The following is a 57,671-nucleotide window of genomic DNA, read 5'->3' as shown; positions in this document are numbered from 1 at the left end:
TTTGTAGGATTTCCTAAAATATTTTTAGATAATTCTACAATAGCAGGAGGCATGGTAGCTGAAAAGAAAAGCGATTGTCTTTTAACAGGAAGTTTAGCAATTATTTTTTTTATATCGTGAATAAAGCCCATATCTAACATTTGATCAGCTTCATCCAAAACAAAATAGTTGATATTTTTCAAAGTAATGTGCCCTTGTGAAATTAAATCCAACAAACGTCCAGGCGTGGCTACTAAGATATCGGTACCACCTTTTAAAGCGTTGGTTTGTGAAAGTTGTTTGACTCCTCCAAAAACAACCACATTTTTTAAGCCAGTATATTTTCCATATGTAGTAATACTTTCAGCAATTTGTATGGCTAACTCTCTAGTTGGAGTTACAATTAATGCTTTAGTTTTTCTAAACTCTTTTTGATTAGGGTTAGTTAAATATAGCTGTTGTAGTATAGGAATACTAAAGGCAGCTGTTTTTCCAGTACCCGTTTGTGCGCAACCAAGTAAATCTTTTTTGTCTAGTAAAATAGGAATTGATTGTTCTTGAATAGGAGTTGGATGTGTATAGCCTTCAATTTTAAGTGCTTTCAAAATTGGTTCAATAATCCCTAAATCTGTAAATGTCATATAACGTAAATAAGTAGGCAAAGGTAACCCAATTGTTTTAATAAGCCATTTTTAAATGAAAAAGCTTAAAAATGTTAATCTGAAGAAGAAATCGATGAATTTTATAAATTTTAAGAAGTTAAGATTGTTTATTTTTGCAGAAGACTAAAAAATGAAGAATGAATTATAAATTAATTTGTACCGATATTGACGGTACACTATTAAATAAAGACAGAGAATTATCTACAGCTACAATTCAACAAGTTAAACGTATTTCACCTATTCCTTTTGTATTAATTTCTTCACGAATGCCAAATGCAATGAGACATTTGCAAGAAGAGTTAGAAAATAAAAACACTCCGTTAATTGCTTATAATGGAGCTTTAATTATTGCAAATGAAACGGTTTTGCATTCTACATTTATTAATAATTCAACACTTGAATTCATTATAAATAAATGTGCTAAAACAAACATTCATTTAAGTTTGTATTATAAAGATGAATGGTATGTGCCAGCAAATGATTATTGGGCAAAAAGAGAAGCCAATAATACCAAAGTAATTCCAACTATTAAGTCGAATATTGAAGTATTATCACAATGGAAAAATGAAGGAAAGGGAGCTCATAAAATTATGTGCATGGGAGAAGAGTTAGAAATAGATGCGTTATATAAAACTTTGGAACAACATTGCGCTGACGAGATTATATTATACCGTTCAAAACCTACTTATATTGAAATATCTCATAAATCAATTTCTAAAAAAACAGCTATTGAATTTTTAATAAATACCTATTATTTGGAAATTGCAATGTGTGATATTGTGGCTTTTGGAGATAATTATAACGATATTGAAATGTTAAAAGCAGTTGGGTTAGGTATCGCAGTAAAAAATGCCAATAATAAGGTGTTAGCTATTGCAAATAAAATTACAGATACCAATAAAAATGATGGTGTTGCTAAAGCATTAGCATCAATTTTTATTTAATGCTTTAAAAGCATTGTATACCGCTTTGTGTAAAATTGTTGCATGATCTTCATCTAAAATAGGTTCGTAAAAAAGAGTAATTTTACGATTGTTAGCTTCTTTTATTGCTTGAACCAACTTATCTGCCACTTGATGCATTACAGGATGTTCTTTACCTAAGGAAATAAAAACTTTTTTATTCAAATCTTTATGTTTATTAAAAAATAAATGAGCCTTATTTACAAGCTTTTGATGATCCCACCAAAGGGAAGGACTTACAATAATATAATCGGTAAATAAATGCGCTTTGGTTGTTAAAATTTCAGTCGCTAATAAACCACCCATAGATTGACCAATAATTGTTTTTCTAGCAGTTGTTTTATAATTTTTTTGAATGTAAGGCTGTAATTCATTTTCAATAAATTTTATAAATTTTTCAGAACCTCCTCCAGTTGGCAAATCTTTTTTATCTCTAGGGTCGGTGCTTGGATAAGTAAAATCTCGATATCTATCAATATTTGCAATTCCAACAACAATAGATTTAGGCATTAAATTATACATGTTCATAAATTGAACCAACCCTGCAATATGAGGAAAATCTTCATGAGCGGAACCATCTAAAACATAAATGGTAGGGTAAGTTGCAAGTGAATCTGCATTATATCCTTGAGGAAGGTAGATGTTTAAAACTCGTTCTTCTGAAAGTTCTTTAGAGTTAATTTTTTCAATAACACCAAAAGGGAATACTTCTTTATTTTGAATGGAGTTATTATTTTGTGCTTTTAAACTGCTGTTAAATAAGTAAATAGTAATTAGTATAAGAATAGATTTTTTTTTCATATAAAATTTTTAAAAAACAATAATACAAATTTTTTTTATTCATTTTTACTAAAACCATTTCTTCTTTTTAAAATAAGAAATCATTAAAATAGCTATCAGCAGCATAATTCCTAGCATAATAAAATAGCTGTATTTGTAATGTAGTTCAGGTATAAAATCGAAATTTGTACCATAAATACCTGCAATAAAAGTTAAAGGAATAAAAACAACAGAAAAAACAGTTAAAAATTTCATAGTGTCGTTTAACTTACTGCTAATTGTAGTATGGTAAATGTGTAATTGGTCTGAAAGTATTTCTCTATAACTTTCGATTGATTCTATAGATTGATGAATGTTATTTTGAAGTTCTTGTAAATGAATATAAATAGAGTCGCTTAAATACTCCGATTCCATTTTTAATAATTCTGAAATAATTTCTTTGGAAGGTTTTATAGACTTGCTTAAATAAATAATTTCTTTTTTGTAACTATTAATTTGTTCTAATACCGATACTTCAGGATTTTGGAGTAAATCAACTTCTAACGACTCAATTTTTGTCCCTATTTCACTAATAATGTATTTGTAATTGTCTAATACAACATCAATTAATGAAAAAGCTAAATAATCTACACGAGATGTTCTAATGGTTTTTTTATTTTTTCTAATACGTTCCCTTACTGGTTCAAAAACATCGCCTTTTCGTTCTTGAAAAGAGATTAATACATTTTCTTTTATAATAATTACCAAGTTTTCTGAAGAAATATAATTCATCACTTCATCATATTGTAACATTTTTAAAGAAAGGTAAATACAATTGTCGTATTCATGTATTTTGGGTCTAGCATGAGGATTCATAACATCTGAAAGAATCATAGGTTCTAACTCAAAAGTTGATGAAATTTCAGTCATTATTTTTTCATCATGTATGCCATCAATGTTAAACCACGTTACAGAATTAGTTTTGTTGCAATTTTCAATATTGTTAATTTCTTCAACAATATATTCTTCTAATTTTTGAGGGTCAAAATCAATTATTCTAAGTAAAACTGCATCGCTTTTTTTTTCACCCCTAAGTTTAAATGCTTCAGGAGATAGGCCTACTTCTTCTTTTTTTGTTTTTAAAAACCTTGCCATTAATTGCTGTGTTAATTTAATTAAAAATACAAACTTTTGTTTAGTAGTTATCTAATTTAGAAAACATTTAATAGTACTCATAAAAAAAGCCACCTTTATAAGTGGCTTTTTTTATGATTTTACTTTATAAATTAAAGAAAAACTCCCTCTTCATCGGTTTTTACTTTAATTATTTTATCACCGTTTTTTAATCGTAATTTATACTTTTTAGTGACACCTTCTTCATGATGATATTTAACCAAATAAACATCTTCATTAATAGTCCATCTAGGAAATCTTTTGGTTACTGATTGAACTACCTCTACTGGAAGTTTAATATTTTTAAATTTTTCTACAGTTCTAATAATTTTTCCGTCTTTATTATAGGCTGCTAAAATTTTTCCTTCAGGAATGTAAAATGATACAAAGTAAGAATCGTATTCATCTTCATAAAAGTCTGAATTTTTTAAATCAAAAGCAGCTACTTTTCTTTGAAGAACTTCAACAGGTATGGCAGCTTCTTTGGCATCAACTTCATTTAAATACTTATAATTAGTTGCAACAATGACTACCTCAGATAGCTTTTCAACTTTAGTTACCTGTGCAAATGCTTGGATGGTTAATCCAAAAATAAATAAACCAAAAATTAATTTTTTCATGACTTAATTCTTTTAATTAATACTTATAAATGGACGTAACTTATAGCATATTAAAATTATTAAGTCTTTAGTTTTTAGTCAATGATGCTCATCAATTAATTGAGAAATAGAACTGATGAGCATCATTTTTAAGTGAGGTTTTTTTAATAAATAGTTAACGCTTTTTAAGTTGATAAATATCTTTTCTTCTATCTTTTAAATTTCGTACACTTCCTAATTGATTTAACTCTCTTAATAAATCAATATCTACATCGGCAATTAGAATCATTTCAGAATTTGGCGTTGCTTCTGCCTTAATTCCATTGGTAGGAAACGCAAAATCACAAGGAGTAAATACCATTGATTGTGCAAATTGAATATCCATGTTATGAACCTTTGGCAAATTTCCAACGCTTCCAGAAATTGCTACGTAGCATTCATTTTCTATGGCTCTAGCTTGTGCACAGTTTCTAACTCTAGAATAGCCATTTTGGGTATCGGTTAAAAATGGCACAAATAAAATATCCATACCATCATCAGCTAATAACCTGCCTAATTCAGGAAATTCAACATCATAACAAATTAAAATTCCAATTTTACCACAATCAGTATCAAAAGTTTTTATTTCACTACCCCCTTCCATACCCCAAACTTTGGCTTCATTGGGTGTAATGTGTAGTTTTTCATAACGTTCAATACTTCCATCGCGTTTGCATAAATACCCCACATTGTACAGTTTATTATTAATAATTTCGGGCATGCTTCCAGAGATGATATTGATATTATAGGAGATGGCAAATTCTGAAAATTTTTGAATAATGGCTGAAGTATGTTTGGCTAATTCTCTAATGGCTTCGGGTTCAGTTAAATGATTGTTTTCAGCCATTAAAGGCGCATTGAAAAATTCAGGGAATAGTGCGAAATCTGACCGGTAGCCTGAAACTGAATCAACAAAAAACTCAGCTTGTTGTAATAATTCTTCTAAATTATTATAAGAGCGCATTTGCCACTGAATAAGTCCTAAACGAACTATTTTTTTTTGTGTGGTAGGCGTTTTTTGAACTTTTTCATAATAAATATTATCCCACTCTAAAAGCACAGCATAATCATTTGAAGCATCATCACCTTCTAAATAACTTTTTAAAATTCTAGCAGGATGAAAATCATTAGAAATTTGAAAGTTAAAAACAGGGTCGTGAATTTCTTTTTTTCTTACCTTGTTAATATATTCTTTTGGTGATAATTTATTTGAATATTTATGGTAGTTTGGAATTCTTCCTCCAAAGGCAACACCTTTTAAATTAAGACGTTCGCATAATTCTTTTCTGTAATCATATAATCTTCTGCCAAGACGTAAGCCTCTAAATTCAGGTTTTATAAATACATCAATTCCGTACAACATATCTCCATCGGGAGTATGTGTGTTAAATGTGTAATCTCCTGTTATTTCTTGATAGGTATGATGTTGATCTACTTTGCTATAATCTACAATAATAGACAAAGCACAACCAGCAATTTCATGGTTCACTTTAATTACAACTTGCCCTTCAGGAAAACGATCAATTAAAGATTCAATTTGATGCTCTTTCCAGTAAGAATTTGGCATTGTTGTGTAAGATTCAATCATTGCTTTTTTTAGCTCTTGATAATCATCAATGCTTAAGAAAGTTAACTCTATGTTTTCTATATTCTTCATTATTAATAAAAAATCAGCTTATTAATTTACTACGTTAAATTAAAATTACTCAAAAAGATATTTAGAGTTTTAAACAACCTAATAAGTAACTCTATGTTAGCTTAAAGTTAGTGTATTTTTTAATTAGTAAAAGATGAAGTTAAGTTAATAAAAATTGAAAATTAAAAATAGAAGAAAGGCAGCTATTGAAACTAAAATTAAAAAGAGTACTTGCTTTTTCTTTTCTTGTTTAACTTCTAGTTGAACTTTTAATTTAAATTTTTCCAATTCAGCTTTAGAAAGTTTAGGAAAGTTGTAGCTTGTTTTAGTTTTTGAACTGTTAAAATAATTAATTCCTCCTTTAAATTTTTTGCGTTTTGAATTTCTTAAAGCATTATTTTGCTTTATTTTATTTAACATATCTTGTATGTGACCAGCTCCAAAACTCATTATATATTTTATTAGTGGTAAATTGGAATAAAAAGTTACAGATGAATGATAATTTTAAAACTATTTTGTAAAGTTTGTTACCAATTTAAGACTAAAATTCCTTTAAATTAGCATTTTAAAATTTAGAGATATATTATGACAAATACAATTGAAGTTAGTTGGAAAGGGCAAATGCTTTTTGAATCTGTAGCACCCGAAGGAAGCGTAATGATTGATGCTGACAAAGCAGTGGGTGGACAAGGTAAAGGATTAAGACCAAAAGCTATGATGTTAACATCGTTGGCTGGTTGTACTGCAATGGATGTTGCTTCTTTACTTAAAAAAATGCGTGCTGAGGTTGATGATTTTAAAATTGAGGTTTCTGCAAATTTAACTGAAGAACATCCAAAATATTACGATAAAGTACACGTAATATATAAATTTTTTGGAAGTGAGTTTAAAAAAGAAAAAATTGAAAAATCTGTTAATCTATCGGTAGAACGTTATTGTGGTGTTATGGAAATGTTCCGAAAATTTTCAGAAGTCACAACAGAAATTCAATACTTTGAAAAATAAATAGAGTAAGCAAGCCTATTTGAATTTTCAAATAGGCTTTTATTTAGTTCTTAAACTGAAATTTTTTAAATAAATCCCAAAGTACAACTCCACAACTTACAGAGATATTTAGAGAATGTTTGGTGCCAAATTGAGGAATTTCAATACAATAATTTGTAGCTGAAACTACTTTTTGTTGTACTCCTTTCACTTCATTTCCCATAACAATAGCATATTTTTGATTGGGTTCAATATTAAAATCTTGTAGCATAGTACTATTATCGGCTTGTTCTATTGCAGCAACAATTATATTTTCTTGCTGTAATTTTTTTACAAGTTCTAAAGTATTTTCAACGTATTCCCAATTCACAGATTCTGTAGCGCCTAAAGCTGTTTTATGAATTTCTTTATGTGGAGGTTGCGCTGTAATTCCACAGAGGTAAATTTTTTCAATTAAAAAAGCATCGCTAGTTCTAAAAACAGCGCCTATATTATTTAAACTCCTAATATTATCTAAGATAACTATTAAAGGAATTTTTGCTGTTTTTTTAAAATCTTCAACATTTAATCTTCCTAATTCGCTATTTTTTAATTTTTTCATTGTTAAATGTAATTGTTAATCTTTCAATCATTAAATTATTTCAATCTTTCAATATAAAATGTAACTTCGCAAAACTAACTTAATTTCCTAAAAAATTGGCAGCAAAAAGTAAGAAAGTCACCCCTTTAATGAAACAATACAATGCAATTAAGGCAAAATATCCTGATGCAATGTTGCTTTTTAGAGTAGGAGATTTCTATGAAACTTTTGGAGAAGATGCTGTAAAAGCAGCTAAAGTTTTAGGAATAATATTAACCAAACGAGGTGCTGGTAGCGAAACCGAAACAGCCTTAGCAGGGTTTCCACATCATTCATTAAATACGTATTTACCAAAATTGGTAAAAGCGGGTATGCGTGTGGCAATTTGTGATCAATTGGAAGATCCTAAAATGACCAAAACTATTGTTAAACGTGGTGTTACAGAGTTGGTTACTCCAGGAGTTGCATTAAATGATGAGGTTTTACAATCTAAAACCAATAATTTTTTAGCGGCTGTACATTTTGGGAAAAAGCAATTAGGAATTTCATTTTTAGATGTTTCAACAGGAGAATTTTTAACAGCACAAGGAAATTCAGAATATATAGATAAATTGCTTCAAAATTTTAATCCAAGTGAGGTACTAGTTCAAAAGCAATATAAAAACAAGTTTTTTGAATTATTTGGAGACCGTTTTTATACATTTTATTTAGAAGATTGGATTTTTCAGTCCGAATATGCTTTAGAAACTCTAACCAATCATTTTAAAGTAAAAACGCTCAAAGGTTTTGGAGTTGATGATTTACACGAAGGAATTATTTCATCAGGCGCTGTTTTGTATTATTTATCTGAAACACAGCATAATAAATTAGAGCATATTTCTGTAATTAATAGAATTTCAGAAGATAATTATGTTTGGATGGATCGTTTTACCATTCGAAATTTAGAATTGTATCAGTCAACTTCAGTAAATGCAGTAACGCTACTTGATGTTATTGATCAAACTATTTCACCAATGGGTGGGCGTTTATTAAAACGTTGGTTGGCATTGCCGTTAAAAGATATAAATCGTATTAAAAAGCGCCATGATATTGTAAAATATTTAATGGATAATGATGCCTTTTTTGAATTGGTAACGTATCAAATTAAACAAATAAGTGATATTGAACGTTTGGTATCAAAAGTTGCAACAGGAAAAGTAAATCCAAGAGAAGTTGTATTGCTAAAAAATTCACTAAATGCGATTATTCCTATAAAAGAAGCTGCTGAAAATAGTGATAATGAATCTTTAAAAATTATTGGAGAACAATTACAAAGCTGTACAACACTAAGAGAAAAAATAGCATATACACTAAATGAAGACGCTCCTGTAAATATTAATAAAGGAAATGTTATAGCTCAAGGGGTTTCAGAAGAATTAGATGAATTAAGAAATATTTCAAATTCGGGAAAAGAATATTTAGATAATATGTTGGCTCGAGAAACAGAGCACACTCAAATCCCTTCACTAAAAATAGCATTTAATAATGTTTTTGGCTACTATATTGAAGTTAGAAATACACATAAAAATAAGGTTCCAGAAGACTGGATTAGAAAACAAACATTAGTAAATGCAGAGCGTTATATCACTGAAGAATTAAAGGAATATGAAACTAAAATTTTAGGAGCTGAAGAAAAAATTGGCAAGTTAGAACATGAACTTTTTGCTGAATTAATTAGTTTTTTGCTAGATTATATTCAACCAATTCAGTTAAATGCCAATTTAATAGCTCAAATTGATTGTTTACTTTCTTTTGCAGAAATAGCAAAATGCCATAATTATGTGCGACCTCAAATTGATGAATCTACAGATTTGGAAATAAAAAATGGACGTCATCCTGTTATTGAAAAGCAATTGCCAATAGGAGAAGAATATATTGCTAATGATGTGGTTTTAAATAGAAATCAGCAGCAAATTATTATGATAACGGGTCCTAATATGAGTGGTAAATCAGCAATTTTACGTCAAACGGCATTAATTGTTCTCTTAGCGCAGATGGGAAGCTATGTACCTGCACAATATGCTAAAATTGGGGTGGTTGATAAAATATTTACACGTGTAGGAGCAAGTGATAATATTTCAATGGGTGAATCTACTTTTATGGTAGAAATGAATGAAACCGCCAATATTTTGAATAACATTTCTAAACGTAGCCTAGTATTATTAGATGAAATAGGAAGAGGAACAAGTACTTATGATGGAATTTCAATTGCTTGGGCTATAGCCGAATATTTGCATGAACATCCTTCAAAAGCTAAAACATTATTTGCCACACACTATCATGAATTAAATGATATGACCAATACTTTTGAGCGTGTTAAAAACTTTAATGTTTCTGTAAAAGAATTAAAAGACAAAGTTATTTTCTTACGCAAACTTGTGCCAGGAGGTAGCGAACATAGTTTTGGTATTTATGTGGCTAAATTGGCAGGAATGCCAACTTCCGTAGTACATAGAGCAACTAAAATGCTGAAGCAGTTAGAGCAAAACCACACCAGTACAGAAGTAAAAAAGACATTAAAAAATGCTTCTGAAGAAGAAATGCAATTGAGTTTTTTTAAATTAGATGATCCTTTATTAGAAGATATAAAAGAAGAAATTTTATCTACCAACATAGATACGCTTACACCAATTGAAGCACTTATGAAGTTAAATGAAATTAAAAGAATGTTGACTAAAAAAAATGGTAAATAATTTACAACAAGGTTTTTTTGGAATTGGTATTCAAAATGGAAAAACACCTGAAAATTTAGGAGTTTTATGGCGTTCAGCTCAAAATATGGGTGCAAGTTTTATTTTTACTATTGGAAATAGGTACGCAAAACAAGCTTGTGATACTCATAAGGCAACAGGTGCGATGCCTTATTTTCATTATAACACTTTTGAAGAATTTTATAGCAACTTACCGAAAGGAGCTCAACTAGTAGGGGTAGAGTTAGATGAAAAGGCTGAGCCTTTAGAAACTTTTAAACATCCTAGGCGATGCGTTTATTTATTAGGAGCTGAAGATCACGGATTGTCTAAAACAGCAATAGACAAATCACATTTTTTAGTTAAATTTAAAACGATTTTAAGCTTAAATGTTTCTGTTGCGGGTAGTATTGTAATGTATGATCGACAATTAAAAAGTTGTTAACATTTTTATTATTGTATTAAATTAATGGTAATTATAGTATCTTTGTTATATAATTTAAAATATGATGTTTTTATTTATTAGCGGAGCCGAAATTTTTGTAATTCTCCTTATTGTTGTAATGGTTTTTGGAGCAGATAAGCTTCCAGAAATAGCACGTGGATTAGGAAAAGGGATGCGTCAAATTAAAGATGCTACCAATGATATTAAACGAGAAATTAAAAATAGTGCTGAAAAACATGATATTGACATTGATGTGGCTTCTAAAGTTAGAGATGAGATTAGTAAGGTAACAGACAATATTGAAGACTATACCAACCCTGTAAAAAAAATTAAAAATGATGTTGTTGACGAAATTACAGGACCAATTAAAAGGGATAAGTAATTTTGGAATTACTAAATTCACTTATTGAATACGACAAACAATTACTTTTATTTTTACACTCTAAAGGTTCAATAAATTGGGATAACTTTTGGTTATTTATTACCAATCCAATTAATTGGATTTGGTTATTTTTAGTTATTTTTTTTCTAGGTAACAAAGTTTTAGGCTTAAAAAAAGCACTTATAGTTTCAACTTGCTTAACCTTAAGTAGCTTGTTTGCTTTATGGTTAGTTACTATAATTAAAAATTATGTACAGCGGTTAAGACCAATAAATGATACTTCTATCAATAATTCGGTAAGGGTTTTAATTGAACAAAATGATTTTAGTTTTGTTTCTGGACATTCAACAGTGTCATTTACGATTGCTTTTTTGTCATTTTGGATATTGAAAAGGTATTATAAGTTTACCTATTTATTTTTCTTATTCCCAATATTATTTGCCTATAGTAGAATTTATTTAGCAGTACATTACCCATTAGATATTTTAGTTGGGATGTTTTTAGGCTTTTTAATTTCTTTAGTTACTTATAAAATTATGAGTATTTATATACTAAAACCCTAATATTATTTTACTCTTGTTATTGTTAAACCATCCCTAATTGGAAGTAAAATAGTTTCTAATCTATCGTCTGTATTAAGTAGTTTATTGTATTCAATAAGTGTTTTAGTATCTTTATCATTAGGTTTAATATGTTCAATAACTTTTCCGCTCCACAAAACGTTATCGGATAAAATAACACCTCCAGAATTCATTTTGTTAATGATTAAATTGAAATAGTTTGTGTAGTTTGATTTATCGGCGTCAATAAAAATTAAATCAAATTTGGTGGTTAACTTTGGAATAATATCTAAGGCATTTCCAATGTGTTGTTCTATTTGATTTTTAAATGTAGATTTTTCAAAATATTTATTTGCAAAACTTTCTAACTCTTCATTTTTATCAATAGTAATTAGTTTTCCATTAGCAGTTAAACCTTCTGCTAAACAAAGTGCAGAATAGCCTGTATATGTGCCAATTTCAAGTATGGATGTTGGTTTTATTAACTTGGAAATCATCGCTAATAATCTACCTTGATAAGCGCCACTTAGCATTCTTGGATTTAGTACTTTTTGCCAAGTTTCTTTATTTAATTGTTGTAAAAGTTCTGGCTCATTTTGTGAATGACTTATAACATATTCATCAATTTTTTCGGGTAAAAAGCTCATTGTTTTTGAATTAAAAATACAAAAAAACGGAACTTAATTTTAAGTTCTGTATATTATTTTAAATTATTTAGTAGTATTATAATTTTCTTTTAAGTTATTTTCCATGGCTTTTTTATCTTCTTTACATAAGCACTTCTTTTTATCAGAATCATATGCTCTTTTCTTTTCGTAACATTTAGACATAATGCCGTTTTGCTTAGAATAGTTACCACATTTTTTACACAACAAGATATGTAATTGTAATTTAATTTTTTCTAAAAATGAGGCTTCATTATATTGGCTTTTATCACAAATTGTAGTTGCCTCGTCACAAGTTAATTTCATGTATATGCTTTTTATTTTTTAAACCAATTTTCTTCCATACACTTTCTTAATTGAGTTCTAGCTCTATGAATGATAACCCACAAATTTGACGATGTAATTTCTAATTCCTTACAAATGTCTTCAGTTTCAAATTGTTGAATGGTTTTCATTCTGAATACCATTGCATATTTTTCAGGTAAATGATCAATACATTTATCTAAAACTATGCTAAGCTCATCGTTTTCAATACTTTTATCAATTTCAGAACTCCAATCTGAGGGAGCTCTTTCTTCAATCCAATCCCCTTCATTTTCACCATCAGTATAAAAATTCATCCTAACCTCAGCTTTTCCTTTGGCAGAATTTATTTTACGGTAGTAATCGATAATTTTTCGTTTTAAAATTGAAATTAACCATGTGCGTTCACTCGATTTTCCTTGAAAATTTTCCATGGCTTTTAAACCAGCTAAAAAAGTTTCCTGAACTAAATCTTTGGCTAAATCATGATTGTTTACTCTAGTAATTGTATAATTGTAGAGGTAATCAGCATGGGAACTAATCCAATTTTTTGGATTTAAAATATTTTTCTTTGTTAACATGGTGTTAATTCCAACAATGGGTTAAAGTAATTATTTATTTAAAATTATTATAATTTTGATTTACAGTCTTTTTTTCTTCGTGTATCAATAATATAAATTATCTCCCAATGATTGTTATTGTTGTAATATAATTGAAAAGAGTTTGCACCGCAATGACTAAATATATCATTCAAGTAAAATTCATAAGGTATCCAAACGCTTGCTATATTGCCGTCAATTTTTATTTCAACTGACAATAGTTTTTCAAACCAAACATCTTCTTCCTTTTTGGATAAAAGTGTTGTAAAAAAATCTTTTTTAGTTGAGCTTCTCAAGATACTTTCTCCTTTACTATTGGTGAAAGTAGTTTGCATTAATATATTTTTTGAAATTACACTATTAATTAATGTGGTATCAGCTGTATGTAAACCTTCAAAAAAAGTATTTATAACAGTTTTAACTTCATCATTCTGACTAAATGAATGGTGAATTGAAGCTATAAATAATATGGTAAAAAATGTCTTTTTCACAGCAACATTATGAATATTTATTAACTACTTCAAAAAGTAACTTTTTATTAATGGGTTTTGTTAAATAAGAATCGAAACCATTTTTTTTGGCATTTTCAATATCAGACTCCATAGCAAAGGCTGATAAAGCTACAATTGGAAGTTGAGGTCGCAGCTTTTTTATTTCTTTCATGGCTTCTTGACCATTTTTAATTGGCATTTTAATATCCATTAAAATTAAATTAATTTCAGGATGTTTTGTTGCTAAATCAACTGCTTCTTGCCCATTATTAGCTTCTATAATTTTATATGAAGTTTTTGAGAATAATTCATTAATATACATCATGTTATACTCTTCATCTTCAGCAACTAAAATTACAAATTCTTCATTGTTAATTTTAACCATAGGTTTTTTTTGTTCTATAACTGTTGTTATTAAATTTTGAGAAGATTTTTTATACGGTATGGTAAAAAATACACTGGTACCTTTTTGGTTTGATTCTATCCAAATTTTACCATGAAACATTTCAACCAGTTTTTTTGAAATAGCTAAGCCCAAGCCAGTTCCTTTGTGTTTTTTATTAAGAACCACGTTAGCTTGGATAAAACGATCAAATATTTGATCAAGTAACTTTTCTTCAATACCAATTCCTGAATCTTTAACAAAAAATTGAAGTGTATCATTTATTAATTTATAACCAAATTCAATGGTTCCTTTATCAGTAAATTTAAATGCATTTGAAAGTAAATTAGTTAAAATTTGATTTAGTTTAGTTTTATCAATTTTTATGATGCAATTAAAGTTATCTAAACCTTTTGAAGATATTAAATCGATATTATTTTCTTTTGCAGTAGGTTTATAAAAGGTATTTAAATTATCAATAAGCTTATTAAGATGAACGTTTTCATAGTTTAATTTTACAGCTCCTGCTTCAATTTTTGAGATATCTAATATATCATTAACAATGGATAATAATTGTTGACTACTATTGATTACAATTTTAGCATACTTCTTTCTTTCAGATTCTTGTAAATTAGGTTCTAAGAATAATTCAGAAAACCCAATAATTCCGTTCATTGGTGTTCTTATTTCATGGCTCATATTTGCTAAAAATGCAGATTTTAATTTATCTGATTCTTGGGCTTTTGCTAATGCTTCTTTTAATTCGTTTTCAAATTTTATTCTTTCAATTGAAGTACTTATTTGTTCGGAAACAAATTCTAGAAGTTGAACATCATTTTGTTTAAAAGCATTTTCATTAACATAACTTTGCACTACAATAGCTCCAATAACATCATCTTTTATTTTTAAAGGAACACCTAGCCATACTTTAGATTCAACACCTATCAAATCAACATCACCATTTTCAATCATTTTATGATGTTCTTTATTTGTTATAAACAAAGGTTTTTTTGTTTTAATAACATGCCCTGTAAGTGAGTTTTTAGCTGGAAATTCATTAAAATCCTCCATTTCATCAGAAGAAAATGGAGTATTAATCATATCTGTTTCTTTATTGTAAAGCGCAATATAAAAATTAGTTGTGTCAATAATTTTATGTAATTCATCTTTTACTAATGAGCTAAATTCTTTAAAATTATTTATTTTTTGTGAGGCGTTAGATATCGTATAAATTACTTTTTCAATTTCTTCCTGTTTAATCTTGTCAGTAATGTCTCTTACTACTGCATGAACCGTATTGTCTTTATTGCTTTCTTCAATTTTTGTTAAAGTAACTTCAGTTGGAAATACCCTACCATTATTGTCCATATGATACCAAATAAAACGATGACTTCCTTTTTCTAAAGCAATTGCAATCATTTCTTGTGATTTGATATTTGAAATACTCCCATCAGGTTGTTTTTTAGGAGAAATATCTGTTGGATTAGCTTTTAATAGTTTCTTTTTATTTTTAAAACCAAAAGTAGTTAAGGTAGCTTGGTTGCAATCTACAAAAACACCATTTTTTAAAATAAGTACTGCATCTACTGATTTTTCAAAAATTGCACGGTATTTTTTTTCTGATTTTTCTAATAGCTTTTTGGAATTTATATTTTCGGTGATATCATCAACCAAGCAGGCTCTTCCAATAATTTTATTTTGAGCATCTCTAAGCACAACAGTGTACCAATCACAAACTATGATATCACCATTTTTGGTGATGTTTTCATTGGTGTTTTTTAAGCTATCATGTTTATTAAATAATTGTTCTCTAAGTTTTTCCATCTTAGAGATTAAATGAGGAGGAGTTAATAAATCAATACTCACTTTTCCTTTTACTTCTTCGGCGGTGTAGCCAAAAATTCTTTCAGCAGAATTATTCCATTCAATAATCCTATAATCTAAATCCCACATAATTGAAGCTAAAGGAGTATTATTGAATTGATCTTTTAATCGTTGATTACTTTCAAAAAGAAGATCTTCTGTTCTTTTTCGCTCAGTAATATCTTCAACAATACCTTGTATATGTGTTATTTCTCCATGATTGTTTTTTATAGTATCAAGGTTTGTTTCTACCCATTTAATTTTTTTATTTTTAGTTATTATTCTAAAAGGTTTAGGTTTAAAACTTTTAGAGTTATTACTTTTACTTAAATTAAAAATAATAGTTCTAATATATTCAAGGTCTTGATCGTAAACTACATCATAAATGTTTAATTTATTCTGTAAAAAATCTAGGTAAGAATATCCAAATAGTTTGTCACAATTTTCAGAAGCAAAAATAACAGGGAAATCTCTTTCATTTTTACATAAAATTGCCACAGACGAGCTTTTATTAATAATATTGTAGGCCGCTTTAATTTTATTTTGAGTATTCTTTTGATCGGTAATTTCATTGAAAAACATAATAATGCCTTCATTAGAAGGTATTATTCTATTTTCAAACCATCGATTCCAAGGAGCAAAGTAATTTTCAAAACTAACAGGGGTATTAGTTTTTATTGCCTTTTGATAATTGTCGTAAAATACATCTCCTTTTTTTTCTGGAAATTCTTTCCAAATATTTTTTCCAATTAAAGAGTTTGAGCTTCTTCCTAATAAATTGGCAGCTTCATTATTTATGAAAACGTAATTTGAATTGCTGTCTAAAATTACAAAGCCATCTTTAATACTTGACAGGGTATTGGATAAAATGTTTTTTGTTACATTGAGGCGTTTTTCAGCAACTACACTTTTACTAATGTCTTGTAAGATACCTAGAACTTTAACTATTCTATTATTTTCAACTACTACCGTTCTTTTTTCAAGAATATATTTTAAGACTCCATTTTTTGCTTGAATTCTGTACTTGATTTCTTGATTTTTATTCTTTTTTAAATAATCTATAGAGAAATTTTTAACCTTATCCTTATCATCTTTATGGACATAAGAAAGGTAGGAGTTTAAGTCTAAACTTTCATTTGAGGTTTCAGATTGTAATTCAAATATTTTAAAGGCTCCTTTGGACCAATATAACTTTTGTGCCTGGTAGCAATAAAACCAGCTACCTGTTTTGGCATGTATTTCAGATTCTATATGTCTATTTTCGTTATCTAATAAGGTGTTTTTCATTTTAACACTTTCTGTAATATCTTCTACAGAAACGATGACATTTTCTAACGATTTTTCAAAACCTTCAACAACTTTAAATTTCACTAAAGTATTAATGGTTTCTCCAGTAAAAGTTTTGTTAACTGTTTCAACTTCAGTTTCAGTGTTACCTATTAATAAATCTGTTACTAGTTTGGAAAAACCTTTGTTGGAATCTGGTGTAAAAACCTTGGTTAAATTTTCTAATAAATCCTTTTTATTTTTAGCTTTATACATTTTAACAGCGGTAGTATTTACTTCTTTAACGGTTACTAATGCTGCTAACTTTGGTAAGATATCAGGATTTTTATGAATATAAGTTTTTACATCTGTATTATTTTTGGAAGCTAATTCTTGAACGTAATTCTGGGTTTTAGAAAAATCTTCAATCCATAATGAAACAGGAGCATAATCAAAAAAATTAAAATATTTTTGCTCATTGAATAGATGATGATAAGATGAAGAATTAGGGTTTTTCATACTTAAGTTTGAATCTAAATTAACAAAGTTAATGTTAGTTTTTTTATTCATTATCAAGTTTTTGGGGTTTTGATATACCCAAATATACATTTTTTTATAAAAAAATGACTTTAAATAAACCTTTAAAATAAGTATTTTTTAAGATAAATACTATTTTATTGGAAGAATAATGCTAACTGAGGTTCCTTGTTCAATTATAGAGTTGATTTTGATATATCCGTTGTGAAGTTTTAAAATTTTATTTGCCAAATTTAAACTTAAACCAATACATTTTTGTTTATCTTCTGAATAGGTATTAACCACAAAAAATTCATTACATAAATTTGGTAAATCTACTTCTGAAATACCAATTCCTTGATCGGTTATTGTGGTGGTTATATTTTTTTTATCTTGTGAAATGGAGATTTTTATAGTAGTATTTGATTTAGAATATCTTATAGCATTGTGAATAATTGCTTTAAGTACTTTTAAAATTTCTGAGTGGTCTATATTTAAAAAAATAGGTTTTTCATTAAAGTTTTTAGAAAGTTCAATATTTTTTGCTGCTGCTGTTTCTTTATAAAAGGCTATGGCACTTTGAACAGTTTCTATATAGTTATTTGAAGATTTATTTAAGTTAAAATTTTGAGAATGTATTAGTGTGTAGTTGGCCAAACTATTTAAAAATTGAATAGAAAAATCAGCAGAATTGTTTATTATTTGTGCGTGTTTTTTTAACTTATCTGAAGTATAATCTTCAGCACTTTCTAACATAATTTCTGAAAAAGAAAAAATAACACCTACAGGGTTTTTTATGTTATGAATTAATTTGCTTAAAATTGTTTTATTTCTTTTTTGGACTTCCTCTAATTCTATATTTTTAGTTCTTAATTTTAAACTTAAATCAATAATTTTTTCTTCTAATTCTTCAATTTTATTTTTAGATGTTTTCTCTTTTTTATTCAAAGTTGAATGATTTTTAAGTAAAAGTAAATTTATTCTAACACTTTTCAAATTTTTTCAAGTTCATTTTATACCATATTTAAATGGATGTACATTTATACAAATCTCTTTTTTTGATTACTTTTACTTTTTGATTAATTAAAAAACAAAATATGTCTTCTGCAAAAAAAGATTATAAAAGAATAACTACCAAAAGCTTGATAGAAATGAAAAATCATGGCGAAAAAATAGCCATGCTAACAGCCTATGATTATACAATGGCAAAAATATTAGATAATGCCGGTATTGATATTATTTTGGTAGGAGACTCTGCATCAAATGTAATGGCAGGTCATGAAACTACATTACCAATTACATTAGATCAAATGATTTATCATGCAAGTTCTGTGGTAAGAGCAATTGACAGAAGTTTAGTAGTTGTAGATTTGCCTTTTGGAAGTTATCAAGGAAATTCTAGAAGTGCTTTAGATTCTGCTATAAGAATTATGAAAGAATCTGGTGGACATGCAGTAAAATTAGAAGGAGGGAGTGAAATTAGAGAATCTATTTCCAGAATTTTAACAGCTGGAATTCCTGTAATGGGGCATTTAGGCTTAACTCCACAATCTATTTATAAATTTGGAACATATTCAGTAAGAGCAAAAGAAGATGAAGAAGCACAAAAATTAAAAGAAGACGCTTTATTACTTGAAGAATTAGGGTGCTTTGCATTGGTATTGGAAAAAGTACCAGCAAAATTAGCAAAAGAAGTCGCAGTAAGTTTGTCAATTCCTGTTATTGGAATTGGAGCTGGTAATGGTGTTGATGGACAAGTTTTAGTCATGCACGATATGCTTGGAATGACCCACGAATTCCATCCTCGTTTTTTACGAAGATATCTTGATTTATATACTGAAATGACTCAAGCTTTTGAGAATTATATTAAAGACGTTAAAAGCCTTGATTTTCCTAGCGATAATGAACAATATTAAATGAAAGTACTTCTAATAGATACCAACCATGACATTCTTCAAAAAGGACTTGAAAATTTAGGATGTATTTGTGATGAAGACTATACTTCAACAAAAGAGCAAATTGAAGAAAAAATAAGAAATTATCAAGGAATTGTTATTAGAAGTCGTTTTAATATAGATCAACAATTTTTAGATAAAGCTACAAATTTAAAATTTATTGCTAGGGTAGGTGCAGGTTTAGAAAGTATAGCTGTTGATTACGCTCATAAAAAAGGAATACATCTAATTTCAGCTCCTGAAGGAAATAGAAATGCCGTGGCTGAACATGCTTTAGGAATGATACTTTCTTTATTTAATAACTTAAAAAAAGCCGATTTAGAAATAAGAGCTGGGAATTGGTTACGTGAAACAAATAGAGGTTTAGAACTTGAAGGCAAAACCGTTGGAATTATTGGTTATGGCAATATGGGAAAAGCATTTGCGAAAAAATTAAAAGGCTTTGATTGTGAAGTAATTTGTTATGATATTAAAGAAGGTGTTGGTGATGAAAACTGTAGGCAAGTTTCCCTAAAGGAGCTTCAAGAAAAAACCGAAGTTTTAAGTTTGCATACGCCATTTAACAAATGTTCTCATAACATGGTGAATTCTAATTTTATAAGCTCATTTAAAAACCCTTTTTACCTAATAAATACTGCAAGAGGTTCTGCAGTTGTAACAAATCATTTAGTTGATGCACTAATAAATAAAAAGGTATTGGGTGCTTGTTTAGATGTTTTAGAATACGAAAAATTATCATTTGAAAATTTATTTGAAAATGAACAGCTTCCAAAAGCTTTTGATTATTTAATCAAGGCTGATAATGTGCTATTATCACCTCATATAGCAGGATGGACAGTTGAGTCTAAAAAAAAATTAGCACAAACAATTGTTGATAAAGTTGAGAGCATCTTTTTTTCTGAAAATAAAAAACAAGAACCATTAAAAATTAAACGAGTAACTGGTGTTGGAGGTTTGTTTTTTAAATGTGAAAATCCTGAAAAGTTAAAAATGTGGTATCAAATTCATTTAGGGTTTAATACTGATGATTGGGGTTGTACTTTTTGGTGGAAAGATTTGGAAAATAAAAGTGCTAGTACACAATGGAGTCCATTTAAGAAAGAAACAACGTATTTTAAACCTTCGAAAAAAGACTTTATGTTTAATTATAGAGTTCATAATTTAAAGGAACTTTTAAAAAAATTAAAAGAAGAAAAAGTTACTGTAGTTGGTGAGTTAGAAGAATACGACTATGGTAAATTTGCTTGGATTTTGGATCCTGAAGGTAATAAAATTGAATTATGGGAGCCTATTGATAGTGCTTTTTTATAAAATAAACTAATAATTAAAAACAAATAATAAACAATGGATGTAATTGATGAAAATGGAAACGTAATTCCAAAAAGCAGTGAAGAAAGCAAAAGAATTATTGCAGGTATTTTAGCCATACTTTTAGGTTCTTTTGGAGTTCATAAATTTGTGTTGGGTTACACAACTCAAGGAATAATCATGTTGGCCATTACAATTGTAACTTGTGGCGTTGGAGCGGCTATTACAAGTATTATAGGTTTAGTAGAAGGGATTATTTATTTAACAAAATCTGATGAAGAGTTTGTATATATGTATCAAACCAACAAAAAAGAATGGTTTTAAACCCAATTATAAAAAAGGTGAGGATTTACTAACTTCACCTTCATTATTTTCGCAATCTGCGTTGCTTTCTAATTCAGCTTGAAACTCTTCCATTACAGGTTTTACAGTGCTTTCAGGGATGTCAGCAACTCTTATATACATAAGTCCATCTACAGCATTGTTAAATTTAGGATCAACATTAAAAGCCACTAATCGAGCATTTTGTTTTACATACTTTTTGATTAGCACAGGGATACGTAAAGCTCCTGGTTCTATCTCATCAATTACTTTGTCAAATTTATTTAAATCTGCTTTTGCTTCATCAAAAACAAAATCTTTGTCTGCATCTTTTAATTTAACCTTGTATTCTTTTTTAGGATGGATATATTGAGCAATATAAGGGTCGTAATAATGAGATTTCATAAACTCAATCATTAAGGATTTTGAAAAATTTGAAAACTGGTTACTAATACTAACTCCACCTATCAAGTACTTATATTCAGGATGTCTTAATGTAATATGAACAATACCTTTCCAAAGTAAAAATAAAGGCATTGGTTTTTGTTGGTATTCTTTAATAATAAATGCACGTCCCATTTCAATGGAGTTTTCCATCATAGTATAGAGTTCAGGCTCAAACTTAAACAGTGTATGTATGTAAAATCCTTGAACGCCATATTTTTTGTAAATATTTTTTCCAAGTCCCATACGATAAGCACCCACTAAACATTTTTTATAATCATCCCATAAAAATAAATGATGGTAGTATTTGTCAAATTCATCTAAATCTATAGATTCATTAGTTCCTTCACCAACTTCTCTAAAGGTAATTTCACGAAGTCTGCCAATTTCAAACATAATGTTTGGTATGGATTTGCTTGGGGCAAAAAACACCTCATAATTTTTACTTTTTAGCAAGCGACCATTGTTTTCTCTGAGCTGATTCACTTCTTGAATCATTTTTTCAACATTTTTTTGGCCGACAATTTGTTTAGGAGGTTTCGGTATTTTTAATGAAGACGTACTTAATGTTTTGGACTTTTTTTCAAATGGGTTAGCTAACATATATGTTTTTCTACGAATAAAGTCGCAAAAATCTTGTGTGCATTTGTATTCTTCCTGGTCAGCTACTTGTATGGCTCTTCCAATTCGAACTTTAATTACACGTTCTTTTTGTGACAAAAGTTCTGATGGAAGTTTAGCGGTACGTAATTTGGGGTTTAACTTAGATAAAAAATAAAATAATCGACTATTTTTTGCGTGAAAATAGATAGGAATAACTGGAACTTTTGCCTTTTGGATTAATTTGATAGCACCTTCTTCCCAAGGGCGATCTACAATCAACTTTCCGTCTTTATAGGTAGAAACCTCTCCTGCAGGAAATACGCCTAAAGGAAACCCTTGGTTAAGGTGATTTAAAGCATTTTTGATTCCACCTATACTAGATTGAGCATCTTTCCTATCTTCAAAAGGATTCACAGGCATTATAAATTGTCGCATAGGTTCAATTCTATGCAGCAAAAAATTTCCTATTATTTTATAATCTGGTCTTTTTTCAATTAATAATTTTAATAATAAAATACCATCAATACCTCCTAACGGATGGTTTGAAACGGTAATAAAGGCCCCTGTTTTTGGAATTCTTCTTAAATCTTCTTCAGGAATTTCAAATTTAATTTGTAAATCGCTTAACAAAGCTGAAAAAAATTCTAAATCTTTTAAATGTTTATTTTTATTATAAATTCTATTGATAGCAGAGATACGAAGAATTTTCATTAGTGACCAGCCAAAAAATGTGCCTACAAAGCCATATTTATCTAGGTTTATTACTTTTGCAACTTCTTTAGCAGTGACTAAACTCATTTATTGTAAATTAAGGGAAATACAAAAATACACTTTTATTTTATAACTAATTGAACAGTTCCTTGTGTAGATTGTTTTAAAAGAGTTTCTCCTTTTTGTTCAATTTTTTTGATAGCATTTTCTGTAGCATGTCTTATGGTGTAAAGTACTACATTTTCAAAATACGTAATAGTATAATTTAAACTAATTTCATTTAAAAATTGAGTGAAATTATTGAACTTATCTTCAATACAAACAGAGAAACTTAAAGCAGAGTTTTGAATTAAATTTACTTTTAATTTAAAGGTATGCAATACTTTAAAAATATCACTTAAATTAGATTCAACCATAAATGAAAAATCTTTAGCAGAAATTGAAACTAAAATTTGTTGTTGTTTTAAGATGAAACAAGATACCTCAGGAACTAAATAATGACCTTTGCTAACGGTGGTTCCTACATTTTTTAAGTTATCAAATGAACGAACATACAAAGGGATGTTTTTATTTTCAAGGGGTTTTAATGTTTTTGGATGTATGACTGAAGCTCCATAAAACGCCATTTCAATTGCTTCGTTATATGAAATTTGTTCTAAAAGTTGTGTGTTTTCAAAATAGCGAGGATCTGCATTAAGAACCCCTTCAACATCTTTCCAAATAGTTAGGCTTTGAGCGTTTAAACAATAGGCAAAAATTGCAGCACTATAATCAGATCCTTCACGACCTAAAGTTGTTGTGTTTTTGTTTGAGCTTTGTCCTAAAAAACCTTGTGTTATAAATAGCTTATTTTTATCTAAACGTTGGATAGTTGTAATAGTTTTTTCCCAATCTACTTTTGCATCTCTATAATTGGCATCGGTTTTTATAAAATCTCTTACATCAATCCAATTATTGGGGATGTTATTTTCATTAAGATAAAAGCTAATTATTTTGGTAGAAAGTAGTTCGCCAAAACCAACTATTTGATCATAAATATAATTATAATCTGTCGATTTATTGGTGATTAAAAATCCACTTAAATGTCCAAATAAAGTTTCTATCTCTGTGTCAATAAGATGTTTTTTTGAGTTAAATAACTCAGTAGTAATTGTTAAGTGATAGTTTTTCGTATAATTTATATGCTGATTTAAATCTTTTGATTTTTGGCAATAGGCAGTTACAATTTTTTCAAAAGCATTGGTCATTTTACCCATGGCAGAAATTACAATTAAGGTGTTTTCAAAGCCTTCATTTTTCAATACTTTTAGTATGTTTTTTACCCCAATTGCATCTTTTACAGACGCACCACCAAATTTAAAAACCTTCATAAATTATAAGTTTTCTATGTAATTTTTAATAGCTTGTTCTTCAAGTTGAACTGTATCCCAATCTCTTAAAATAGTGGCTCCAGTTTTTTTATAAAAATCAATTGCTGGAGTGTTCCAATCCAACACTACCCATTCAATTCGTTTCACCCCTTTTTTATATCCATATTCAATAACTTTAGTATATAGAGCACTTCCAATTTTATAGCCTCTTTTTTCTTCCGTAACAATTAAATCTTCAAGGTGAATTGTTGGTCCTTTCCACGTAGAATATCTTGGGTAAAATAGTGCCATTCCAACTATTTCATTGTCCATTTCGGCAACAAAAGTTTTAAATAATGGAAATTCTCCAAACCCATCATTTGTTAGCTTTTCAATGGTAACTTCTACAGCATCAGCTTCTTTTTCAAAATGCGCTAATTCCTTTATTAATTTTAGAACAGCAGGCATATCTTTGCTTTTACCTTCTCTAATTATAAAACTCATTTTTTAAAACTTAAATTTAATTGTGTTGGCTAAAGTAAAAAATCTTTACTCAAAGTATCTTACAAACAAATGTCTTTTTAAAAATAATTTTCTCGATATTTGCATAATCACACAACTATCTGCTACAATGGAAAAAAGTAATCTCACTTTAGGTGAATTTATTATTGAAAATCAAAAACATTACAAATCTACTTCTGGAGAATTTAACCGTTTATTAAGCTCTATTAAATTAGCGGCTAAAGTTGTTAATTACAAAGTTAACAAAGCCGGATTGGTAGATATTTTAGGAGATGCTGGAGATACCAATGTTCAAGGAGAAGATCAACAAAAATTAGATGTCTATGCAAATAATGTGTTTATGCAAACACTTATAAATAGAGAAATTGTTTGTGGTATTGCCAGTGAAGAAGAAGATGATTACGTTACTATTAAAGGAAAACATGAAACCAATGAGAATAAATATGTGGTTTTAATTGATCCCTTAGATGGCTCTTCTAATATAGATGTAAATGTTTCAGTAGGAACTATTTTTTCAATTTATAGAAGAGTTACTCCAATAGGTACTCCTGTTGAAAAAGTTGACTTTTTACAACGCGGCAATCAACAAGTTGCTGCTGGTTATGTGGTTTATGGAACTTCTACCATGTTAGTGTACACATCTGGACATGGGGTAAATGGGTTTACATTAAATCCAGCAATTGGATCTTTTTATTTATCACATCCAAATATGAGATTTCCTGAAAAAGGAAAAATTTATTCTATAAACGAAGGAAATTATGTGCATTTTCCTCAAGGAGTAAAAGATTATTTAAAATACTGTCAGGAAGAAAAAGAAGACAGACCATATACTTCACGTTATATAGGTTCATTAGTTTCAGATTTTCATAGAAATATGATTAAGGGAGGAATTTATATTTACCCAACAAGTTCAATAGGACCCAAAGGAAAATTGCGTTTATTGTATGAATGTAACCCCATGGCATTTTTAGCAGAACAAGCCAATGGAAAAGCCAGTGATGGGTATAAACGCATTTTAGATATTAAGCCAACAGAACTTCACCAACGTGTTCCTTTTTTTTGCGGAAGTAAAAATATGGTTGAAAAGGCGGAAGAGTTTATGAGTAAATACCCAAAGGATGCCGATTATTAATTATAAGGAGAAACCTAATTTTAAAAAGTTAGATTGAAGTTGTAAACAGCCTAAAAAATGATTACACACCTATTTTACAATCTTGAAAGACAATCGAACTAAATTCTTCTTCAATTTTTTTTACAACTGATTGCCAATAATTTTTTGGAATTTTAAAAATAAATTCTCAAAAAATATTTTTTAAAGTTAGGAATCCTTACTATATTTGTCATGGTAATACTACCAAAACATAACTTAAAACATTAGTAAAATGGCAAAATCAATTTTTTATCACGCAGGATGTCCGGTATGCATTAGTGCAGAACACGACATCGTTAATTTAATTGGTGCTGACAATGTAGAACTTGTTCACATTGGAGAATACCGTAATCGTATTGAAGAAGCAGAAAAAGCAGGTGTGAAATCTGTTCCAGCTTTGATAACACCTAATGGAAATGTACTACATATCAATTTTGGTGCTTCTATGGCTGAGGTAAAAGGCTAAAAAATTTGCCCTGCATTGTTAGGATTGCTAACTTTACAGGGCTTTTTATTTAAAACAATATAAAGTTAGTATTAAACATTGTTTTGCTTTTAATCTTTTAATAGGATTATAGCTAACAACAAACATAAATTAAATAAAATGAAAGTAGCAGTTTGGGATACTTATGTAACAAAAAAAGATGGAAGCATCATGCACTTCGACATCATTGCTCCACAGGAAATTAAAGACACTGCCGTAATTTACAATTATGGTAGAGATTACTTAAAAGTAAAAGGACAAGGTGGACAACCTTTAACATCAAAGGAATGCAGGTTTTGCCACATTGAAACCGTCAGACCACAATGGCAAGCAGAAATAAATCAAAAAGGTTACTTCATTATTGAAATGGAAAATTGCAAATAAAGTTAGATATTACAAATCGAAAGGATATAGAACTTATAGAGAATACTTTTTATGGTAGATTAAGAAACAACTCTGTTTTGAGTTATGTTTTTAACGATATAGTTAAAATAAATTGGGGAACTCACCTTTCAATAAGGTATTCTTTTTGTGCAAGTATCTTATCAAGAGAACACAGTTTTTTAAGCAATCCAATGCAGAAGCATATTGCGTTGAGGAAGCAGACGACAATGAGTGAAGTTGAACTTTCGGATTGGCTGTCACTTTTTATCCAAACAACTGATGAGTTATTTAAAGACGAAAAAAGCCGAAGAAGCAAAAACAAGAGCAACCAATATTGCCTGATTGATGTTGTATAAAATTCAAACCATATGAATAAATCATCTTTTCACTTAACCGAGCAAAACCAAAAAATAGAAAGCCGTATTGTGGTGGCTTTAGAACGAATTTCAGAAGCATTTAGAGTGTTGCTGTGGAATGAAAGCAAACAAAATTCACTAAGTCCTATTCAAATTCAGATTTTGATATTCATCTCTTTCCATTCCGTTGAAAAATGTAAAGTAGGATATTTGGCAAATGAGTTCAACATGACCAAAGCCACTATTAGTGATAGCGTTAAAGTTTTGCTTTCTAAAGAATTAGTTACTAAAGAGATAGACCCAATTGACACAAGAAGTTACACCCTTTCGCTTACTGATGAAGGGAAAAAAATAGCAAAAAAAGCATCATTTTTTGCTTCGTCGATAGAACAACCAATTGAAAAATTGACCGAAGAACAAAAAATAATAATGCTTAACGGATTGCTGAAATTGATTTATGACTTGAACAAGTCAGGAATAATTACCATTCAAAGAATGTGTTTTAATTGTTCATATTACAAAACAGAAAAAGGATTACATTATTGCAACTTACTAAATACAAAACTTGCCGAATCTGAAATTCGAGTGGACTGCCCAGAGCACGAAACAATAACGTGAAAAAGAATAAAGGATAGCTTGTACATGACCTTATTGAGGCTTTAAAATTAGCAGTCAAATTAGTTTTAATCTTATAAAGTTAAACAATATCACTATAAATACATTCGATTTTTAAGTGTCAAAATCGTTCGTTACCTTTGAATACTTTTTAATTTTAACTAAAAAATTACAATTATGGCTTTTGAATTACCAAAATTACCGTACGCTTATGATGCGTTAGAACCACATATTGATGCAAGAACAATGGAAATACACCATACTAAACATCATGCTGGATATACCAACAATTTAAACAATGCAATTGCTGGAACAGATTTAGAAGGAAAATCTATTGAAGATATTATCACAGGATTAGACATGAATAACGCTGCAGTTAGAAATAACGGAGGAGGTTATTACAATCACTGTATGTTTTGGGAAGTAATGAACCCTGAAAATAAAGGGTACTTATCTGGAGAATTAAAAGATGCAATTATTGCTGAATATGGATCAGTAGATGCATTTAAAGATGTATTTGCTAAAGCAGCTGCAACTAGATTTGGATCTGGATGGGCTTGGTTGTGTGTTCATAAAGGAGGTAAAGTAGAAGTTTGTTCTACACCAAACCAAGATAATCCTTTAATGCCTGGAGTTGCTTGTGGAGGAACACCTATATTGGCTTTAGACGTTTGGGAACATGCTTATTATTTACATTACCAAAATAGAAGACCAGATTATATTAACGCATTTTTTAATGTGATTAACTGGAATGAAGTTGAAAAACGTTATGCTGCGGCAAAATAAAAGTACTACTACTAACTAAAAAATGAAAAGCTCACCAATTGGTGAGCTTTTTTATTGTAATGTTATTTATTAATAGGCTCTTTTATCTGAACCTTCGTAGAAATTAATTAATGAATCGTTTACTACTCTGTTTCCACCAGGTGTTGGATAATCTCCTGTAAAATACCAATCACCTAAATGATTTGGGCAAGCTTTGTGTAAATTATCTACAGATTGATAAATAATTTCAACCTCAGCATTTATTTCTTCAGTTTTCAACATTTGAGCAATTTTGTTTGAAATTTGCTCATCGGAAAAAGGCGTATATATGTCCTTAACGGAATTTTTAATTTGTGAATCTTCTAAATGTTGTTGTTGTTTACAAGTAGCATAAACTTCGTCAACAATATGGTATTGATTGGTTTCTTTAAGCAATTCTAAAGCAGCTCTAAAGGCAATAAAGTCTCCCATTTTTGCCATATCAATTCCATAACAATCAGGGTAACGAATTTGTGGAGCTGAAGAAACTATAATTATTTTTTTAGGTTTTAACCTATCTAAAATTTTAATGATACTTTTCTTTAATGTAGTTCCTCTAACAATACTGTCGTCAATAATTACTAAATTATCGTTAGGTTTTACAATTCCATAAGTTACATCGTACACATGGGCAACTAAATCATCTCTACTATTATCATCCGCAATAAAAGTTCTTAATTTAGCATCTTTTATAGCCAATTTTTCAATTCGAGGACTTTCTGATAAAATTTCTGTTACTTTTTCAGCGGATAAATTTCGCTGACCATTTAATATAGCAGCGGTTTTTTGTTGATTTAAAAATTCTTCTGCGGCTTCTCGCATTCCATAAAATGAAGTTTCTGCTGTGTTTGGAATGTAGGAGAACACGGTGTTTTTTAAATCATTATTAATTTTTTCCAAAATTTTTGGAAATACTAATTTTCCTAAACTTTTTCTTTCGGTGTATATATCTGCATCACTACCTCTTGAAAAATAAATACGTTCAAATGAACAAGATTTTTTTGGCAACGGTTTTCTAATTTCATCAATAGTAGTTTTACCGCTTCTTTTGATAATTAGTGCATGTCCAGGATCTAATTCTTTGACATCATTAATATCAACATTAAACACCGTTTGAATTACTGGTCGTTCTGAAGCAACTACAATAACTTCATCATCTTTGTAATAAAATGCAGGTCTAATTCCAGCAGGATCTCTCAATACAAAAGAATCTCCATGTCCTAATAGACCAGCCATAGCATAACCTCCATCCCAATTTTTAGCTGAACGCTTTAATATTTTTTTGACATTAATTCTTTTTTCAATTAAAGGAGAAGCTTCTTTTTTATTAACCCCTTCTTTTTTTAATTTTTGATACAGTTTTGCAACTTCATCATCTATAAAATGACCTATTTTTTCCATTACAGTTACTGTATCAGTCATTTCTTTTGGATGCTGACCAATTTCAACTAAATCACTAAACAGCCTTTTAGAATTGGTCATGTTAAAGTTACCTGCAACAATTAAGCTCTTGTGCATCCAATTGCTTTGGCGTAAAAAAGGATGAACACTTTCAATACTATTTTGACCAAATGTTCCATAACGTACATGTCCTAAAAATAAATTTCCAATGTAAGGGGCGTTATTAACTTGCCAATCTACATCATTTATTTTTTCAGGAAATTGTTCGTTTAAAGTGTTTAAACGACTGTTAATTTGAGCAAAAACATCTTGTATTGGTTGGTCTGCATTAGATCGAACACGGCTAATATAGCGTGTTCCGGGATTAACATTAAACTTAATGCTTGCCAAGCCAGCTCCGTCTTGACCACGATTATGCTGTTTTTCCATTAACAAATACATTTTGTTTAACCCGTAAAAAGCTGTTCCGTATTTGTCCTTATAATATTGTAGTGGTTTTAGCAACCTAACCATTGCAATTCCACATTCATGTTTAATAGCGTCGCTCATTTATTTAATATTAGTAGTATTTCTAAGTTAATAAAAAAATTCCGCATTTGCGCGGAATTTCATTTAACTTAATTCTATTTCAAATTGAGTTAATAGTTTAAATTGTAATAATCTTTTTTGAATTTCTTCTTGTGATAAATTCTCCATGCGTTCAGTTCCAAATTTTTCTACACAAAAAGAAGCTAAATTAGAACCTGAAATTACAGCTCTTTTCATGTTTTCAAATGAAATGTCACCTGATTTTGCCATATGCCCAATAAAGCCACCAGCAAAAGTGTCTCCAGCTCCAGTTGGGTCAAAAACTTCTTCTAAAGGTAGTGCAGGAGCATAAAATACATTTCCATTGTTAAATAATAATGCGCCGTGTTCTCCTTTTTTTATTACCACATATTTTGGCCCCATATTGTGAATTTTTTGAGCAGCTTTAACTAAAGAATATTCCCCAGATAACTGGCGAGCTTCTTCGTCGTTTATGGTAATTACATCAATTTTTGCAATTACTTCCATTAGTTCGGGTAATGTATTGTCCATCCAAAAATTCATGGTATCTAAAACAACCAATTTGGGTCTGTTAGGTATTTGTTTTATAACTTCCATCTGTACCGTAGGATGTAAATTACCTAACATTAAAAAATCAGTATCCTTAAAATTTTCAGGAACTATTGGTTTAAAATCTGCCAATACATTTAAATCTGTAATTAAAGTATCTCTCGAATTTAAATCATTATGGTATTTTCCTTTCCAAAAAAATGTTTTGCCATTTTCAACAATTTCAACACCATCTGTATTTATAAACCGCTTATTTAATTTTTTTAAATATTTTTTTGGAAAATCTCCCCCTACTACAGAAACAATTCCAGAATTAATGCCAAATTGAGAAGCAGACAATGAAATGTAAGTAGCCGCACCACCTAAAATTTTGTCTGTTTTTCCAAAAGGAGTTTCAATTGCATCGAAAGCAACTGTACCTACTATTAATAATTTACTCATAATATCAAATATCTAATACACACATTTAAAGCTTTATAATTGACTTAATATTTTTTTTTAACAGCCTATGTGTTTATTTTTGCAAAAATAAGTTTAAAAAATGACTATCAAAGAAATACAAGAAGAAATTATAGATGAGTTTTCCATGTTTGATGATTGGATGCAACGATATGAATACATTATTGAGTTAGGAAAATCACTTCCATTAATTGAAGAAAGCTATAAAGTTGATGAAAATTTAATTGTAGGGTGTCAATCAAAAGTTTGGTTGCAAGCTGAAATTGAAGGTGATGATCTTCATTTTACAGCAGATAGTGATGCAATTTTAACCAAAGGAATTGTTGCCTTATTATTACGTGTTTTTGACCATCAAAAACCTGTGGATATTTTAGATGCTGATTTATATTTTATTGATGAAATTGGCTTAAAAGAACACCTTTCTCCAACACGAGCTAATGGGTTAGTTTCGATGATTAAACAAATTAAATTATATGCCTTAGCTTTTCAATCAAAATTAAGTTAAATAATGTATATTTGTACTTATTTAGAATGAATATAAAGAAAGGTTTTTATAATGAATAGTGAACGTGTAGAAGAATTAGGAGATAAAATAGTTACCATGTTAAAAACTATTTATGATCCTGAAATTCCAGTAGATATTTTTGAATTAGGTTTAATTTACGATGTTTTTGTTAGTGAAAACAATGACGTTAAAATACTAATGACGCTTACATCGCCTAATTGTCCTGTGGCCGAAACTTTACCCGTTGAAATTGAAGAAAAAGTCAATTCAATTGATGAAGTTAAAAATACAGAAGTTGAAATTACATTTGATCCAATGTGGACTCAAGATATGATGAGTGAAGAGGCAAAATTAGAACTTGGGTTTTTATAAATGGCAAACGAAATTGTAAATAGAGTAGCAAATAGTAAACTTAAAACAATTGATCTTGAAGATTTTTACCCTCAAGGTAAAAGAACGATTATTGATATTAAAAAATGGTTGTTTCAAGAACTTATTTTAAGAGAAACTGAATTTAGAGAGCATCTTAAAAATTACGATTGGACTAAGTATAATAATCACTTTGTAGCTTTAACTTGTTCAACGGATGCAATTATACCTTCTTGGGCATACATGTTAATTACAACGTACCTTTCACCATATGCTAAAAACATTGTTATAGGAGACTTGTCTGTTCTTGAAACTTCAATATTTCAACAAATTGTTCAAAATATAAACCTTGAAGAATATAGAGGAAGACCAGTGATTATAAAAGGTTGTGCAAATAAACCTATTCCTGAAACTGCTTATTTACAGTTGATTACGAAACTGCAACCAATTGTAAAATCAATAATGTTTGGAGAAGCTTGCTCAACTGTTCCTTTATTTAAACGCAACTAAAACGTTTTCTTAACTTTTTTTAAGCAGTAGTAACATATTTTTTAATTTTGTGAGTTTAAATTATAGTTAAAAAGATATCAATTTAAATATCATGAGGAAAGCTTCATTAATAGTATTACTTATTTTAAACATTACACTCTCACACTCACAAGAAAACAAAGACACAACCCCCAAAAAAAATTGGGAAAGAAAAGGAAGGTTTACACTGTTGTTTAATCAATCTGCTTTTTCAAATTGGATTGCTGGAGGAGAAAATACATTGGCAGGAAATGTGAGTGTTAATTATAAATTTAATTATGCAAAAGGAAATACAACCTGGAAAAATAATATCATTAGCTCTTATGGAATAACAAAAAGTAAAAATACGGAGTTTGAAAAAAAGACCGATGATCGTTTAGAATTTAACTCGCTTTTGGGTATCAATGCAGATAATTATTGGTATTATTCGATTCTTTTTAATTTTAAAACTCAGTTTGCAAAAGGATATAAATATGGTAAAGATGAAAATGGTAAAGAGATTAGAACAGAATATACTAATTTCTTTTCACCTGCTACATTTTTATTAGGACCTGGTATGTTGTGGGAAAAAAATGAGAATTTTAAATTTAACATAGCACCCGCTACTACAAAATTGGTAATTGTAGATAAAGAATTCACATTACCAAAAAGCGCCTATTTTGGTGTTGAAGAAGGAGAAAATACTCGTTTAGAGCTTGGTTTTAGTGCTACGGGATATTTAAAATTTGATTTAATGGAGAATATAACTGTAGAAAATACGGTAGCGATCTATTCTAACTATTTAGAAGATACTAAAAATTTTGATTTAGATTATACCTTAAATATTTTCATGAAAATTAATAAGTATTTTACTACAAATTTAATTTTCCAAACCATATATGATGACAATGCCTACGAAGGGTTTCAGCTTCGTGAAGTTTTTGGCTTTGGATTTAAATATGACTTTTAATTCAATTTTATATAAATATTTTTAATAATTTTAAAAAAGAAAATATTTGTGACTAAAAAAACTATTATGAAAAAAATAATTCTACTATTTGTTTTTGCACTAATGCTAACAGCTTCTTTTGCACAAGATAAAGATCAAGTTAAGGAAGGATGGTCTAAAAAAGGAACAATCACTTTATTGTTTAATCAGTCAGCATTTTCAGATTGGGTAGCTGGAGGAGAAAATAATATAGCTGGAAATTTAGGGATTAATTACGATTTTAATTACGTGAAAAATAATTTTACGTGGGATAATAAAATTATAGCTGCTTATGGATTAACCAAGAGTAAAAACAGTGAGTTTGAAAAGAAAACAGACGATAGGTTTGAATTTAATTCTTTATTGGGTAAAAAAGCTTCTGGTTATTGGTATTATTCAGGGTTTTTAAATTTTAAAACTCAGTTTACAAAAGGATACGTTTATGGAAAAGATTCAAATGGAAAAGAAACAAGAGCTGAATACACCAATTTTATGTCGCCTGCTAATTTATCATTTGGACCAGGGATGTTATGGAAAAAAAGCGATAATCTAAAATTTAATTTAGCTCCAGCAACAGTAAAATTAGTTTTTGTAGATAAAAGCTTTACTTTACCTAATGATGCTTATTTTGGAGTTGAAGAGGGTAAAAGCTCTAGATTTGAGTTAGGGTTAAATGCTTCAGCATATGCAAAAGTTACTTTAATGGAAAATGTTACTATGGAGAATATTTTAAATTTATATGCTGATTATTTAGAAGACCCACAAAATGTAGATTTAGATTATACGATGAATTTAGTAATGTCAATTAATAAATTCTTATCAGCCAATTTAACTTTTCAAACTATATACGATGATAATGCCTTTGAAGGTTTTCAAGTGAGAGAAGTTTTTGGAATAGGTGTAAATTATACGTTTTAAGCACAAAACCAAAACAAAATTTTAAAGACACTTTTTAGGTGTCTTTTTTTATTTCAAAATTGAAAATTATTTAGTTATTTTAGCAACTAAACATTATTAAAAATGTCGTTACTTTTATTTTACGCTATTGTATCCATTTTTTTTTCTTTTCTATGCTCAATACTTGAAGCGGTGCTTCTAAGTATTACCCCAACCTTTATAAATATAAAAAAACAAGAAAGAAAAAATTTTGCTTATACCTTAGAAGCATTAAAAAAAGATGTTGATAAACCTTTAATTGCAATATTAACATTAAACACCATAGCGCATACAGTTGGAGCTATTTTAGTGGGCGTAGAGGCAGATAAATTACCTTTTGAGATTAATATTTTAGGAGTAAATACTGTGGGAATTATTTCTGCAATTATGACTTTTTTAATATTAGTAGTTTCTGAAATTATTCCAAAAACAATTGGAGCAACTTATTGGAAACAGTTGGCTAATTTTACTTCAAAGGCATTGGTAGCTTTAATTTTTCCGTTAAAATGGACTGGAATTTTATGGTTGTTGCAACTTACTACAAAACTTATTGGTGGTAAAGGAGTTCATGGCTCTATTTTAAGTAGAGAAGATTTTCATGCAATGACAGATATTGCCCATAAAGAAGGTGTTTTTGAAGAAAGTGAAAGTGCAATTATAAAAAATTTACTTACGTTTAAAGAAGTATTAGCAAAAGATATTATGACACCAAGAACTGTAATGATTACAGCTTCTGAAAACGATACTATTCAATCTTTTTTTGAAAAATATCCTAAGTTAAGGTTTTCTAGAATTCCAATTTATGATAAAAATGCGGATAATATTACAGGTTTTGTTTTAAAAGGAGAAGTTTTAGAAGAAATTATTAATGGTAATGGAAAAGAAAAACTTTCAAAATTAAAAAGAGAAATTTTAGTAACTAACCGTAATTTACCTATTCCAGATTTATTTGAACGGTTTATTTCTGAAAGAGAGCATGTTGCTTTGGTGGTAGATGAATATGGAGCTACAAGTGGTTTAGTAACTATGGAAGATGTTATTGAAACCCTGTTAGGTTTAGAAATTATGGATGAAAGTGATGCAATTGCTGATTTGCAATATTTAGCTCGTAAAAATTGGGAAACTAGAGCCAAAAAAATAGGGCTTATTTATGAAAAGAAAAATGAAGAAGAAAACGACTAATTTTCTTCTTCATATTCTTCATATAAAAAGTCGTTATAAGGAAACCGAGTAATGTGTATTTTTTTAACTTCTTCAAAAACTTTTTTCCTAAACTCTTCTAAGTTTTCTTTGTTTAAAGCCGAAATGAATAAACAATTATTTTCATCTAGTTTGTTCATCCAGGTTTTTTTCCAATCTTCTAAAGTATAATGTTCTTTAGTTTTTTCAGTTACTAAATCATCTTCATCAATGGTTTCATATTTGTAAGCATCAATTTTATTAAAAACCATAATAGTAGGTTTATTAGCGCTTTTTATTTCATCTAATATTTTATTAACTGAAGCTATGTGATCTTCAAAATTTGGATGAGAAATATCTACCACATGTAACAATAAATCGGCTTCTCTAACTTCATCTAAGGTAGATTTAAAGGATTCTACTAACTGTGTAGGTAATTTTCTAATAAAACCAACGGTGTCTGTTAATAGAAAAGGAATATTTTTTATGACAACTTTTCTAACAGTAGTGTCAAGCGTGGCAAATAATTTATTTTCTGCAAATACATTACTTTTACTAACAACATTCATAAGAGTAGATTTTCCAACGTTGGTATACCCTACTAATGCAACTCGCACCAATTTCCCTCGGTTTTTTCTTTGAACAGCCATTTGTTTATCTATAACCTTTAGTTTGCTTTTAAGTAGGGTTATTTTATCTCTAATAATTCTTCGGTCGGTTTCAATTTCTGTTTCACCTGGCCCACGCATTCCTATTCCTCCTTTTTGGCGTTCAAGGTGAGTCCATAATCTTGTTAATCGAGGCAATAGATATTGACATTGAGCTAATTCAACTTGCGTACGTGCGTAACTAGTTTGTGCACGCGAAGCAAAAATATCAAGTATTAAGTTTGTTCTATCTAAAACTTTACAGTTTAAAACTTTTTCAATATTACGTAACTGTGCTGCGGAAAGTTCATCATCAAAAATTGCGGTTTCAATATGGTGAAGTTCCATATAGTTTTTAACTTCTTCTAATTTTCCGGCTCCAATAAAAGTTTTAGGGTTAGGGGCCTCTAATTTTTGAATAAACCTTTTTACGGCAACGCCACCAGCTGTTAGTGTTAAAAATTCTAATTCATCTAAATATTCGTTGGATTGATCTTCATTTTGATGTTGGGTAATTATACCAATTAAAACAGCTTCTTCAGATGTTACTTTTTTTTCTTCAATCATATAATAAATAGCTAATTTGCTAAAGTTATTTTAAAAATTTTAATGATCAAAAAATACTTTTGACCATTATTTTTTGACAAAGATACAATACAATGTTTACATGTAATTTTGTATTTTGTGGATTTTAAAAAATCTTTATGTTTTCATATTTCAAATCAAAAGGAAAAAATAACAAAGCTTATACCATTGCTTTTTACAATCTTGAAAATTTATTCGATACCAAAAACGACCCGAATACTTTAGATGATGATTTTACACCTAAAGGGAAAAAGAATTGGAATTATAAACGTTATAAAAGAAAAGTAAAAAAAATAGCTAATGTAATAGCTCAGCTTGGTGCTGAAAAATCGTATCATTCTCCTGTCATTATAGGGTTAGTAGAGATGGAAAATAGGGAAGTTTTAATTGATTTGACACAAACAAATCAACTAAAAAAGCACAATTATGGAATTGTGCATTATGATTCTCCAGATGAAAGAGGTATTGATGTTGCAATGTTGTATAAAAAAGAATTGTTTGAACTGTTACATTCTGAAACTTTTCCGCTGATAATAACTAATGAAAATGGGGAAAGAGATTATACCCGAGATATTTTATTGGTCAAAGGGAAATTGAATGGAGAATTGATTTATGTTATTGTAAATCATTGGCCTTCTAGAAGAAGTGGTGAAGATGAATCTGAAGAGAAAAGAATTAAAGCAGCTCAATTAGTTGGTCATATAGTTGATAAAATAAATGAAGAAATACCTGATCCTAAAATTATTATTATGGGTGATTTTAATGACGATCCAATAAATAAGAGTATAAAAGAATACCTAGTCAATCATAGATTTTATAATCCAATGGAACGTTTGATTTGTACTGGTAATGGAACATTGAATCATAAGCATCAGTGGCATTTATTCGATCAAATTATTTTTTCGAAAAACTTTTTAAATGTTGAAGAGGGAAGACATTCTTTTAAATATGCTGAAGTTTTTGATAAACATTTTTTGAGAGAATGGAAAGGAAAATTTAAAGGAAACCCCTTTAGAACTTATGTTGGTAAATGGTATTTAGGTGGTTTAAGTGATCATTTTCCTGTATATGTTTATTTGAAAAAAAATTGATAGACGCATAAAAAAACTCAAACTTAACAGCTTGAGTTTTTTTAAAAATAGGTTTTATTTTTCATGATGCTTTTAATTTTAAAGGCATTGTATATATTTTATCTTTTTCACCAGGAGTGTCAAATTTTTTATAGTTTAAGTTTTTTCTAATATAAGCTACAATGTCTTTGTTTTCACACCCAGGGCATAAAACTACAATTTCCCCTTCTGAACTGAATGTAAATTTTAAAGTTACGGTAATATCTTTTTCAATTACAAAATCAGGTGTTTGTAATAACTTTACAATTTGGTTTCTTAATTCTTTGTTTAAGTTTTCAGGATTTTCAGTGTTTGCTGCAAATAAACCAGCTGTACTAATTACTATGGCTAAAGCCAATAATTTAAATTTTTTCATAATAGATAGGTTTTAGTTTAACTTTGTTTTACTCAAATTTAAATTGAAATTGGATTTAATGGACTTTCTTTAACCTAATTAACACGTATTTAACGGTGTTTAAATAGTTAATTATTAGGAGTGTTTGAGCTTAGGTTGTTGATTTATGAGAAAAGATTTATAATGTTTTTAGTAAATGAAATCTGTTTTTTAACTTAAATTATGTTAAAATGTAAAAATAAAAAAGCTCAAACCAAATGATTTGAGCTTTTGAGTTAGTTAAATTGTGAGTATTATTTTTTTATCACATTAATAGGCATTACATATTGTTTATTAACTTTTCCAGGTTTTTCAATTTTTTTACCATTAATATTTTCTCTAATAAATGATAAAACTTCTTTATCAATTGATTCAACTTTTAAAACTACAATCTCACCTTCTGTATTGAAAGTAAATGTAATGTTAATATATGTATCGGCAGAGATTTTTGTACTTGAATCTTCTAGTAATTCGATAATTTGTTTTCTTATTTCATCTTTAGAGGTGTTTGGGTTTTCAATGTTATTTGCAACTAAACTTGTTGCTCCCATTACTAAGGCAATAGCCAATAATTTAAATTTATTCATAATTATTAAAATCAAATTTATAGTAGTTATTTACTATTCAAATTTACCAAATAAATGTATTGAAAATCAATGTTTTAAAAAATTACCACAACAATAAGGAAATTTTATAATATTATTAATATACTACATATAAAGTTAAAAAATTATTATATGTGTAAAATAAAAGTTAAAATAGGTATTTTTATTGCATTATCTTAAATTTGGAGTATAGTCATTTGGAGCATTTTTCGGCGAATTTGGATATGAAATTAAGTCATTTGCTGCATTGGAAAAAATGGTCCATTCACTAATGGTAAAGATTGGGTTAGGTTCATTTATTTCCAAATTTCGAATAGCTCTACCATCTAAATATTCCCAGTTTGTAGCATTTCCATCTTCACCAATAATTCCAAAAATATCCATTGTATTTCCTAAGTTATCAACTAGTTCGTAAACATCGTCTCCATTTCCTGAAATATAGCTACTTTCTATATTTGGTATGTCAGAAAATATTGTAGCATAACCAGTATTTGCTATAATGGCAAAATCTCCTGGCAAAATTGTAATACCCGTTAAATCTATAGCACCACTTGAAACGGTAGTTGATCCATTAATGTATTTATTTAATTTCCAGCCAGATAAGTTAATTTCAGTTTTACCAGCATTATAAAGCTCTATAAAACGAGCTGAAACTTCGTTTTTAGGGTCAGCTACTTCAGTTATCATAATTTTAGGAATAATAACTGGACAAGTTTCAAAATTTTCTAAAAACTCAACATCTGTTGTATTTCTTATTTGTAAACTTGTGTTTAAAATTCCAATGATACTTCCGTTTCCTTTTGGAAATTGTTCGTTAGCAAACGTTGCGTTTCCATTGGTGAAAACTAATAGTTTCTCTAATTCACTACAAGTTTCTAAAGTTCTAAAAGCATCATTTTCACCAGTAAAATAGGTATATGCTTTTCCAAGTTCGTTTTCAATTAGTTGGACATTGTTAACTTTTACCAAAGTACTATTATAGGTTGGGTTATTTATTTCTGAAATTGTAATTTCTGTAGGAACTAACGTTTTGTTTACACCACTATTGAAAATGAATTGATGAATGTCTTCAGCTGTAATTTTAGTTATTTTATTACCTTTAGGATAGCCAATTGTTAAAACGCCATCAAGGTTATTCATATACAATTTATCTAATTTTATATATATTTTATCTCCAACATTAAAGTTATCAAATATGGCTTCTTGGTCTAATAATAGTTGAATTCCTGTTGTTGGATTTTCAATAGCATCTTGTATGTATAAGCTATTTTCAAAGTTGCCATTTTCATCACTTGAAATTACATAAGCTTCAACAATATAATTATTTTCAGTGCCAAATTCAACCATAGTATTGGTATACATTTGTTTAATTTCAGAGAGTGTAATGGTTGGATTAAAAGCAGTGGAATAATCACAGCGTTCGTTGGTAAGTTGAAGGTCGTCAGTATTTCTTAAATAAAATTGAAAATCATCATAATAATTGCTGAAAATTCCGATGAGAGACCCTTTTCCATTTGGCAACAATTCATTTTTAAAATTGGCGTAGCCACTATTTCTTAAAGTAATTTGTCCATTAAATTGACAGTTGCTATCAAAACCTTCGAGTATTCTATTTACGGTTGAGGTATTATCAATATTTCCAAATGATTTGCCTAAATCAGAAGGTTTAAATTGAACATTTTCAATTTCAATTAACATTTCTAATAGTTCTTTATTTAAGTCAGAAATAGCAACTTTTTTAGGTGTTATTTCAGCAGTTTCACAAGATCGTATGATGTGCTTTGAAACTTCTAATGCAGGAATGCTTCCTAGTTCGGTAGCTTTAGCTTTTCCAATTTGAATGCTTCCATAACTATACCCAATCGCCAAACCTTTTAATTGAACATATACTTTTCTTCCAACATCAAATTTTGTATAAATATCAGTTTGATCGATGGCTATTTTTATAGCAGAAGTTGGGTTTTTGGGCTTGTCTTGAATAGATAAACTTTTATAAATATTACCAGACTTATCACTTGAAACTACATAACCTTCTATAACAACATCTGTATTGATTAAGGTTGCCCCTCCAAATGTATACATCTCTTTTACTTGAGCGATGGTATTGGTAACAGTGATAAGAGGTTCTGTACATTCAACATTAGGAGTTGAAAAATCACTATCTTTTACACATGCTCCAAAAAAATATTGAATTAAAAGAATAATTATAAGGTGATTTAATTTTTTATAACTTTTCATGGCAACGAGTTTTAAAATCTTATATATAGGTTTAAGTAGTAGCTTGTTTGGTTTCCATACCAATACTTTGGTCCAAAAATGGGTTTGTTTAGTTGTTTGTCTTGTTTAAGTTCAAGGTAATTTGCATTTCTAGATTGTTCAAAACCACCCGATTTAAATATGTCACCTAAAACGTTGTTAATGCTAGCAAAAAAACCAAAGTAGTAATTATTAATTCTCCAAGATTTTCCTCCAACGATGTTTACTAAAAAAGCATCTTCAAACTTTTCTTGTTTTAGTAATGAATTTACTTGTTGTTGTGTAACTTCTAATCCTGTTTCTGGATCTAAAAAAGGAATTCCATCAGCATCTAAATAAAAATTATCGGTTCTTAATAATGGAGAGATATCTAAATAATTATTGCTTAATAAATTTGAGTTTATTTGAAGCCACCAATATTTTGGATCTCTATATTCAAAACCTAAAGAGTAAGCTGTTTGAGGAGTTCCTGAAATTCGATAATTTTTTAAAAACGATTTTCCAAAATTGCTATTTTCATTAGTAAAGCTTTCAGATTCTAGATATAATTGGGGGTTATTGTTATATATAAACTGACCTACCGAGCCTGCGGCTATAATTTTAAGAGTTGGTAAAACTTGATATTCAGCACTAAACTCAATTCCTAAATTTTGTTTATCTACTCCCGTAATAATTTCATTTACAAAGTCAGCTTGATCTCCAAGTAAACCCTCAGCAAAAAAGAACGAAGTTTCAATAGCATCGTTAAATTTAGTATAGAAGGCGGTAACTCTTGATTGTAATTTGATGCCTCTAAAAATATAATTTACATCTCCAGTGGTAATTTTTTCACTTGTTAAATTAGGGGAAATGTTATTGTTTACTCTTGAATTTGAAAAGGTGTTTCTAATACTAGGAGCTTTAGTAATATATGCAGCATTCAAAGTAGCTAAATGCCTACCAGTAAACTTATAAGTAAACCTTCCTTTTGCACTAAAATTTGAAAATGATTGTTTTTCGCTTTTCCCAAATGAAGAGTTAGCATAAGTTCCATTTTTGTAATGTCCATTACGTAGATAATTGGTGTTTTTAAAGTTGAATCCAACAAAATAATCCAGTTTGTTTTGTGTAGATTGAAATTGAACAAAAGTATTGGTAACTTTTGCTTTGATGGTATAATTATATTGAAATTTATCTCCTTCTTTAATTAGTCTATTAGGATTGTTTAAATCATTTTGTTGCGCATTACCTTCAGCGTATTGATCTAAATCAACAAAGACATTGCCACCTAGTAAATCAAGCATCTTTGCATAGTTGTTCGATGTCAAGTTTTGAAAGGAAACGCCAGCATTAAAGATTATATTTTCTTTAATATTGGTACTTATTGTAGTATTAAAAGTGAGCTGAGAATCATCAACTCTATCTTCGTATAAATAATATAATGAACTTTCATTGTTTAAGTTTATCTCATATAAATCATTCCAGTTTAGTTGTCCATTAGTAATAAATTCTTGTTCAGTTAAATATGCATTTTCATAATCTTCAAATCTTAAAGAACTACTTGGCAAATATTTCCAATATGCTGGGTCTGGGTTTGGAGCATTGAAATAAGCAAGCCTACTGTTTCCAATATGACCAAATTGATAGGCAATTGTTGTTGCTAACTCTGTATTATTTTTTTGATAAAAATGACTTAACATGCTTACAGGTTCTACAATTTCTTTAACTCTTGAATTTCTATTATCACCCTCTTGTTTTCCCCAATAAGAATTATATGTAAGACCTTTTAAATTGTAAACTTCTTGTGTGTTTGGTGATGATTTACCTCTTCTGTTAGGAGACGCAAAAGCAGTAAAGTTTAAACTATGGTTGTTATCCAACTTTTTTTCTACAGCCAAAAATGCAGACCAAGCATTGTAAGTAGTTCCTTCAAAATAACCTTCTTGCGCATACCTTCTTGAACCAGCAGCTACAAAAGCCCAATTATTTTTTGTTAGCCCTGAGGCATAAGTAGCCATAACACGTCCAATATAGCTTTTATTGGTAGATGAGAATGATATTTTTGAAACAGGTTGATAATCAGATGCTCTAGTATTAAAATTTGTAGAGCCTAAAATATTACCAAATGAATAATTAGAAGCCGCAATACCGTTTGAAAATTCTTGATTTCTAAAAGCATCGTTTAATCCTCCCCAATTGCTCCATTGTGGTCTTCCATCAAATAGTTTATTCATTTCAATTCCATTTATTGAAATTATTCCATAGCTACTGTCGTAACCTCTTACTTTAAACCAAGCTTGACTAAAATTAAATGCTGCAGCTTTTAAAAAAGCATCTTTGGAAGATTGAAATAACCCTGCAGTATATTCAGAACTTCGCTCTCCATCATCTAATAAATCATCATTTGTTAAAGTAATTGCGTTTGTTTCTTGAATTTGAGTGAATGATTTTTGTAAAAAAATAGTTCCAAGGTTTAATTCATAATTATTGGATATTTTGATAGGAATTAATTGAGAGTCGAATTGATTGAGTGAAATATTTAGTTGATAATTTCCTAGAAGAATATTTTCAATTTTAAATTCACCATCACCGTTAGTTGTTGTAGAGAACAAAGTTTTTTCAATGGAAATAGATACATTACTCAAAGGTTTCTTTGAAAAATAATCAAGAACAATTCCTTTTAAAGAAGAGGTGTTTTGCGAACGAATATTAGAGATACCAAGAAGACACAAAAAACCTAAAATATATAGCTTTTTCATTTTCAATTTTTTCTAAATCTATAAAAAATATTGATAATTTAAAATTATTTTTAAAGTTAAGTTTCTCATAATCTATAAAATAGCTGAAAACGGTTAGTAGAATTTTCAAACTGAATAGTAGTAATTAAGTATTTGTTTGTAGATTTGATTTTATAAAAAAATGATATGTTGAGAACTTTACTTTTACTTCTATTACTAATTTCTACTACAGTTTTTAGTCAAAAAAAATATCAAATTAAAACAGTTGCTTTTTATAATCTTGAAAACTTGTTTGATACCATTAATGATCCAAATAAAAATGATGAAGCAAGTCCAATTATGGAAATTAAAGAGAATAGAAGTGAGATTTATAGGAAGAAATTAAATAATATGGCAAATGTTATTGCTGAACTAGGCGTTAAAGAAGCCAAAAATAGTCCTGTAATTTTGGGAGTAGCAGAAATTGAAAACCGTAAAGTTTTAGAAGATTTAATAAATACAGAGCCATTAAAGGATAAAAATTACGGGATTATTCATTATGATTCTCCAGATTTGAGAGGGATTGATGTAGCCTTATTGTACCAATCTAATTTTTTTAGACCTACTCATCATGAGGTGTTTGAATTGCGTTTGTGGGATGAAAATAGTGTTAGAATTTACACTAGAGATCAATTATTAGTATCGGGTTATTTAGATGATGAATTGATTCATATTATTGTAAATCATTGGCCTTCAAGAAGAGGTGGTGAAGAAAAAAGTAGCATTAAAAGAGAAAAAGCTGCGTATTTAAACACTCAAATAATTGAAAAAATTAAACTTACCGATCCAAATCCTAAAGTTATTATTATGGGCGATTTGAATGATGATCCAAACAATGCGAGCCTAAAAAAAGTACTTAAAACTAAGTCAAAGAAAAAAGAGGTAAAGCAAGGAGATATATACAACCCGATGGAAGACATGTTTAGAAGAGGTCAAAACACACTAGTTTATAGAGATCAAATAAATTTATTTGATCAAATTATGTTTACGTCTCCACTTTTAACAACTAAAAAAGATTATTCTAGTTATAAAATGTATAAAACGGCAGTTTTTAGACCTCAATATTTAACTACTCAAAAAGGGAAATACAAAGGTTATCCATACAGAAGTTGGAGTTATAGTTCTTTTACAGGAGGTTATAGCGATCACTACCCTGTGTATATGTATTTGATAAAAGAAGATTAATTTTCTTCTTTTTTTAAGTCTTTCAATAATAATTGAAGCGAAGTATAACCATTCCAGTGGTTTTCTTCAATACAATATGTGGCTTTAAAAGAATTTCCTTGTTGTATTAAAGCGTGTTTTTTGCCCATATTAAAGCCAATAGCATTATAGGTGGTTTGGTTGGTACCTTCAAAAATACTTAATTTCAAATGGTTTTCATCAATTCCAACTTTTTTGCCATAACCATTGTCTCTTAAGCCTGAAGACATAAAAACGGGTTTCATGTTTTGAGGTCCAAAAGGCGCTAATTGATTTATTATTCTGTAAAATTTTGGAGTTATTTCAGATAGGTTTATTTCTGCATCAATCTTAATTTCGGGAGTTCTTAATTCTTCTGGCAAACTGTTTTTTACAACCTCTTCAAATTTATTTTTAAAATTTTGATAATTTTCTTCTTTTAAAGTTAATCCTGCAGCATATTTATGGCCTCCAAATTGCTCAATAAGCTCTGAACATTTTACCAATGCTTCATAAATGTCAAATCCTTTTATTGAACGTGCAGAAGCGGCTAATTTATTTCCACTTTTGGTAAAAACTAAGGTTGGTTTATAATAGGTTTCAATTAACCGAGAAGCAACAATACCAATAACACCTTTGTGCCAGCTTTTTTGATACACTACAGTTGAATAATTTTCATGTTCCTTATTTTCTAAAATTTGTTGCAAAGCTTCTGCAGTAATATTTTTGTCTAAATCTTTACGATCATTATTATTGTTTTCAATTTCTGAAGCAAGTTTTATAGCAGTATCAAAATCTACTTCAGTTAATAATTCAACAGCATAATTACCGTGTTTAATTCGTCCAGCAGCATTAATTCTAGGGGCAAGTATAAAAACAACATCAGTTATTGTCAATCTATCCTTTTTTATTTGATGAATCATTGCTTTGATTCCAATTCTAGGATTTTCATTAATAACTTGCAACCCAAAATAAGCTAAAATTCTATTTTCACCAGTTATTGGAACTATATCAGCGGCAATAGCTGTAGCGACTAAATCTAAGTATTCAACTAAATCATTAATGGTTTCATTTCTATTGGTTGCTAATGCTTGTACGAGTTTAAAACCTACTCCACAACCACAAAGTTCTTTATAAGGATATTCACAATCTATTTGTTTGGGATTTAAAATAGCAACGGCCTCTGGAATTTTGTCTCCTGGTCTGTGGTGGTCGCAAATGATAAAATCAATGCCTTTTTTATTAGCGTAAGCTACTTTATCAATGGCTTTTATGCCACAATCTAAAGCGATAATTAGTGAGAAATTATTATCCTCAGCAAAATCAATTCCTTTATAAGAAACACCATATCCTTCATCATATCTGTCTGGAATGTAGGTTGCAATATTAGGGTGAATTTTTTTTAAGTAGGATGCCATTAATGAAACGGCAGTAGTTCCATCAACATCATAATCTCCATAAACTAAAATGTTTTCATTGTTATTTATGGCTTGTTCAATTCGGTACACTGCTTTATCCATATCTTTCATTAAATATGGATTGTGTAGGTTGATTAAATTAGGTCTAAAAAAATTTTTAGCATCGTCAAATGTTTCAATATCACGTTGAACTAATAATTTAGCAAGTGTATATTCAATACCTAATTCTTTGGCTAATTTTGAGGTAATTTCAGGATTTGTTTCTGGTTTTAATTTCCAACGCATAGCATAGTTTTTACTCAAAAGTAAGTAAATTAGAAATAACGAATAAATTTAATAGAATTGGATTTTTAAAATCCTAAAATCATTTTTGCAATTAAAAAGTAAATTAAAATTCCAAAAATATCATTACTAGTTGTAATAAAAGGTCCTGTTGCCAAAGCGGGGTCAATATTTCTTTTATCTAAAATAATAGGAACAAAGGTGCCAATTAAAGAAGCGATGATAATCACTGAAATTAACGAAATAGCAACGGTTAAACCAACTTTAAAATCAAATCCTAAAAAATACATTCCAGCCGACATTAAAAGAATTGCTAACACAAAACCATTAAATAAGCTAAGTAAAACTTCTTTTAAAAGTCTTTTCCATAATGAACCTCTTAAACTGTCATTGGCCAAACCTTGAACAATGATTGCAGAAGATTGTACACCAACATTTCCAGCCATAGCAGCAATTAAAGGGGTAAAGAAAAATAATTCTGGGAAATTACCCATTGCGTCGTCAAACCCCCCTAAGACAGACACACTAATAAAGCCTCCAAATAATGCTAAAACTAGCCAAGGTAAACGTGCTTTTGTTAATTCCCAAATAGTATCATCGGCTTCAACATCTTGAGAGATACCTGCAGCCATTTGGTAATCTTTTTCAGCTTCTTCTTTTATTACATCAACAATATCATCGATGGTAATTCTACCAACTAAACGACCAATTTCATCAACAACTGGAATGGCTTCCAAATCATATTTCTGCATAATTCTGGCAACCTCTTCGCCTTTGTCATTTACATTTACAGAATCTACTTTTTTAATAAAAACATCTTTTATGGCAGTTTTAGTTGAAGTGGTGAGTAAATCTTTTAAAGACAGTCTTCCTTTTAGTTTGTCATGTTCATCAACTACATAAATTGAATGAACTCTAGTAACTTCTTCAGCTTGTGCTCTCATTTCTTTTACACAAGTTAATACATTCCAGTTTTCATTAACTTTCACTAGTTCTTTTGCCATTAACCCACCGGCAGTATTTTCATCGTATTTTAGAAGTTCAACAATTTCTTTGGCATGTTCTAAATCTTCGATATGTGAAATTACTTCTTCCTTTTGATCTTCTGGAAGTTCGGCAATAATATCGGCTGCATCGTCGGTGTCTAATTCATCAATTTCTTCAGCAATTTCTTTGGATGATAGTCCTTTTAAAACCTTTTCACGAGTGTCTTCATCTAATTCTGTAATTACATCGGAGGTAATATCACTATCTAATAATTTAATTAAATATATTGCTTCTTCAATATATAATTCTTCAATTATTTCTGCAACATCGGCATAATGGACTTCTTCTAACAAGGTATGAAGTCCATCGTTGTTATTGTTAGCAATTAATTGTTGAATATCTTCTATATATTGTTGTGTAATTTCAAATGGCATCTTTTTCTATTTTAGAAGTAAGATTAATGAACTCGTTTACCGATAATTGTTCTGGGCGTTTAGCAAAGATACTATCTTCTCTTAAACTATCCGATAAATTCAATGTTTTTAAACTATTGCGAAGTGTTTTTCTTCTTTGTTGAAAAGCAGTTTTTACCACTTTAAAGAAAAGTTTTTCATCAACAGGCAAGGTAAAGTCTTTTTTTCTAATGAATCTGATAACTCCTGAATCAACTTTTGGAGGAGGATTAAAAACGGTCGGGGGTACTGTGAATAAATATTCAACATCATAAAAAGCTTGTGTTAAAACCGATAGTATTCCGTAGGTTTTACTCCCTTCTTTTTCTGCAATACGTTGTGCTACTTCTTTTTGAAACATTCCTGAAAATTCAGGTATTTGATGTCTGTTTTCAAGCGTTTTAAAAACGATTTGAGTTGAAATATTATATGGAAAATTTCCAATAATTGCTAGCTGTTCATCCCCAAAAAAATCTTCTAAATTAATTTTTAGAAAGTCTTTGGAGATAATTCTATCAGTTAAATTTAAGTAGTGAGTTTGTAAATATTCAACAGATTCTGTGTCAATTTCTACAACATAAGTGGTAAGTGGTTTTTTAAGCAAATATTTAGTTAAAACACCCATTCCAGGTCCAATTTCTAAAATTTTTTGATAACCATTTTCTGTTAAACTGTTTGCTATTTGTTGTGCAATTAGTTCATCTTTTAAAAAGTGTTGACCTAGGTGTTTTTTTGCTTTTACACTCATACTTTAATTTTTTGAACTCATACTAAATTGTTCTGTAATCACTTTTAATTCGGTTCTAAAAGCTACTATTTGATCTTTAAAAAGTTGCATAGCTTCATTTCTTAATTTAGGTGCTTCGTTTTTATAATATTGTTCTAAAGTTTCTAAGCTATCTGTTGTATATTGAACCGAATAAGTGATTCCTCCCATTTCTTCGGTAATTAAAACCTGACTCATTTTAGCACTAATAAATTTACCAGTGGCAAGCATGGCAGGGAGGTGTTTTTCTTTCATCCAATGTAGCCATTCGTCATGAATGGATTCAGCTACATTTGTGGTTACGTTATAGATGTACATTTTTTATGAATGATTTTGTTCTTAATTAATAGAGTCTCCTCTTAATTTACGATATTTTTTTCTTGCATTTACTAAGTAAATACTTGAAGGATATTCAAATATAATTTTTTGATAATATTCTTTTGCTTTTTCGATGTTGTTTAATTTATTTAAATATAATTCTGCTAAAAAATAATGAGCATCATCAGCCAAAATATCTTTATTGTTTAATAATATTATTTGCAAATAATTATGTTCAGCTTTTTTTAAATTATTAGTTTTTTCAAATAGTTGTGCTTGTTTAAACAAAGCTTCATCTTCAATAGGATGCCCTTTAAAGTTTTTTAACACCAAATTAAGGGTGTCTATTGCCTGCTTGTTTTTATTTTGAAAAGAAAGCAAGTCTGCAATAGCATATTTTTTAAGTGCTATTTTTAAACTGTCTTTTACGGCATTATCAGCAATTAATAAATTTAAATCTAAAGCGTCATTTGCAATTAATTGTGAGGTTGATTTTTTTAAGACTTTTAATTGTGTTTGTGCCCATTCAAAATCTCCTTTAAAATAGGAAGTTTGTGCAATTTTAAAACGTGCTGTTTGTCCAATAGTATGGTTTTTTAAATCGTTTTGAACTTGAGTATAATAAATTAATGCTGTGCTAAATTTATTGTCATAAACTAAGATATCAGCTAATTTTGTTTTTAAAGTTCCTTTTTGAAATTGATTAATAGGTAATTTGAGAGCATCTTTTAAAACGGTTATGGCTTTTTTAGTTTCTTTTTTTCTAAATGCTAAAAATTCTGCATAAGTAGCTTGTATGTTAATGGTATTGCTATTTTTCCCATAATCAGAAAAAAGTTCTTGAAATTGTGTTTCAATTTGATTTGTTGAAACGTTTGTTTTCATATTAATTTCTAATAAATACAATTTAGAAATTAGCTCATTTCTCAATTTATCTGAATTTTCTAAAACATAATGAAATGCATTTTTTGAAGCTTCAAAATCTTGATAATTAAAAGCAATTTTTCCTAATTCAATAATTGGATTTAAATCTACCAAATTTCTTTTATGTAATGCTTTTTCTTGAATTAATGCTTTATTGTATTCTTTTTGTTGAATAAATAACCAGCTTAGCAAATTATTCCAACTGTTTTGAGGATTGTTTTGCAAGCGCTTTATCAATAGTTTTTTTAAGGTAATATTGTGTTTGTTTTCAGAGTCATCTGTAATAAATTTGCCTATATAATTTTTAACACTTGATAAATAATTATTATTGGTTTCAATTAAATTTAAATAGGTGCTAAACATATTTTCAATTTCAGCTTTTTCGCCATAAATTGTAGCTATTTGAAAATTATAATTGGTACTTGGATTTATTTCCATTGTTTTTTTATACGCTAATAAAGCATAATCTAGCAAATGATTGTCTTGAAAAGTTTTTCCAATCATATAGCCTAATTTGGGCTCTTTTTCAATTGAACTTAATGCTTTTTCGTAATAAATGGTAGCTTTTTCTTGTAAATGTTGCAACTGAAAATTATAACCTAATTTTATCCATAAATAATCTTGGTTTGGAAAGTTTTTTAATTGAAATTTAATAAGCGTTTCAACTTCTTCGAAATTTTCTAACTGTTGATGACAATCTATTAAAAAATTAAAATAAGTACTATTGTAAGGATGCTTTTTATATAAATCCTTGTACATAACAACTGCTTTTTCGTAATTACCATTTCTAAAATATTGATATGCTAATTGTTGTTCTTGTGCATTTATTTGCAAAGAAAAACCTATTAATAATATGAAAATTAGTTTACGCATTTACAGTATTATATGCTTTCAAAGATAACCAAACAAGTGTTAAAGTTTTTATAAATACCAGTTATTTTGACCTACTTGGTGTAACATTTTGGCACGAAAATTGTCTTTAAAGAAAAATAACCATTAAACTTTATATCATGAATGATTTATTACAACACTACGAAATAGCAAAAAAGAATGCTAATAAGTATATGAGAAAAGGACAATTAAATGCTTATGTTGATGCTTTAATTGAAATGAATCATTACAAAAAATTAATGAAAGCAGTTATTGCTAATTAATTATTTCAAACCCACAGTACTTTACTAAAACCTCAGGAATTTTTATACCTTCTGGTGTTTGGCAGTTTTCTAATAAACCAGCCATTACTCGAGGTAAGGCTAAAGAGCTTCCGTTAAGTGTATGTGCTAACTCTGTTTTACCATCACTGTTTTTAAATCTAAGTTTTAGTCTATTTGCTTGAAAGGTTTCAAAGTTTGAAACGGAACTAATTTCTAACCAACGATCTTGTGCTGTTGAAAATACTTCAAAATCATAAGTCAGTGCAGAGGTAAATCCAATATCACCACCACACAAACGTAAAATTCTATAAGGTAAATTCAATTCACGTAAAATTTCTTTAACGTGGTTTACCATACTATCTAAAGCTTCATATGATTTTGTAGGATGTTCAACTCTAACAATTTCAACTTTATCAAATTGATGCAATCTATTTAAACCTCTAACATGCGCTCCGTATGAACCAGCTTCACGTCTAAAACAAGGCGTATAAGCAGTTTTTAAAATAGGAAACTCATCTTCTTTTAAAATAACATCTCTAAATATATTAGTTACTGGTACTTCAGCTGTTGGAATTAAATATAAATTATCTTGTGCGTCGTGGTACATTTGCCCTTCTTTATCGGGCAGTTGTCCTGTTCCAATTCCAGAAGCCTCATTTACCAAATGAGGAACTTGAACCTCATTGTAGCCTGCTTCTGAATTTTTGTCTAAAAAATAATTGATTAATGCACGTTGTAATTTTGCACCTTTTCCTTTGTAAACTGGAAATCCGGCACCTGTAATTTTATTTCCTAATTCAAAATCAATAATATCATATTTTTTGGCTAGCTCCCAATGTGGTAAAGCACCTTGGTATAAAACAGGAACTTTGCCTTCTTCAAAAACGGTTAAATTATCTTCTTCTGAAGAGCCAGCAGGAACAATTTCATTAGGTATGTTAGGTATTAGATATAGCAACTCCTGTAGTTCGTTTGCTTTATTTTGAAGATTTTCAGTAAGAATTTTTGACTGTTCTTTTAACTGAACTGTTTTTTGTTTTAAAATCTCAGCTTTTTGGCGTTCACCAGATTTAAATAACTGTCCAATATCTTTCGATATTTTATTCGATTCAGCTAAAATACTATCCAATTGTGTTTGAATGGATCTTCTTTCTTCATCTGCTGTAATAGTTTTTTCAACTAATTCATCAGCATTTTTTAAATTTCTTTTTGCTAAACCTTTTAAAACAGTTTCCTTATTTTCTCTAATGTACGCTACTTGTAACATAGTTATTGCTCTTTAAATTGAAACGCAAATTTAAGAAATTGCTACGAAAGGAAGTGAAATACTTTTGCTTCATTTTAAAGAAATAAGCTCATTTATTTTTGAATTTACTCAAAGAGCTATTAATATGTTGAATTTATAAATGATTTTGTATAAACTTAATGGAGTTTTCCTTATCCTTTTTTAGTTGATTTTTTAGGTCTTCAATAGATTCAAATTTTTGTTCTTCTCGTAAAAACTTTAATACATCTACTTGAATGGTTTCATTATATAGGTTTTGATTAAAATCAAAAAAATGGATTTCAATGGTTTGGTTTTTTCCACGAACAGTTGGTCTAAAACCTATGTTCATCATACCAAAAATCTGTTTGTTTTTAATTTCAGACGTAACAATATAAGCCCCAGTTTTTGGAAGTAGTTTATACATTTCATTGACATGTAAATTAGCTGTAGGAAACCCTATTTTTTCTCCTAAATTTTTTCCTTTTACAATGTTTCCAGAAATCATAAAAGGATAGCCTAAATTTTGATTGGCTTCAATTATTTGACCCCGCTCTATTGCTTTTCTAATTTTTGTTGAACTGATGGCGATATTACTAATATCTTGTCTCGGAATTGCTTTTACATCAAAATTATAAATTTTTCCGTACTCAACTAATTGCTTAAAATTACCTTCTCTATTATTTCCAAAATGATGGTCGTAACCAATAACCAATTTACCTATGTTTAACTTGTTTACCAATACATTTTTAACAAAGTCTAAGGCAGATTGTTTTGCAAATTTTTCATTAAATTCGTGAATAACTAAAATATCTAAACCTAATTTTTCTAAAAGTTGTATTCGTTCTTCAATAGTGTTAATTAATTTAATGTTTGTTTCTTTTTGAAGCACCATTCTAGGATGTGGAAAAAATGTTAGTAGCACTGAGGTTGCTCCATTTTTTTTAGCACTATTAATCAAGTCCTTTATAACCTTTTTGTGACCAATATGGACTCCATCAAAAGTTCCAATGGTAACAAAAGTTTTATTTTTTGATGTATAGTTATGTAAATTGGTATAAATTTTCAAAATTGAAAAACGATATTACTTTAATAAGGGTGTAAAAATACTTTATTTAATTAAATTTTATACAGATAATAATTTTATATTGTCATTAAAATTGCATTCATAATATTATAATTTATATTTGTGTTTTTTAGGTAATTTTAAAATTAATAAGCCTTATATATGAAACAATTTAGGAATAAATTTTACTTTCTACTTGTTTTTTTGTTTTCATTAGTTATTCAAGTTTCAGCACAAAACGGTAAAAAGCTATGGAAAAAGACAGTTAAACTTGAAAGAAATGGAGCAGCTAAGGTGAAAAGAAAAACTTTGCCTAAAAAGTTTGAAGTTTTTGAGTTAAATTCTGAAATGCTCAAAACTAAATTGAGGAGTACTCCAAAACGTAAAGGAGTGTTGAAAAAATCAAATACAATTATAGATTTTCCAAATTCAGACGGAGAATTAGAAAGATATGAGGTGTTTGAAGCTTCAATTATGGATGAAAATCTTCAAAAAAAGCACCCAAGCATAAAGTCGTATATCGGAAAAGGAATTGACAATCCAGGTTCAATCATAAGGCTAAGTCTAACTTCATTAGGGTTTCATGGAATGATTTTAGAAAAAAATGGCAATGCGAATTTTATAGATCCATATACAAAAGAGGATGATTCTTATATTGTTTATTCTAAAAAGAATTTACCTTCCATAGAACCTTTTCAATGTAAATTTGATGAAATTAATCCTAAAGCGGAAGTTTCAAATATAAATCTAGTTCCTGAAAACGCTAATGATGGTAATTTAAGAACATTTAGATTGGCTGTAGCCACTACTGGTGAGTATTCCCAATTTCATTTAACAAATCAAAATGTAAGTACTGGAGCAACTGATGAAGAAAAAAAAGCAGTTGTATTATCAGCTATTGTTGTTACAATGACTCGAGTTAATGCTATTTTTGAAAGAGATGTAGCTTTAACTATGAAACTTGTTGATAATAATTCATCTATAATTTTTTTAGATGCGGTAACAGATGGTTTTACAAATGATGATGGGGATTTATTAATAAATGAAAGTCAATCTATTATTGATGCAAATATAGGTTTTCAAAATTATGATATTGGGCATACATTTAGTACCGGAGGAGGTGGTTTAGCACAGGTGAATTCACCTTGTACAACAAACAAGGCAAGAGGAATTACTGGTTCAAACAATCCGATAGGTGATGCTTATGATATAGATTATGTTGCTCATGAAATGGGGCACCAATTTGGAGCTCACCATACCTTCAATGGAGATGCTGGTAATTGTGCACCACCAAACAGGAATGATGGTACTGCTGTTGAACCAGGTAGTGGGTCAACAATAATGGCTTATGCGGGTATTTGTTCGCCTCAAAATGTACAACAAAACAGTGATGATTATTTTCATTTAGTGAGTATTAGAGAAATGTGGGCAAATATAAGTGTTGGAAATAGTGCTTGTGCTGAACTAACAGCAACAAATAATTCGTCACCAATAATAGAACCCTTATCTAATTATGCAATTCCAGTTTCTACACCTTTTGTATTAGATGTTCAAGCTTCTGATTCTGATGGAGATAACTTAACATATACTTGGGAACAATTAGATACGGAAATTAATGGATATCCTTTAGTTTCAACTTTTACAAATGGTCCAGTTTTTAGATCTACCCCACCTACTTCAGAATCAATGAGGTATTTTCCAAATCAGCTAACGGTGAATTCAGGCGATTTAGCTAATTTTTGGGAAGTATTGCCTTCAGTAGGAAGAACCATGCGTTTTGGTGTCAATGTTAGAGATAATTCAATTAATGGAGGGCAAACAGTCAGTGATGAAACGGTTTTAACTGTGGTTGAAGGTTCAGGACCATTTAAAGTAACATCTCAAATAGAAAGCTCAACTTGGGATGCAGGGACTTCTCAAACAATTACTTGGGATGTAGCAAATACAAATTTAGCTCCAATAAATTGTTCAAATGTAAATATTTTACTATCTGTTGATGGTGGAATGACTTATCCAACAATTCTTGCTTCCAATGTATCAAACAATGGGCTACATGAAATAATAGTTCCTAACATATCTTCAAATAAGGTAAGGGTCAAGGTTGAAAGTGTAGGAAATGTTTTTTATGCAATCAATAAAGCAAATTTAAGTATACAATCTTCAGAATTTATCATGAATTTTGAAAATTTTGAAAAAAGTACCTGTGTACCAACAAGTGTTACTTATAATTTTACATACAATACTTATTTAGGTTTTAATGAAACAACAACATTTTCGGCAACAGGAAATCCAGTGGGAACTGTAGTAGAGTTTAATCCTTCTTCTGCTACTGAGAATAATACCAGTGTAGAAATGATTGTATCAAATATTGATGAAACTCATTTAGGAGTTCATACAATTTCTGTAAAAGGAACATCAACATCTGTAAACAAAACTACAAGCGTAGCTTTAAATGTTTTTTCTTCAAATTTAGCTGAGCCAACTTTATTATTTCCAACCAACAATAACCAAAGTGTGTTAAAACCATATACTTTAAGTTGGAATGAAAATATAAATGCTGCTTCTTATATTGTTGAAATTGCAACAGACAATACATTTTCAACAATTTTAGAGTCTTCAATAGTGAGTGAAACCAATTTTTTCCCTCAAAATTTACAAACAAACTCTACTTATTTTTGGAGAGTTAAGGCTCAAAATGATTGCGGTGAAAGTGTTTTTTCTGAAGTTAATAGCTTCACAACAGAGAATGAAGTATGTAACACACGTACATCAACTGATGTGCCTAAAAGCATTCCAGATAACTCAGCTTTAGGTGTTAATTCAAGTATTGCAATTGTTGAAAACAAAGTGATAAGAGATGTGAATGTAAACTTAACGATTACACATTCTTATGTTGGAGATTTAACATTAACATTAATTAGTCCATCAGGAAAATCAGTGTTGTTATCTTCAAATATAGGAAATGATGGAAGTGGATATGTTAACACTACTTTTGATGATGAAGCAGTTTCTGAAATAAGTTTAGAAACACCGCCTTACACAGGTGAATTTATTCCACAAGGTAATTTATCAGATTTTTATAATGAAGAATCTAAAGGGCAATGGTTGTTAAAAGTCGTTGATGCTGGAGATGCAGATATTGGTCAAATTGAAAATTGGAGTCTTGAAATTTGTGGCGTTCCAATTCTTATAAATGACGATGATAATGATGGTGTGAGTAATGAGATTGATCAATGTCCAAATACACCTATAGGAACTTATGTTGATGAAGCAGGGTGTTTTGCATTACCCCCAGCCAATTTTACGATAGAAGTTATAGGAGAAACTTGCGCTGGTAAAGAAAATGGCAGCATTGAAATTGCTGTACAAGAAGCCTATAATTATTCTGTAACAGTAGATGGAACAATTTATAACTTTACCAATACTACCAATGCTTTTATTGAAGGATTGGCTCCTGATACCTATGAATTTTGTATTTCAGTAG

Annotated in this window: 53 protein-coding genes and 1 pseudogene (1 of these 54 running past the window's edge); 24 read left to right on the top strand and 30 right to left on the bottom strand. The window is 29.1% G+C overall.

Annotation, left to right across the window (positions count from 1 at the left end):
• A protein-coding gene (locus ACFQZW_RS04950; RefSeq protein WP_386782038.1) for a DEAD/DEAH box helicase crosses the window boundary here: on the bottom strand, window positions 1-620 show its beginning. It extends 658 nt beyond the left edge of the window; only the first 620 of its 1,278 coding nucleotides appear in the window; the start codon lies at window positions 618-620; its stop codon lies off the left edge, out of view.
• A 158-nt stretch (window positions 621-778) separates the two neighbouring features.
• On the opposite strand from ACFQZW_RS04950, the gene ACFQZW_RS04945 reads away from it, so the two are divergent.
• A complete protein-coding gene (locus ACFQZW_RS04945; protein WP_386781587.1) occupies window positions 779-1,585 on the top strand; it encodes an HAD family hydrolase in 807 nt (268 codons plus the stop codon).
• Here the strand turns inward: ACFQZW_RS04945 and ACFQZW_RS04940 are convergent.
• From ACFQZW_RS04940 to ACFQZW_RS04920, 5 genes are all read right to left on the bottom strand, one after another.
• On the bottom strand, window positions 1,571-2,404 hold the full coding sequence (locus ACFQZW_RS04940) for an alpha/beta hydrolase (RefSeq protein ID WP_298262911.1): 834 nt from the start codon (window positions 2,402-2,404) through the stop codon (window positions 1,571-1,573). The genes ACFQZW_RS04945 and ACFQZW_RS04940 overlap by 15 nt on opposite strands.
• A 48-nt stretch (window positions 2,405-2,452) precedes the next feature.
• On the bottom strand, window positions 2,453-3,517 hold the full coding sequence (corA, locus tag ACFQZW_RS04935) for a magnesium/cobalt transporter CorA (RefSeq protein ID WP_298262912.1): 1,065 nt from the start codon (window positions 3,515-3,517) through the stop codon (window positions 2,453-2,455).
• Between the two features lie 131 nt (window positions 3,518-3,648).
• Window positions 3,649-4,155, bottom strand: coding sequence for a nicotinate-nucleotide adenylyltransferase (locus ACFQZW_RS04930; RefSeq protein WP_386781586.1), 507 nt, complete (start codon window positions 4,153-4,155; stop codon window positions 3,649-3,651).
• A 154-nt stretch (window positions 4,156-4,309) separates the two neighbouring features.
• Entirely contained in the window at window positions 4,310-5,830 is a 1,521-nt protein-coding gene (locus ACFQZW_RS04925; protein WP_298287737.1) for a carbon-nitrogen hydrolase family protein, read from the bottom strand.
• 144 nt (window positions 5,831-5,974) lie between these two features.
• The gene (locus tag ACFQZW_RS04920) at window positions 5,975-6,259 is read right to left on the bottom strand and encodes a hypothetical protein (protein WP_372800742.1); all 285 of its coding nucleotides are present in this window, start codon (window positions 6,257-6,259) and stop codon (window positions 5,975-5,977) included.
• A gap of 135 nt (window positions 6,260-6,394) precedes the next feature.
• Here ACFQZW_RS04920 and ACFQZW_RS04915 point away from each other — a divergent pair, with 135 nt between their 5' ends.
• Window positions 6,395-6,814 (top strand): OsmC family protein, encoded by a 420-nt coding sequence (locus ACFQZW_RS04915; protein ID WP_298262915.1) that lies wholly within the window; start codon window positions 6,395-6,397, stop codon window positions 6,812-6,814.
• A gap of 43 nt (window positions 6,815-6,857) precedes the next feature.
• Here the strand turns inward: ACFQZW_RS04915 and ACFQZW_RS04910 are convergent, their stop codons facing one another.
• Window positions 6,858-7,394, bottom strand: a complete 537-nt coding sequence (locus ACFQZW_RS04910) for an RNA methyltransferase (RefSeq protein WP_298262916.1) — start codon at window positions 7,392-7,394, stop codon at window positions 6,858-6,860.
• A 128-nt stretch (window positions 7,395-7,522) separates the two neighbouring features.
• On the opposite strand from ACFQZW_RS04910, the gene mutS reads away from it, so the two are divergent.
• The 4 genes from mutS to ACFQZW_RS04890 all read left to right on the top strand — a co-directional run bounded on the left by mutS (window position 7,523) and on the right by ACFQZW_RS04890 (window position 11,492).
• Window positions 7,523-10,105 (top strand): DNA mismatch repair protein MutS, encoded by a 2,583-nt coding sequence (gene mutS, locus ACFQZW_RS04905; protein WP_386781585.1) that lies wholly within the window; start codon window positions 7,523-7,525, stop codon window positions 10,103-10,105.
• A complete protein-coding gene (locus ACFQZW_RS04900) occupies window positions 10,095-10,547 on the top strand; it encodes an RNA methyltransferase (RefSeq protein ID WP_298262918.1) in 453 nt (150 codons plus the stop codon). Before mutS ends, ACFQZW_RS04900 begins: the two co-directional genes overlap by 11 nt.
• Before the next feature lie 61 nt (window positions 10,548-10,608).
• A complete protein-coding gene (locus ACFQZW_RS04895; RefSeq protein ID WP_298262919.1) occupies window positions 10,609-10,929 on the top strand; it encodes a Sec-independent protein translocase subunit TatA/TatB in 321 nt (106 codons plus the stop codon).
• A 2-nt stretch (window positions 10,930-10,931) separates the two neighbouring features.
• On the top strand, window positions 10,932-11,492 hold the full coding sequence (locus ACFQZW_RS04890; RefSeq protein ID WP_298262920.1) for a phosphatase PAP2 family protein: 561 nt from the start codon (window positions 10,932-10,934) through the stop codon (window positions 11,490-11,492).
• A gap of 2 nt (window positions 11,493-11,494) precedes the next feature.
• Here ACFQZW_RS04890 and ACFQZW_RS04885 read toward each other — a convergent pair whose 3' ends face one another.
• From ACFQZW_RS04885 to ACFQZW_RS04860, 6 genes are all read right to left on the bottom strand, one after another.
• Window positions 11,495-12,136 (bottom strand): O-methyltransferase, encoded by a 642-nt coding sequence (locus ACFQZW_RS04885; protein WP_298262921.1) that lies wholly within the window; start codon window positions 12,134-12,136, stop codon window positions 11,495-11,497.
• A 63-nt stretch (window positions 12,137-12,199) separates the two neighbouring features.
• A complete protein-coding gene (locus ACFQZW_RS04880; RefSeq protein WP_298262922.1) occupies window positions 12,200-12,460 on the bottom strand; it encodes a hypothetical protein in 261 nt (86 codons plus the stop codon).
• Window positions 12,461-12,471: 11 nt separating this feature from the next.
• The gene (locus ACFQZW_RS04875; protein ID WP_298262923.1) at window positions 12,472-13,038 is read right to left on the bottom strand and encodes a sigma-70 family RNA polymerase sigma factor; all 567 of its coding nucleotides are present in this window, start codon (window positions 13,036-13,038) and stop codon (window positions 12,472-12,474) included.
• 47 nt (window positions 13,039-13,085) lie between these two features.
• A complete protein-coding gene (locus tag ACFQZW_RS04870) occupies window positions 13,086-13,547 on the bottom strand; it encodes a nuclear transport factor 2 family protein (RefSeq protein WP_386781584.1) in 462 nt (153 codons plus the stop codon).
• Between the two features lie 7 nt (window positions 13,548-13,554).
• Entirely contained in the window at window positions 13,555-17,628 is a 4,074-nt protein-coding gene (locus tag ACFQZW_RS04865; RefSeq protein WP_298287751.1) for a PAS domain S-box protein, read from the bottom strand.
• Window positions 17,629-17,727: 99 nt separating this feature from the next.
• The gene (locus tag ACFQZW_RS04860) at window positions 17,728-18,522 is read right to left on the bottom strand and encodes a sensor histidine kinase (RefSeq protein WP_386781583.1); all 795 of its coding nucleotides are present in this window, start codon (window positions 18,520-18,522) and stop codon (window positions 17,728-17,730) included.
• 149 nt (window positions 18,523-18,671) lie between these two features.
• Between ACFQZW_RS04860 and panB the strand changes: the two genes are divergently transcribed.
• The 3 genes and pseudogenes from panB (at window position 18,672) to ACFQZW_RS04845 (ending at window position 21,161) form a co-directional block, all read left to right on the top strand.
• The gene (panB, locus tag ACFQZW_RS04855) at window positions 18,672-19,490 is read left to right on the top strand and encodes a 3-methyl-2-oxobutanoate hydroxymethyltransferase (RefSeq protein ID WP_298262927.1); all 819 of its coding nucleotides are present in this window, start codon (window positions 18,672-18,674) and stop codon (window positions 19,488-19,490) included.
• Window positions 19,491-20,423 (top strand): annotated as a pseudogene (locus ACFQZW_RS04850) (2-hydroxyacid dehydrogenase); the annotation flags it as partial. It lies immediately after the preceding gene.
• A 450-nt stretch (window positions 20,424-20,873) separates the two neighbouring features.
• Window positions 20,874-21,161, top strand: coding sequence for a TM2 domain-containing protein (locus tag ACFQZW_RS04845; RefSeq protein ID WP_298262928.1), 288 nt, complete (start codon window positions 20,874-20,876; stop codon window positions 21,159-21,161).
• A 6-nt stretch (window positions 21,162-21,167) separates the two neighbouring features.
• Here ACFQZW_RS04845 and ACFQZW_RS04840 read toward each other — a convergent pair whose 3' ends face one another.
• Genes ACFQZW_RS04840 through ACFQZW_RS04830 form a run of 3 tightly spaced genes read right to left on the bottom strand, consistent with a single transcriptional unit; the run spans window position 21,168 to window position 24,769 of the window.
• Window positions 21,168-23,003, bottom strand: a complete 1,836-nt coding sequence (locus ACFQZW_RS04840; protein WP_298262929.1) for a lysophospholipid acyltransferase family protein — start codon at window positions 23,001-23,003, stop codon at window positions 21,168-21,170.
• Between the two features lie 35 nt (window positions 23,004-23,038).
• Window positions 23,039-24,286 carry an aspartate kinase gene (locus ACFQZW_RS04835; RefSeq protein WP_298287756.1) on the bottom strand — a complete coding sequence of 416 codons (1,248 nt, stop codon included), beginning with the start codon at window positions 24,284-24,286 and terminating at the stop codon, window positions 23,039-23,041.
• A gap of 3 nt (window positions 24,287-24,289) precedes the next feature.
• A complete protein-coding gene (locus tag ACFQZW_RS04830; RefSeq protein WP_298262931.1) occupies window positions 24,290-24,769 on the bottom strand; it encodes a GNAT family N-acetyltransferase in 480 nt (159 codons plus the stop codon).
• Window positions 24,770-24,896: 127 nt separating this feature from the next.
• On the opposite strand from ACFQZW_RS04830, the gene fbp reads away from it, so the two are divergent.
• From fbp to ACFQZW_RS04805, 5 genes are all read left to right on the top strand, one after another.
• Entirely contained in the window at window positions 24,897-25,919 is a 1,023-nt protein-coding gene (gene fbp, locus ACFQZW_RS04825; RefSeq protein ID WP_298262932.1) for a class 1 fructose-bisphosphatase, read from the top strand.
• 250 nt (window positions 25,920-26,169) lie between these two features.
• Entirely contained in the window at window positions 26,170-26,403 is a 234-nt protein-coding gene (locus ACFQZW_RS04820) for a thioredoxin family protein (RefSeq protein WP_298262933.1), read from the top strand.
• A 138-nt stretch (window positions 26,404-26,541) separates the two neighbouring features.
• On the top strand, window positions 26,542-26,805 hold the full coding sequence (locus tag ACFQZW_RS04815; RefSeq protein ID WP_386781582.1) for a DUF2024 family protein: 264 nt from the start codon (window positions 26,542-26,544) through the stop codon (window positions 26,803-26,805).
• Window positions 26,806-27,173: 368 nt separating this feature from the next.
• Complete coding sequence (locus ACFQZW_RS04810; protein ID WP_298262935.1) at window positions 27,174-27,779, top strand: MarR family winged helix-turn-helix transcriptional regulator; 606 nt, start codon at window positions 27,174-27,176, stop codon at window positions 27,777-27,779.
• 174 nt (window positions 27,780-27,953) lie between these two features.
• The gene (locus tag ACFQZW_RS04805) at window positions 27,954-28,562 is read left to right on the top strand and encodes a superoxide dismutase (RefSeq protein ID WP_298262936.1); all 609 of its coding nucleotides are present in this window, start codon (window positions 27,954-27,956) and stop codon (window positions 28,560-28,562) included.
• A 69-nt stretch (window positions 28,563-28,631) separates the two neighbouring features.
• Here ACFQZW_RS04805 and ACFQZW_RS04800 read toward each other — a convergent pair whose 3' ends face one another.
• Both ACFQZW_RS04800 and ACFQZW_RS04795 read right to left on the bottom strand, forming a co-directional pair.
• Window positions 28,632-30,530 carry an amidophosphoribosyltransferase gene (locus ACFQZW_RS04800; protein ID WP_386781581.1) on the bottom strand — a complete coding sequence of 633 codons (1,899 nt, stop codon included), beginning with the start codon at window positions 30,528-30,530 and terminating at the stop codon, window positions 28,632-28,634.
• Between the two features lie 63 nt (window positions 30,531-30,593).
• Window positions 30,594-31,520 (bottom strand): PfkB family carbohydrate kinase, encoded by a 927-nt coding sequence (locus ACFQZW_RS04795; RefSeq protein WP_298262938.1) that lies wholly within the window; start codon window positions 31,518-31,520, stop codon window positions 30,594-30,596.
• Window positions 31,521-31,620: 100 nt separating this feature from the next.
• On the opposite strand from ACFQZW_RS04795, the gene ACFQZW_RS04790 reads away from it, so the two are divergent.
• From ACFQZW_RS04790 to ACFQZW_RS04765, 6 genes are all read left to right on the top strand, one after another.
• A complete protein-coding gene (locus ACFQZW_RS04790) occupies window positions 31,621-32,043 on the top strand; it encodes a SufE family protein (RefSeq protein WP_298262939.1) in 423 nt (140 codons plus the stop codon).
• A gap of 51 nt (window positions 32,044-32,094) precedes the next feature.
• Entirely contained in the window at window positions 32,095-32,415 is a 321-nt protein-coding gene (locus tag ACFQZW_RS04785) for an iron-sulfur cluster assembly protein (protein ID WP_298262940.1), read from the top strand.
• On the top strand, window positions 32,416-32,922 hold the full coding sequence (locus tag ACFQZW_RS04780; protein ID WP_298287760.1) for a DUF2480 family protein: 507 nt from the start codon (window positions 32,416-32,418) through the stop codon (window positions 32,920-32,922).
• Between the two features lie 91 nt (window positions 32,923-33,013).
• Complete coding sequence (locus tag ACFQZW_RS04775) at window positions 33,014-33,889, top strand: DUF3078 domain-containing protein (RefSeq protein WP_298262942.1); 876 nt, start codon at window positions 33,014-33,016, stop codon at window positions 33,887-33,889.
• Window positions 33,890-33,955: 66 nt separating this feature from the next.
• Window positions 33,956-34,825: a DUF3078 domain-containing protein gene (locus ACFQZW_RS04770; protein WP_298287762.1), complete on the top strand. Its 870-nt coding sequence runs from the start codon at window positions 33,956-33,958 to the stop codon at window positions 34,823-34,825.
• Window positions 34,826-34,927: 102 nt separating this feature from the next.
• Window positions 34,928-36,025 carry a CNNM domain-containing protein gene (locus ACFQZW_RS04765; RefSeq protein WP_298262944.1) on the top strand — a complete coding sequence of 366 codons (1,098 nt, stop codon included), beginning with the start codon at window positions 34,928-34,930 and terminating at the stop codon, window positions 36,023-36,025.
• Here the strand turns inward: ACFQZW_RS04765 and hflX are convergent.
• Window positions 36,022-37,236, bottom strand: a complete 1,215-nt coding sequence (hflX, locus tag ACFQZW_RS04760) for a GTPase HflX (protein WP_298287763.1) — start codon at window positions 37,234-37,236, stop codon at window positions 36,022-36,024. The genes ACFQZW_RS04765 and hflX overlap by 4 nt on opposite strands.
• A gap of 137 nt (window positions 37,237-37,373) precedes the next feature.
• On the opposite strand from hflX, the gene ACFQZW_RS04755 reads away from it, so the two are divergent.
• On the top strand, window positions 37,374-38,345 hold the full coding sequence (locus ACFQZW_RS04755) for an endonuclease/exonuclease/phosphatase family protein (RefSeq protein WP_386781580.1): 972 nt from the start codon (window positions 37,374-37,376) through the stop codon (window positions 38,343-38,345).
• Between the two features lie 61 nt (window positions 38,346-38,406).
• Here the strand turns inward: ACFQZW_RS04755 and ACFQZW_RS04750 are convergent, their stop codons facing one another.
• The 4 genes from ACFQZW_RS04750 to ACFQZW_RS04735 form a co-directional block, all read right to left on the bottom strand.
• Entirely contained in the window at window positions 38,407-38,739 is a 333-nt protein-coding gene (locus tag ACFQZW_RS04750; RefSeq protein ID WP_298262947.1) for a hypothetical protein, read from the bottom strand.
• Window positions 38,740-39,011: 272 nt separating this feature from the next.
• Complete coding sequence (locus ACFQZW_RS04745) at window positions 39,012-39,344, bottom strand: hypothetical protein (protein WP_298262948.1); 333 nt, start codon at window positions 39,342-39,344, stop codon at window positions 39,012-39,014.
• 189 nt (window positions 39,345-39,533) lie between these two features.
• Entirely contained in the window at window positions 39,534-41,600 is a 2,067-nt protein-coding gene (locus tag ACFQZW_RS04740) for a DUF5689 domain-containing protein (protein ID WP_386781579.1), read from the bottom strand.
• A gap of 11 nt (window positions 41,601-41,611) precedes the next feature.
• Complete coding sequence (locus ACFQZW_RS04735) at window positions 41,612-44,356, bottom strand: TonB-dependent receptor domain-containing protein (protein ID WP_386781578.1); 2,745 nt, start codon at window positions 44,354-44,356, stop codon at window positions 41,612-41,614.
• Between the two features lie 165 nt (window positions 44,357-44,521).
• Between ACFQZW_RS04735 and ACFQZW_RS04730 the strand changes: the two genes are divergently transcribed.
• Complete coding sequence (locus ACFQZW_RS04730; protein WP_298287773.1) at window positions 44,522-45,559, top strand: endonuclease/exonuclease/phosphatase family protein; 1,038 nt, start codon at window positions 44,522-44,524, stop codon at window positions 45,557-45,559.
• On the opposite strand, the gene recJ is transcribed toward ACFQZW_RS04730, so the two are convergent.
• The 5 genes from recJ to ACFQZW_RS04705 all read right to left on the bottom strand — a co-directional run bounded on the left by recJ (window position 45,556) and on the right by ACFQZW_RS04705 (window position 51,576).
• Entirely contained in the window at window positions 45,556-47,259 is a 1,704-nt protein-coding gene (gene recJ, locus ACFQZW_RS04725; RefSeq protein WP_386782036.1) for a single-stranded-DNA-specific exonuclease RecJ, read from the bottom strand. The two genes, ACFQZW_RS04730 and recJ, sit on opposite strands and share 4 nt — an antisense overlap.
• A gap of 65 nt (window positions 47,260-47,324) precedes the next feature.
• Entirely contained in the window at window positions 47,325-48,677 is a 1,353-nt protein-coding gene (gene mgtE, locus ACFQZW_RS04720) for a magnesium transporter (protein WP_298262952.1), read from the bottom strand.
• A complete protein-coding gene (gene rsmA, locus ACFQZW_RS04715) occupies window positions 48,667-49,443 on the bottom strand; it encodes a 16S rRNA (adenine(1518)-N(6)/adenine(1519)-N(6))-dimethyltransferase RsmA (protein WP_298262953.1) in 777 nt (258 codons plus the stop codon). Before rsmA ends, mgtE begins: the two co-directional genes overlap by 11 nt.
• A 3-nt stretch (window positions 49,444-49,446) precedes the next feature.
• The gene (locus ACFQZW_RS04710; protein ID WP_298262954.1) at window positions 49,447-49,779 is read right to left on the bottom strand and encodes a DUF4286 family protein; all 333 of its coding nucleotides are present in this window, start codon (window positions 49,777-49,779) and stop codon (window positions 49,447-49,449) included.
• Between the two features lie 21 nt (window positions 49,780-49,800).
• Window positions 49,801-51,576: a tetratricopeptide repeat protein gene (locus ACFQZW_RS04705; protein WP_386781577.1), complete on the bottom strand. Its 1,776-nt coding sequence runs from the start codon at window positions 51,574-51,576 to the stop codon at window positions 49,801-49,803.
• Window positions 51,577-51,713: 137 nt separating this feature from the next.
• Between ACFQZW_RS04705 and ACFQZW_RS04700 the strand changes: the two genes are divergently transcribed.
• On the top strand, window positions 51,714-51,857 hold the full coding sequence (locus tag ACFQZW_RS04700) for a hypothetical protein (protein ID WP_298262956.1): 144 nt from the start codon (window positions 51,714-51,716) through the stop codon (window positions 51,855-51,857).
• Here ACFQZW_RS04700 and serS read toward each other — a convergent pair.
• The gene (gene serS, locus ACFQZW_RS04695) at window positions 51,850-53,124 is read right to left on the bottom strand and encodes a serine--tRNA ligase (RefSeq protein WP_298262957.1); all 1,275 of its coding nucleotides are present in this window, start codon (window positions 53,122-53,124) and stop codon (window positions 51,850-51,852) included. The genes ACFQZW_RS04700 and serS overlap by 8 nt on opposite strands.
• Before the next feature lie 133 nt (window positions 53,125-53,257).
• On the bottom strand, window positions 53,258-54,190 hold the full coding sequence (locus ACFQZW_RS04690) for a bifunctional riboflavin kinase/FAD synthetase (RefSeq protein ID WP_298287778.1): 933 nt from the start codon (window positions 54,188-54,190) through the stop codon (window positions 53,258-53,260).
• Between the two features lie 159 nt (window positions 54,191-54,349).
• On the opposite strand from ACFQZW_RS04690, the gene ACFQZW_RS04685 reads away from it, so the two are divergent.
• Window positions 54,350-57,671: reprolysin-like metallopeptidase (locus ACFQZW_RS04685; RefSeq protein ID WP_386781576.1), on the top strand; the 3,322-nt coding region annotated here is incomplete at its 3' end.

It is taken from the genome of Lutibacter aestuarii (assembly GCF_042676885.1).
GTDB classification, from domain to species: domain Bacteria; phylum Bacteroidota; class Bacteroidia; order Flavobacteriales; family Flavobacteriaceae; genus Lutibacter; species Lutibacter aestuarii.
The sequence above is the reverse complement of the archived record's forward strand: the minus strand, read 5'-3'. Positions and strand labels throughout refer to the sequence as shown.

Coding starts and splice junctions, on each gene's coding strand:
- ACFQZW_RS04945 (WP_386781587.1), top strand. CDS start 779: ATGAATTATAAATTAATTTGTACCGATATTGACGGTACACTATTAAAT.
- ACFQZW_RS04940 (WP_298262911.1), bottom strand. CDS start 2,404: ATGAAAAAAAAATCTATTCTTATACTAATTACTATTTACTTATTTAAC.
- corA (WP_298262912.1), bottom strand. CDS start 3,517: ATGGCAAGGTTTTTAAAAACAAAAAAAGAAGAAGTAGGCCTATCTCCT.
- ACFQZW_RS04930 (WP_386781586.1), bottom strand. CDS start 4,155: ATGAAAAAATTAATTTTTGGTTTATTTATTTTTGGATTAACCATCCAA.
- ACFQZW_RS04925 (WP_298287737.1), bottom strand. CDS start 5,830: ATGAAGAATATAGAAAACATAGAGTTAACTTTCTTAAGCATTGATGAT.
- ACFQZW_RS04920 (WP_372800742.1), bottom strand. CDS start 6,259: ATGAGTTTTGGAGCTGGTCACATACAAGATATGTTAAATAAAATAAAG.
- ACFQZW_RS04915 (WP_298262915.1), top strand. CDS start 6,395: ATGACAAATACAATTGAAGTTAGTTGGAAAGGGCAAATGCTTTTTGAA.
- ACFQZW_RS04910 (WP_298262916.1), bottom strand. CDS start 7,394: ATGAAAAAATTAAAAAATAGCGAATTAGGAAGATTAAATGTTGAAGAT.
- mutS (WP_386781585.1), top strand. CDS start 7,523: ATGAAACAATACAATGCAATTAAGGCAAAATATCCTGATGCAATGTTG.
- ACFQZW_RS04900 (WP_298262918.1), top strand. CDS start 10,095: ATGGTAAATAATTTACAACAAGGTTTTTTTGGAATTGGTATTCAAAAT.
- ACFQZW_RS04895 (WP_298262919.1), top strand. CDS start 10,609: ATGATGTTTTTATTTATTAGCGGAGCCGAAATTTTTGTAATTCTCCTT.
- ACFQZW_RS04885 (WP_298262921.1), bottom strand. CDS start 12,136: ATGAGCTTTTTACCCGAAAAAATTGATGAATATGTTATAAGTCATTCA.
- ACFQZW_RS04880 (WP_298262922.1), bottom strand. CDS start 12,460: ATGAAATTAACTTGTGACGAGGCAACTACAATTTGTGATAAAAGCCAA.
- ACFQZW_RS04875 (WP_298262923.1), bottom strand. CDS start 13,038: ATGTTAACAAAGAAAAATATTTTAAATCCAAAAAATTGGATTAGTTCC.
- ACFQZW_RS04865 (WP_298287751.1), bottom strand. CDS start 17,628: ATGAATAAAAAAACTAACATTAACTTTGTTAATTTAGATTCAAACTTA.
- panB (WP_298262927.1), top strand. CDS start 18,672: ATGTCTTCTGCAAAAAAAGATTATAAAAGAATAACTACCAAAAGCTTG.
- ACFQZW_RS04845 (WP_298262928.1), top strand. CDS start 20,874: ATGGATGTAATTGATGAAAATGGAAACGTAATTCCAAAAAGCAGTGAA.
- ACFQZW_RS04840 (WP_298262929.1), bottom strand. CDS start 23,003: ATGAGTTTAGTCACTGCTAAAGAAGTTGCAAAAGTAATAAACCTAGAT.
- ACFQZW_RS04835 (WP_298287756.1), bottom strand. CDS start 24,286: ATGAAGGTTTTTAAATTTGGTGGTGCGTCTGTAAAAGATGCAATTGGG.
- ACFQZW_RS04830 (WP_298262931.1), bottom strand. CDS start 24,769: ATGAGTTTTATAATTAGAGAAGGTAAAAGCAAAGATATGCCTGCTGTT.
- fbp (WP_298262932.1), top strand. CDS start 24,897: ATGGAAAAAAGTAATCTCACTTTAGGTGAATTTATTATTGAAAATCAA.
- ACFQZW_RS04820 (WP_298262933.1), top strand. CDS start 26,170: ATGGCAAAATCAATTTTTTATCACGCAGGATGTCCGGTATGCATTAGT.
- ACFQZW_RS04815 (WP_386781582.1), top strand. CDS start 26,542: ATGAAAGTAGCAGTTTGGGATACTTATGTAACAAAAAAAGATGGAAGC.
- ACFQZW_RS04810 (WP_298262935.1), top strand. CDS start 27,174: ATGAATAAATCATCTTTTCACTTAACCGAGCAAAACCAAAAAATAGAA.
- ACFQZW_RS04805 (WP_298262936.1), top strand. CDS start 27,954: ATGGCTTTTGAATTACCAAAATTACCGTACGCTTATGATGCGTTAGAA.
- ACFQZW_RS04800 (WP_386781581.1), bottom strand. CDS start 30,530: ATGAGCGACGCTATTAAACATGAATGTGGAATTGCAATGGTTAGGTTG.
- ACFQZW_RS04795 (WP_298262938.1), bottom strand. CDS start 31,520: ATGAGTAAATTATTAATAGTAGGTACAGTTGCTTTCGATGCAATTGAA.
- ACFQZW_RS04790 (WP_298262939.1), top strand. CDS start 31,621: ATGACTATCAAAGAAATACAAGAAGAAATTATAGATGAGTTTTCCATG.
- ACFQZW_RS04785 (WP_298262940.1), top strand. CDS start 32,095: ATGAATAGTGAACGTGTAGAAGAATTAGGAGATAAAATAGTTACCATG.
- ACFQZW_RS04780 (WP_298287760.1), top strand. CDS start 32,416: ATGGCAAACGAAATTGTAAATAGAGTAGCAAATAGTAAACTTAAAACA.
- ACFQZW_RS04775 (WP_298262942.1), top strand. CDS start 33,014: ATGAGGAAAGCTTCATTAATAGTATTACTTATTTTAAACATTACACTC.
- ACFQZW_RS04770 (WP_298287762.1), top strand. CDS start 33,956: ATGAAAAAAATAATTCTACTATTTGTTTTTGCACTAATGCTAACAGCT.
- ACFQZW_RS04765 (WP_298262944.1), top strand. CDS start 34,928: ATGTCGTTACTTTTATTTTACGCTATTGTATCCATTTTTTTTTCTTTT.
- hflX (WP_298287763.1), bottom strand. CDS start 37,236: ATGATTGAAGAAAAAAAAGTAACATCTGAAGAAGCTGTTTTAATTGGT.
- ACFQZW_RS04755 (WP_386781580.1), top strand. CDS start 37,374: ATGTTTTCATATTTCAAATCAAAAGGAAAAAATAACAAAGCTTATACC.
- ACFQZW_RS04750 (WP_298262947.1), bottom strand. CDS start 38,739: ATGAAAAAATTTAAATTATTGGCTTTAGCCATAGTAATTAGTACAGCT.
- ACFQZW_RS04745 (WP_298262948.1), bottom strand. CDS start 39,344: ATGAATAAATTTAAATTATTGGCTATTGCCTTAGTAATGGGAGCAACA.
- ACFQZW_RS04740 (WP_386781579.1), bottom strand. CDS start 41,600: ATGAAAAGTTATAAAAAATTAAATCACCTTATAATTATTCTTTTAATT.
- ACFQZW_RS04735 (WP_386781578.1), bottom strand. CDS start 44,356: ATGAAAAAGCTATATATTTTAGGTTTTTTGTGTCTTCTTGGTATCTCT.
- ACFQZW_RS04730 (WP_298287773.1), top strand. CDS start 44,522: ATGTTGAGAACTTTACTTTTACTTCTATTACTAATTTCTACTACAGTT.
- recJ (WP_386782036.1), bottom strand. CDS start 47,259: ATGCGTTGGAAATTAAAACCAGAAACAAATCCTGAAATTACCTCAAAA.
- mgtE (WP_298262952.1), bottom strand. CDS start 48,677: ATGCCATTTGAAATTACACAACAATATATAGAAGATATTCAACAATTA.
- rsmA (WP_298262953.1), bottom strand. CDS start 49,443: ATGAGTGTAAAAGCAAAAAAACACCTAGGTCAACACTTTTTAAAAGAT.
- ACFQZW_RS04710 (WP_298262954.1), bottom strand. CDS start 49,779: ATGTACATCTATAACGTAACCACAAATGTAGCTGAATCCATTCATGAC.
- ACFQZW_RS04705 (WP_386781577.1), bottom strand. CDS start 51,576: ATGCGTAAACTAATTTTCATATTATTAATAGGTTTTTCTTTGCAAATA.
- ACFQZW_RS04700 (WP_298262956.1), top strand. CDS start 51,714: ATGAATGATTTATTACAACACTACGAAATAGCAAAAAAGAATGCTAAT.
- serS (WP_298262957.1), bottom strand. CDS start 53,124: ATGTTACAAGTAGCGTACATTAGAGAAAATAAGGAAACTGTTTTAAAA.